General features: G+C 66.1%; 53 protein-coding genes, 2 tRNA genes and 1 pseudogene (2 of these 56 only partly in view). 21 read left to right on the top strand and 35 right to left on the bottom strand.

Annotation, left to right across the window (positions count from 1 at the left end; translation table 11 throughout):
* Positions 1–262 carry the 3' portion of an N-acetyltransferase family protein gene (locus ACQP2D_RS11105; protein WP_433683631.1) on the top strand. 245 nt of this gene lie to the left of the window's left edge, so only the last 262 of its 507 coding nucleotides appear in the window; its start codon lies beyond the left edge, outside the window; its stop codon occupies positions 260–262.
* Between the two features lie 14 nt (positions 263–276).
* Positions 277–1,056 carry an enoyl-CoA hydratase/isomerase family protein gene (locus tag ACQP2D_RS11100; RefSeq protein WP_433683630.1) on the top strand — a complete coding sequence of 260 codons (780 nt, stop codon included), beginning with the start codon at positions 277–279 and terminating at the stop codon, positions 1,054–1,056.
* Here the strand turns inward: ACQP2D_RS11100 and ACQP2D_RS11095 are convergent.
* From ACQP2D_RS11095 to thiL, 4 genes are read right to left on the bottom strand one after another with little or no spacing between them, the layout of a single operon-like run.
* A complete protein-coding gene (locus ACQP2D_RS11095; RefSeq protein WP_433683629.1) occupies positions 1,053–1,940 on the bottom strand; it encodes an alpha/beta fold hydrolase in 888 nt (295 codons plus the stop codon). The genes ACQP2D_RS11100 and ACQP2D_RS11095 overlap by 4 nt on opposite strands.
* Before the next feature lie 58 nt (positions 1,941–1,998).
* Positions 1,999–2,253: a hypothetical protein gene (locus ACQP2D_RS11090; RefSeq protein ID WP_433683628.1), complete on the bottom strand. Its 255-nt coding sequence runs from the start codon at positions 2,251–2,253 to the stop codon at positions 1,999–2,001.
* 42 nt (positions 2,254–2,295) lie between these two features.
* Positions 2,296–2,979, bottom strand: coding sequence for a uracil-DNA glycosylase (locus ACQP2D_RS11085; protein WP_433683627.1), 684 nt, complete (start codon positions 2,977–2,979; stop codon positions 2,296–2,298).
* 11 nt (positions 2,980–2,990) lie between these two features.
* Positions 2,991–4,064 (bottom strand): thiamine-phosphate kinase, encoded by a 1,074-nt coding sequence (gene thiL / locus ACQP2D_RS11080; RefSeq protein WP_433683626.1) that lies wholly within the window; start codon positions 4,062–4,064, stop codon positions 2,991–2,993.
* A 307-nt stretch (positions 4,065–4,371) separates the two neighbouring features.
* Between thiL and ACQP2D_RS11075 the strand changes: the two genes are divergently transcribed.
* The gene (locus ACQP2D_RS11075; protein WP_433685609.1) at positions 4,372–5,010 is read left to right on the top strand and encodes a DUF3515 domain-containing protein; all 639 of its coding nucleotides are present in this window, start codon (positions 4,372–4,374) and stop codon (positions 5,008–5,010) included.
* A 36-nt stretch (positions 5,011–5,046) separates the two neighbouring features.
* Here the strand turns inward: ACQP2D_RS11075 and ACQP2D_RS11070 are convergent, their stop codons facing one another.
* Both ACQP2D_RS11070 and ACQP2D_RS11065 read right to left on the bottom strand, forming a co-directional pair.
* Positions 5,047–6,144 carry a D-alanine--D-alanine ligase family protein gene (locus ACQP2D_RS11070; RefSeq protein WP_433683625.1) on the bottom strand — a complete coding sequence of 366 codons (1,098 nt, stop codon included), beginning with the start codon at positions 6,142–6,144 and terminating at the stop codon, positions 5,047–5,049.
* Between the two features lie 66 nt (positions 6,145–6,210).
* Positions 6,211–7,206, bottom strand: a complete 996-nt coding sequence (locus ACQP2D_RS11065; RefSeq protein WP_433683624.1) for an NAD(P)H-dependent glycerol-3-phosphate dehydrogenase — start codon at positions 7,204–7,206, stop codon at positions 6,211–6,213.
* A 43-nt stretch (positions 7,207–7,249) separates the two neighbouring features.
* Between ACQP2D_RS11065 and cofC the strand changes: the two genes are divergently transcribed.
* From cofC to ACQP2D_RS11050, 3 genes are all read left to right on the top strand, one after another.
* On the top strand, positions 7,250–7,948 hold the full coding sequence (gene cofC / locus ACQP2D_RS11060; protein ID WP_433683623.1) for a 2-phospho-L-lactate guanylyltransferase: 699 nt from the start codon (positions 7,250–7,252) through the stop codon (positions 7,946–7,948).
* A 161-nt stretch (positions 7,949–8,109) separates the two neighbouring features.
* On the top strand, positions 8,110–10,269 hold the full coding sequence (locus tag ACQP2D_RS11055; RefSeq protein WP_433683622.1) for an RNA degradosome polyphosphate kinase: 2,160 nt from the start codon (positions 8,110–8,112) through the stop codon (positions 10,267–10,269).
* 20 nt (positions 10,270–10,289) lie between these two features.
* Entirely contained in the window at positions 10,290–11,234 is a 945-nt protein-coding gene (locus ACQP2D_RS11050) for an NUDIX hydrolase (protein ID WP_433685608.1), read from the top strand.
* 189 nt (positions 11,235–11,423) lie between these two features.
* Here ACQP2D_RS11050 and ACQP2D_RS11045 read toward each other — a convergent pair whose 3' ends face one another.
* The 3 genes from ACQP2D_RS11045 to leuC all read right to left on the bottom strand — a co-directional run bounded on the left by ACQP2D_RS11045 (position 11,424) and on the right by leuC (position 14,365).
* Positions 11,424–12,062: an HU family DNA-binding protein gene (locus tag ACQP2D_RS11045; protein ID WP_433683621.1), complete on the bottom strand. Its 639-nt coding sequence runs from the start codon at positions 12,060–12,062 to the stop codon at positions 11,424–11,426.
* 156 nt (positions 12,063–12,218) lie between these two features.
* The gene (gene leuD / locus ACQP2D_RS11040; RefSeq protein ID WP_433683620.1) at positions 12,219–12,827 is read right to left on the bottom strand and encodes a 3-isopropylmalate dehydratase small subunit; all 609 of its coding nucleotides are present in this window, start codon (positions 12,825–12,827) and stop codon (positions 12,219–12,221) included.
* 116 nt (positions 12,828–12,943) lie between these two features.
* A complete protein-coding gene (gene leuC, locus ACQP2D_RS11035; protein WP_433683619.1) occupies positions 12,944–14,365 on the bottom strand; it encodes a 3-isopropylmalate dehydratase large subunit in 1,422 nt (473 codons plus the stop codon).
* Between the two features lie 147 nt (positions 14,366–14,512).
* Here leuC and ACQP2D_RS11030 point away from each other — a divergent pair, with 147 nt between their 5' ends.
* The 3 genes from ACQP2D_RS11030 to ACQP2D_RS11020 all read left to right on the top strand — a co-directional run bounded on the left by ACQP2D_RS11030 (position 14,513) and on the right by ACQP2D_RS11020 (position 16,110).
* Positions 14,513–15,214 carry an IclR family transcriptional regulator gene (locus tag ACQP2D_RS11030; protein ID WP_433683618.1) on the top strand — a complete coding sequence of 234 codons (702 nt, stop codon included), beginning with the start codon at positions 14,513–14,515 and terminating at the stop codon, positions 15,212–15,214.
* Between the two features lie 33 nt (positions 15,215–15,247).
* A complete protein-coding gene (locus tag ACQP2D_RS11025; protein ID WP_433683617.1) occupies positions 15,248–15,784 on the top strand; it encodes a pyridoxamine 5'-phosphate oxidase family protein in 537 nt (178 codons plus the stop codon).
* Positions 15,785–15,915: 131 nt separating this feature from the next.
* Positions 15,916–16,110 (top strand): DUF5302 domain-containing protein, encoded by a 195-nt coding sequence (locus ACQP2D_RS11020; RefSeq protein WP_433683616.1) that lies wholly within the window; start codon positions 15,916–15,918, stop codon positions 16,108–16,110.
* Between the two features lie 771 nt (positions 16,111–16,881).
* On the opposite strand, the gene ACQP2D_RS11015 is transcribed toward ACQP2D_RS11020, so the two are convergent.
* The 4 genes from ACQP2D_RS11015 to ACQP2D_RS11000 all read right to left on the bottom strand — a co-directional run bounded on the left by ACQP2D_RS11015 (position 16,882) and on the right by ACQP2D_RS11000 (position 19,574).
* Positions 16,882–16,954 (bottom strand) — tRNA-Glu (locus ACQP2D_RS11015).
* A 155-nt stretch (positions 16,955–17,109) separates the two neighbouring features.
* Positions 17,110–17,181: transfer RNA gene (locus ACQP2D_RS11010), tRNA-Gln, on the bottom strand.
* A 133-nt stretch (positions 17,182–17,314) separates the two neighbouring features.
* A complete protein-coding gene (gltX, locus tag ACQP2D_RS11005) occupies positions 17,315–18,787 on the bottom strand; it encodes a glutamate--tRNA ligase (RefSeq protein WP_433683615.1) in 1,473 nt (490 codons plus the stop codon).
* A 13-nt stretch (positions 18,788–18,800) separates the two neighbouring features.
* The gene (locus tag ACQP2D_RS11000) at positions 18,801–19,574 is read right to left on the bottom strand and encodes a fumarylacetoacetate hydrolase family protein (protein WP_433683614.1); all 774 of its coding nucleotides are present in this window, start codon (positions 19,572–19,574) and stop codon (positions 18,801–18,803) included.
* A 492-nt stretch (positions 19,575–20,066) separates the two neighbouring features.
* Here ACQP2D_RS11000 and ACQP2D_RS10995 point away from each other — a divergent pair, with 492 nt between their 5' ends.
* Together ACQP2D_RS10995 and ACQP2D_RS10990 are read left to right on the top strand one after the other, a co-directional pair.
* Entirely contained in the window at positions 20,067–21,248 is a 1,182-nt protein-coding gene (locus ACQP2D_RS10995) for an MFS transporter (protein ID WP_433683613.1), read from the top strand.
* Between the two features lie 288 nt (positions 21,249–21,536).
* Positions 21,537–22,019 (top strand): hypothetical protein, encoded by a 483-nt coding sequence (locus ACQP2D_RS10990; RefSeq protein ID WP_433683612.1) that lies wholly within the window; start codon positions 21,537–21,539, stop codon positions 22,017–22,019.
* Between the two features lie 329 nt (positions 22,020–22,348).
* Here the strand turns inward: ACQP2D_RS10990 and ACQP2D_RS10985 are convergent, their stop codons facing one another.
* From ACQP2D_RS10985 to ACQP2D_RS10970, 4 genes are all read right to left on the bottom strand, one after another.
* The gene (locus ACQP2D_RS10985) at positions 22,349–22,951 is read right to left on the bottom strand and encodes a Uma2 family endonuclease (RefSeq protein ID WP_433683611.1); all 603 of its coding nucleotides are present in this window, start codon (positions 22,949–22,951) and stop codon (positions 22,349–22,351) included.
* Between the two features lie 167 nt (positions 22,952–23,118).
* Positions 23,119–24,126 carry a 3-isopropylmalate dehydrogenase gene (locus ACQP2D_RS10980; RefSeq protein WP_433683610.1) on the bottom strand — a complete coding sequence of 336 codons (1,008 nt, stop codon included), beginning with the start codon at positions 24,124–24,126 and terminating at the stop codon, positions 23,119–23,121.
* A 184-nt stretch (positions 24,127–24,310) separates the two neighbouring features.
* A complete protein-coding gene (gene serA, locus ACQP2D_RS10975) occupies positions 24,311–25,909 on the bottom strand; it encodes a phosphoglycerate dehydrogenase (protein ID WP_433683609.1) in 1,599 nt (532 codons plus the stop codon).
* Positions 25,910–26,607: 698 nt separating this feature from the next.
* A complete protein-coding gene (locus ACQP2D_RS10970; RefSeq protein ID WP_433683608.1) occupies positions 26,608–27,114 on the bottom strand; it encodes a hypothetical protein in 507 nt (168 codons plus the stop codon).
* A gap of 110 nt (positions 27,115–27,224) precedes the next feature.
* Here ACQP2D_RS10970 and ACQP2D_RS10965 point away from each other — a divergent pair.
* Positions 27,225–28,081, top strand: a pseudogene (locus tag ACQP2D_RS10965) (nucleotidyltransferase domain-containing protein).
* 69 nt (positions 28,082–28,150) lie between these two features.
* Here ACQP2D_RS10965 and ACQP2D_RS10960 read toward each other — a convergent pair.
* Positions 28,151–28,645 carry a winged helix-turn-helix transcriptional regulator gene (locus ACQP2D_RS10960; protein WP_433683607.1) on the bottom strand — a complete coding sequence of 165 codons (495 nt, stop codon included), beginning with the start codon at positions 28,643–28,645 and terminating at the stop codon, positions 28,151–28,153.
* 106 nt (positions 28,646–28,751) lie between these two features.
* Between ACQP2D_RS10960 and ACQP2D_RS10955 the strand changes: the two genes are divergently transcribed.
* Positions 28,752–29,396: a dihydrofolate reductase family protein gene (locus tag ACQP2D_RS10955; protein ID WP_433683606.1), complete on the top strand. Its 645-nt coding sequence runs from the start codon at positions 28,752–28,754 to the stop codon at positions 29,394–29,396.
* 66 nt (positions 29,397–29,462) lie between these two features.
* Here the strand turns inward: ACQP2D_RS10955 and ACQP2D_RS10950 are convergent, their stop codons facing one another.
* The 7 genes from ACQP2D_RS10950 to ACQP2D_RS10920 form a co-directional block, all read right to left on the bottom strand.
* Positions 29,463–29,666 (bottom strand): cold-shock protein, encoded by a 204-nt coding sequence (locus ACQP2D_RS10950; RefSeq protein WP_040693519.1) that lies wholly within the window; start codon positions 29,664–29,666, stop codon positions 29,463–29,465.
* Between the two features lie 502 nt (positions 29,667–30,168).
* On the bottom strand, positions 30,169–30,645 hold the full coding sequence (locus ACQP2D_RS10945) for a TetR/AcrR family transcriptional regulator (protein WP_433685607.1): 477 nt from the start codon (positions 30,643–30,645) through the stop codon (positions 30,169–30,171).
* A gap of 100 nt (positions 30,646–30,745) precedes the next feature.
* Positions 30,746–32,587, bottom strand: coding sequence for a 3D-(3,5/4)-trihydroxycyclohexane-1,2-dione acylhydrolase (decyclizing) (iolD, locus tag ACQP2D_RS10940; protein WP_433683605.1), 1,842 nt, complete (start codon positions 32,585–32,587; stop codon positions 30,746–30,748).
* A gap of 121 nt (positions 32,588–32,708) precedes the next feature.
* On the bottom strand, positions 32,709–33,545 hold the full coding sequence (locus ACQP2D_RS10935; protein ID WP_433683604.1) for an ATP-binding cassette domain-containing protein: 837 nt from the start codon (positions 33,543–33,545) through the stop codon (positions 32,709–32,711).
* The gene (locus tag ACQP2D_RS10930; RefSeq protein ID WP_433683603.1) at positions 33,542–34,594 is read right to left on the bottom strand and encodes an ABC transporter permease; all 1,053 of its coding nucleotides are present in this window, start codon (positions 34,592–34,594) and stop codon (positions 33,542–33,544) included. Before ACQP2D_RS10930 ends, ACQP2D_RS10935 begins: the two co-directional genes overlap by 4 nt.
* A 13-nt stretch (positions 34,595–34,607) precedes the next feature.
* Positions 34,608–35,615 (bottom strand): sugar ABC transporter substrate-binding protein, encoded by a 1,008-nt coding sequence (locus ACQP2D_RS10925; protein ID WP_433683602.1) that lies wholly within the window; start codon positions 35,613–35,615, stop codon positions 34,608–34,610.
* 10 nt (positions 35,616–35,625) lie between these two features.
* On the bottom strand, positions 35,626–36,555 hold the full coding sequence (locus tag ACQP2D_RS10920; protein ID WP_433685606.1) for a TIM barrel protein: 930 nt from the start codon (positions 36,553–36,555) through the stop codon (positions 35,626–35,628).
* A 293-nt stretch (positions 36,556–36,848) separates the two neighbouring features.
* On the opposite strand from ACQP2D_RS10920, the gene ACQP2D_RS10915 reads away from it, so the two are divergent.
* Positions 36,849–37,853 (top strand): LacI family DNA-binding transcriptional regulator, encoded by a 1,005-nt coding sequence (locus tag ACQP2D_RS10915; RefSeq protein ID WP_433683601.1) that lies wholly within the window; start codon positions 36,849–36,851, stop codon positions 37,851–37,853.
* Positions 37,854–37,919: 66 nt separating this feature from the next.
* Complete coding sequence (locus ACQP2D_RS10910; protein ID WP_433683600.1) at positions 37,920–38,939, top strand: Gfo/Idh/MocA family protein; 1,020 nt, start codon at positions 37,920–37,922, stop codon at positions 38,937–38,939.
* Positions 38,940–39,135: 196 nt separating this feature from the next.
* Here ACQP2D_RS10910 and ACQP2D_RS10905 read toward each other — a convergent pair whose 3' ends face one another.
* Positions 39,136–39,600, bottom strand: coding sequence for a nitroreductase/quinone reductase family protein (locus ACQP2D_RS10905; RefSeq protein WP_433683599.1), 465 nt, complete (start codon positions 39,598–39,600; stop codon positions 39,136–39,138).
* A 100-nt stretch (positions 39,601–39,700) separates the two neighbouring features.
* Between ACQP2D_RS10905 and ACQP2D_RS10900 the strand changes: the two genes are divergently transcribed.
* Positions 39,701–40,330, top strand: coding sequence for a TetR/AcrR family transcriptional regulator (locus ACQP2D_RS10900; protein WP_433683598.1), 630 nt, complete (start codon positions 39,701–39,703; stop codon positions 40,328–40,330).
* Positions 40,331–40,496: 166 nt separating this feature from the next.
* Here the strand turns inward: ACQP2D_RS10900 and ACQP2D_RS10895 are convergent, their stop codons facing one another.
* Together ACQP2D_RS10895 and ACQP2D_RS10890 are read right to left on the bottom strand one after the other, a co-directional pair.
* Entirely contained in the window at positions 40,497–41,882 is a 1,386-nt protein-coding gene (locus ACQP2D_RS10895; protein ID WP_433683597.1) for a vWA domain-containing protein, read from the bottom strand.
* Positions 41,879–42,769, bottom strand: a complete 891-nt coding sequence (locus ACQP2D_RS10890; protein WP_433683596.1) for an AAA family ATPase — start codon at positions 42,767–42,769, stop codon at positions 41,879–41,881. The genes ACQP2D_RS10895 and ACQP2D_RS10890 overlap by 4 nt, the downstream gene beginning before the upstream one ends.
* Before the next feature lie 312 nt (positions 42,770–43,081).
* Here ACQP2D_RS10890 and ACQP2D_RS10885 point away from each other — a divergent pair, with 312 nt between their 5' ends.
* Complete coding sequence (locus ACQP2D_RS10885; RefSeq protein WP_433683595.1) at positions 43,082–43,342, top strand: hypothetical protein; 261 nt, start codon at positions 43,082–43,084, stop codon at positions 43,340–43,342.
* Between the two features lie 240 nt (positions 43,343–43,582).
* Entirely contained in the window at positions 43,583–43,975 is a 393-nt protein-coding gene (locus tag ACQP2D_RS10880; RefSeq protein ID WP_433683594.1) for a hypothetical protein, read from the top strand.
* A 63-nt stretch (positions 43,976–44,038) separates the two neighbouring features.
* On the opposite strand, the gene ACQP2D_RS10875 is transcribed toward ACQP2D_RS10880, so the two are convergent.
* From ACQP2D_RS10875 to ACQP2D_RS10850, 6 genes are all read right to left on the bottom strand, one after another.
* On the bottom strand, positions 44,039–45,085 hold the full coding sequence (locus ACQP2D_RS10875) for an acyl-CoA thioesterase (protein ID WP_433683593.1): 1,047 nt from the start codon (positions 45,083–45,085) through the stop codon (positions 44,039–44,041).
* Positions 45,086–45,190: 105 nt separating this feature from the next.
* Positions 45,191–46,351, bottom strand: a complete 1,161-nt coding sequence (locus tag ACQP2D_RS10870; protein WP_433683592.1) for an alkane 1-monooxygenase — start codon at positions 46,349–46,351, stop codon at positions 45,191–45,193.
* Between the two features lie 276 nt (positions 46,352–46,627).
* Positions 46,628–47,932, bottom strand: a complete 1,305-nt coding sequence (locus ACQP2D_RS10865) for a lipase family protein (RefSeq protein WP_433683591.1) — start codon at positions 47,930–47,932, stop codon at positions 46,628–46,630.
* 345 nt (positions 47,933–48,277) lie between these two features.
* Positions 48,278–49,279: a ketol-acid reductoisomerase gene (ilvC, locus tag ACQP2D_RS10860; protein ID WP_433685605.1), complete on the bottom strand. Its 1,002-nt coding sequence runs from the start codon at positions 49,277–49,279 to the stop codon at positions 48,278–48,280.
* A 64-nt stretch (positions 49,280–49,343) separates the two neighbouring features.
* Positions 49,344–49,847 (bottom strand): acetolactate synthase small subunit, encoded by a 504-nt coding sequence (gene ilvN / locus ACQP2D_RS10855; RefSeq protein WP_040693551.1) that lies wholly within the window; start codon positions 49,845–49,847, stop codon positions 49,344–49,346.
* Positions 49,844–51,772, bottom strand: a complete 1,929-nt coding sequence (locus ACQP2D_RS10850) for an acetolactate synthase large subunit (protein ID WP_433683590.1) — start codon at positions 51,770–51,772, stop codon at positions 49,844–49,846. The genes ilvN and ACQP2D_RS10850 overlap by 4 nt, the downstream gene beginning before the upstream one ends.
* A 332-nt stretch (positions 51,773–52,104) precedes the next feature.
* On the opposite strand from ACQP2D_RS10850, the gene ACQP2D_RS10845 reads away from it, so the two are divergent.
* Both ACQP2D_RS10845 and ilvD read left to right on the top strand, forming a co-directional pair.
* Positions 52,105–52,725 (top strand): PH domain-containing protein, encoded by a 621-nt coding sequence (locus ACQP2D_RS10845; protein ID WP_433683589.1) that lies wholly within the window; start codon positions 52,105–52,107, stop codon positions 52,723–52,725.
* Positions 52,726–53,063: 338 nt separating this feature from the next.
* Positions 53,064–54,905, top strand: a complete 1,842-nt coding sequence (gene ilvD, locus ACQP2D_RS10840) for a dihydroxy-acid dehydratase (protein WP_433683588.1) — start codon at positions 53,064–53,066, stop codon at positions 54,903–54,905.
* A gap of 133 nt (positions 54,906–55,038) precedes the next feature.
* On the opposite strand, the gene ACQP2D_RS10835 is transcribed toward ilvD, so the two are convergent.
* Positions 55,039–55,938, bottom strand: coding sequence for a DoxX family protein (locus ACQP2D_RS10835; RefSeq protein ID WP_433683587.1), 900 nt, complete (start codon positions 55,936–55,938; stop codon positions 55,039–55,041).
* A 111-nt stretch (positions 55,939–56,049) separates the two neighbouring features.
* On the opposite strand from ACQP2D_RS10835, the gene ACQP2D_RS10830 reads away from it, so the two are divergent.
* Positions 56,050–56,937 carry the 5' portion of a PQQ-dependent sugar dehydrogenase gene (locus ACQP2D_RS10830; RefSeq protein WP_433683586.1) on the top strand. It continues 219 nt past the right edge of the window, so the window shows 888 of its 1,107 coding nt (coding positions 1–888); the start codon lies at positions 56,050–56,052; the stop codon falls past the right edge of the window.

Here is a 56,937-nt window from a genome sequence, read left to right as displayed (position 1 = left end):
GTCCCGCGACGAATCCCCGGTGACCCCAACCGAACTCAACGCCCTCTACGTCCGCGCCGCCTGGTACGGCGCCGGCGTGGCCCAGGCCCTCATCCGCGCCGCCCTACCCCCCGACGCCCCCTGCTCCCTCTGGGTCTTCGAGAAAAACCCACGCGCCCAAGCCTTCTACCGCAAACACGGCTTCGAACTGGACGGCACCACCCGAATAGAAGCCTTCACCCCGGCCACCGAAGTCCGCATGGTGCGCGGAGTCGGGGGCTAGCTAAGGTGCTGGACATGACCTCCACTGCGCAAACCGAGTACGTCACCATTGTCGACGGCGTTCTGCAGATCACGATCGCTACTGCCGCTAATGGCACTTCCATGGACTTCGGGGGGATTACCGCGGGGACGGAGGCGTTGCGGGCGGCGGGGCGTGAGGTGGGGGCCGTGGTGTTGACGGGGAGCGGGGCGAACTTCTGCGCGGGCGGGAATGTGCGGGGGTTTGCCGAGGCGGAGGATCGGGCGGGGCATATTCATGGGCTGGCGACGCTGCTGCACGACTTCGTGCGGGCGCTGGACGAGACGACGGTGCCGGTGGTGGTCGGAGTGCAGGGCTGGGCGGCGGGAGCCGGGATGAGCCTGGTATGTGCCGCCGATATCGCCATCGGCGGGCCGAGCACCAAGTTGCGTCCGGCCTATCCGGGCATCGGCCTGAGCCCGGACGGCGGAATGTCGTGGACATTGCCGCGCATCGTCGGTGCCGGGCGGGCGCGCGAAATCCTGCTCACCGATGCGATTCTCACCGCCGAGGAGGCCGTGCGGCTCGGAATCCTCAGCCGACTGGTCGACGACGAGCAGGTGCGCGACGAGGCCATGAACCTGGCCCGAACCTTCACCACCGGGCCGCGGTCCACCTACGCGAGCATCAAATCGCTACTGGCGCGGTCGAATTCGGCGACGTTGAGCGAACAGCTCGACTATGAACGCGATGCGATAGCCGCCGCGGCGAACAGCCCGGCCGGCATCGAGGGCGTCGACGCGTTCATCGCGAAGCGCAAGCCGAAGTACGTTTAGTCACCAACGGATTCGGTCTCCAACGCCCGAGTCTCCAGCACGAATTTGGCGACCGCGTCGGTGAAGGCATCGTTGTCGTCACCGGCCGCGGTATGCGCAGCCCCACCGATCTCGACCAACTGCGCATGCGGCACCATCTCCAGGAACGCCGCGGCCCCCTCGGGAGTCACCACATCGGACTGCATGCCGCGCACCAGCAGCACCGGCAGCGTCAGGGCACGCGCCGCGACCTCCATCTGCTGGCTCATCTCGCTCGGATCCTCCACGCGATCCTTCAGCATGTCCGGATCCCAGTGCCAGTACCAGCGGCCGTCGCGCTGCCGCAAATTCCGCAGCAGACCATCGGTGTTCTTGGGTCGCGGGCGGTGCGGCATATATTCGGCGACCGCGTCGGCGGCCTGCTCCAGCGTGTCGAACCCGTCGCGATGTTTGCCGAGGAAGTCGATCACCCGCGCGACACCGGTCGGTTCGGGGCGGGTGACGATATCGACGAGCACCAGCGCGCTGATCGCCTCGCCACCCGGCACCGCCGTGGTGAGCAGGCCGGTGATCCCGCCCATACTCGCCCCGACGACGACCGCGGGCGCACCCAACTGTTCGAGCACATTGACGAGATCCGCGACCATCGTGTCGCGCCGGTAATTCGCATCCGGCGCCCACTGACTGTCGCCGTGGCCGCGGGCGTCCAGCGTGACGACCCGCATCCCGGCGGCGGCCAGCTTCGCCCCCGTCTGCTTCCACGAGTGTCGGGTTTGCCCGCCACCGTGGAGGAACAGCACGAGCGGGCCGTCCGCCGGGCCGAACTGGTCGGCCGCCAGCTCGATCCCATCCGAACCACGCAGGTGCAGCCGAGTCGGATCGAGCAGGTTGTTCGCATTACTCACGATCCGAGGATCGCACAGCATCCGGGGGGCCCGTTGTTGACCCCCGGTCAATGGGACGTCAGCAGTCCCACTTACCTTGCGCGCTGATGGTGTTCTGCAGCAGGCAGGCGACCTTCGCATTCACCGAAGAGGAAATGGTGGAGGAGCCGTTCGAGGTGAATTCCTCACCGACCGGTGCGGCGGTACCGGTCGAGGTGGTATCCGCAGCGGGCTCCAGTGGCAGCCCGGCCGCGCTCGCGGTGGCTGCGCCTCCGGCCATGGCCGCGCAGAACGCCAGCGCGACGGTGGCGCCGCGGACGGTCTTGATGTGCATTGAATTGTGCTCCTCTACTTTGTTTTACCTCAGCGCCCGGGATCAGGGCAGGCGCCAGTCAACAGGTTCGCCACCCAATTCGTCGAGTAGTTCATTCACTCGGGAGAAGGGTCGCGAACCGAAAAACCCGCGCGAGGCCGACAGTGGTGACGGATGCACGGATTCGATATAGGGCACCTCGGCCTCGGCCAGCTGCGGCTTCAGTGTCTGCGCGTCGCGGCCCCACAGGATCGCGACCAGCGGCTCATCCCGGGCCACCAGGGCGCGAATCGCCTGGTCGGTCACCGCTTCCCAGCCCTTGCCGCGATGCGAGGCGGGCTGTCCCGGCGAGACCGTGAGGACTCTGTTCAGCAACAGGACCCCCTGATCCGACCACGGACTCAGATCGCCGTTGGACGGTGTGGTGTAGCCGAGGTCCTTGCTGTATTCGGCGAAGATATTGGCGAGGCTGCGCGGAACCGGCGAAACATCGGGGGCGACAGAGAAACTCAGCCCCATCGGATGGCCGGGCGTCGGATACGGATCCTGGCCGACGATCAGCACGCGCACCGCGTCGAATGGGCGCTGGAAGGCGCGCAGTACATTTTCACCGGCCGGTAGATAACCGCGGCCCGCGGCGTTTTCCGCGCGCAGGAATTCGCCCATGGCCGAGATCTGCTCCGCAACGGGTTCGAGAGCCTTCGCCCAACCCGGATCCATGATTTCCGTCAGTGGTTTCGCGCCCATGACCGCACAACCTATCGTGGCTCGGGCTCGGATGCCGAGTCCACCCCGCTGAATGATTCCCAGCCCCCGCTGCCCGGCCGCCGCGCACCGTCGACGGTGACGCCGTGACCTGCCAGCACACGTCCGATCGGCGTCCAGCCCGGCGGCAATTCCCGCTGCGCCGACCAGGTTCCGACGAAGGCGTGATCCTCGCCGCCGGTCAGAATCCAGTGCGTCGCATCGGCATCCAGACGCCGCGCGATCGCCTCCAGTTCCGGATCGCGCAATGCCGTTGAACCGATATCGATGGCCACCGCGGACGCCTCGGCGATATGCCCCAGATCCGCGAGCAGTCCGTCCGAGATATCGGTCAGCGAGGTGGGCATCGCGGCCGCGGACGACCCGACGGTGCCCGCCGCCGCGGACTGCCGCGACCCGAGCACGCCCGCAGCCGAGGTATCCGAATCAACCTGTCCGGCAGCGGCATCGATGATCGCGGCCAGCACCGCCGCATAGGGCGGCCGCGGGACTCGGTGGGCCGCAAGCGCTTCGGCGACGAGCTCGTCGCCCCGATCGACCCCGGCGGCCAACGCTGCCAACCCGGCCGCGGACCAGCCGAGCCGACCGGCCACGGCGACCGTATCCCCCACGCGCGCACCGGCTCTGGTGATCGGCGCGCGGCCGTCCAGATCGCCGAAGGCGGTGACCGAGATGACCAGCTGCGGGCTGCGCACCACATCACCACCCGCGATCGAACCACCGGCCCGACCCGCCTCGGCCCACATACCGTCGGTCAGACCGTCGATGACCTCGACCGGCGTATCGGCCGGACAACCGAGCGCCACCACGAATGCGGTCGGCACCGCGCCCATCGCGACGATATCGGCCGCGTTCTGCGCGATCGCCTTGCGCCCGATATCGCGGGGATCGGACCAATCGAGTCGGAAGTGCCGATCCTGAACCAGCATGTCGGTTGTCACCACGAACCGGCCGTCCGGCGCGGCCACCACGGCGGCATCGTCACCGGGACCGAGCAGTACGCCGGGCGCCTGGACCCGGCCCGCGTTGATCCGCTCGATCAGTGCGAACTCCCCCAGCTCACGCACTGTCCGCGGTGACGTGCTCTCGCTGATGACCGGTCCCTTCCCGACGTCGTGCTGGCTGGAATCCGACCGAGGGTACCCTTTCCAGGGCAATCGAGTACTACCAGGCCGGTGCGCGGCATCCATCCCCGCCAACCGGTGCGAACAGGAAGGACCGGTGAGCATGGCGGCGGAGTCGTCGGAGCGCGATTCGTCGATGGCGGATTCGCCCGAGGCAGCGGAGTCGAAGGACGCCGAACTGTCGTCGGACACGGCGGAGTCGGCTGCCGACAGCGCCGTCGCGCCGCGCGCCGCAGCGGAGAACGCGCCCCTGCCCGACCCCTCCGAAGATGACGACGCCGAGCCCGAAACGGCCGATGGCGCCCCGGAGGACGCCGATGGCGAGTCCGATGGCGCCGCGTCAGCCCCTGAGACCCGCGGCTACCCACCCGCGCTCATCGCGACCGCCGTCGCACTGCCGGTGGTGCTGGTGGTCGCCGTCCTCGTCGCCGCCGTGTTGGCACGCCGCGCATCGACCGAACGCGAACCTCTGGTGCTCGGTCCGGTCCCCGCGCCCGCCGCGGCCGGTCCCACCTGCACCGCCCTGCTGCCCGCACTGCCGGTCGACCTCGGCGACTACACCAAGTCCACCCTGGTGGAACCCGCTCCGCCCGCGACCCGCGCCTGGCAGCGCAAGGACGGCGGCGATCCCATTGTGCTGCGCTGCGGCCTGGAGCGCCCGCTGGAGTTCAACCGCGCCTCCGCGCTGCAGATCGTCAATGGGGTGCAGTGGTTCGAGGTCCGCGATGCCGCCGCCAAGGCGAGCACCTGGTTCGCCGTCGACCGCGAAACCTATATCGCGCTGACCGTTCCCGATGGCTCCGGACCGACTCCGCTACAAGGAGTTTCGGATACCATCACCGCGAATCTGCCCGCGAAACCGATCGATCCCGGCCCGCTGCCGAACTGACCGCCGAAAGGCCGCTCGGGTAGTCCGCCCCGTCAACTACCGCAGGCCGGTGCCCCGTGCCAGCGCCGTCTCGATCAGTGTGGAAACCAGTGTCCGGTAGTCGATTCCGGTCGCCTCCCACATGCGTGGATACATCGAGATCGACGTGAAGCCGGGCATCGTATTGATCTCGTTGATGACCGGCCCCTCGGCGGTGACGAAGAAGTCGACCCGGGCGAGTCCCTGGCAGTCCAGCGCTTTGAACGCGCGTACCGCGAGTTCCCTTATGCTGTCGGACACTTCGTCGTCCAGCTTCGCCGGAACGTCGAATTCGCAGACGTCATCGAGGTATTTGGTTTCGAAGTCGTAGAACTCCGGCGCCGCGGCATCGGCATCCGGCATCCGGATCTCCGCGACCACGCTGGCCTCGACCCGACCGTCCGGGAATTCCAGGACACCGCATTCGACTTCGCGTCCGAGAATGCCCGCCTCCACGATCACCTTCGGATCGTGCTCGCGCGCCGCGGCGATCGCCGCGTCCAGCGCACTCCAGTCGGTGACCTTGGTAATGCCGATCGAGGAGCCGCCGCGCGCCGGTTTGACGAATACCGGCAGTCCGAGCCGCGCCCGGTCCTGCTCGCCGAGCGTGTCGGTTCCGTGCCGCAGCACCACCTGCCGCCCGATCGGCAGGCCCTCGGCGGCTAGCAGCTTCTTGGTGAATTCCTTGTCCATACCCGCCGCGCTGGCCAGCACGCCCGGCCCGACATACGGCACCCCGGCCAATTCGAGCATGCCCTGTAGCGTGCCGTCCTCGCCGAACGGGCCGTGCAGGATCGGGAACACCACATCCACCGAACCCAGCGCCGCACTCGGATCGTCGAGCGCGACCAATGCTCCGGACCGGCTCGGGTCGGCGGCCAGCGTCAGCGCGGTGCCGGTGCTGTCCACCGCGGGCAGCGCATTGTCCTTGAATCCGAGCGCGGCCACATCGGAGCCGCCCAGCACCCAGGCGCCGTCGCGGGTGATGCCGATGGGCACGGCCTCGTACTGCTGCGGATCCAGGTTGCGCAGCACGCTGCCAGCGGATACGCAGGACACGGCGTGCTCGTTACTGCGCCCGCCGAACACGACAGCCACCCTGATCCGGTTCGTCATGAACGGAACCGTACCCGTTATGCGGGGCGAACCAACCTCGCGCCCGTGCGGTGCCAGCCTTCGGCCCTATTCCGGTTTGATCCGCCGCCCGAGCAGTTTGTCGACCGCCTCACGCACCGAAACTCCCTCATGACACACCAGGTGCACCGATGTGGTCAGCGGCATCTCCACATCGTGCGCGGCGGCCAGCGCGCGAATGGATGTGCACGACTTCACACCCTCGGCGACCTGGCCATGGGTCGCCTCCTGGGCCGCCTCCATGGACCCGCCCGCCCCGAGCACATGCCCGAACGACCGATTGCGCGACAGCGGCGAGGTGCAGGTGGCGACCAGATCGCCGACCCCGGCCAAACCCGCGAGCGTGACCGGCTCCGCGCCGAGCGCGACCCCGAGCCGGATGATCTCGGCCAGCCCGCGGGTGATCAGACTGGCGACCGAGTTGTCGCCCAACCCCATTCCCGACGCGATGCCGCAGGCAAGCGCGATGACGTTCTTGCAGGCACCGCCGATCTCACAGCCGATCACATCGGTATTGGTGTAGGGCCGGAAGTATCCGTTGGCGCAGGCCTGCTGCAGCGCGACCGCCCGCGCGGCATCGGTGCACGCGATCACGGTGGCGGCAGGCTGCTCGGCGGCGATCTCCTTGGCCAGATTCGGCCCCGACAGCACCGCGATGCGACCCTCCTCGGCACCGGTGACCTCACCGATGACCTGACTCATCCGCAGTAGCGTTCCGGTCTCGATGCCCTTGGCGAGACTGAGCAGCGCCGCGTCCGGCCCGATCGAGTCCTTCCACGTTTCGAGATTCGCGCGCAAGGATTGAGACGGAACCGCAAGTACCACAATGTCGGCCCCGTCGAGCGCTTCGACGTGATCGTGGGTGGCCGCGACGGCCGGTAATCGCACGTCGGGCAGATAAAACGGATTGCGATGTTCGGTGGCGAGCGCCTTGGCCACCTCGGGCCGCCGGGCCCAGATCGTGACCTCGGTTCCCGCGTCCGCCAACACCTTCGCGAACGCGGTCCCCCACGATCCCGCGCCCAGCACTGCCGCCCTCGTCATCTGCCCAATATGCCACGGAAGCAGTCGTGGAAGGATTAGGACCATGCGTCCGCATGCCGTGCACGCCGTGATCGCGGTCAAGAGCCTCGATCGGGCCAAGAGCCGCCTGGCCGACCGGCTGCGCCCGGAGCACCGGGCACAGCTCGTGCTGGCCATGCTCGCCGACACCGTATCCGCCACCTTCGCGGTGCCGCAGATCGCGTCGGTCACCGTGGTGACCCCGGATCCGGTGGTCGCCGAGCTGGCGGGCTCGCTCGGCGCGGCGGTCCATCCCGAACCTCGCCGCGCGGTGCTCGACCCCGCCGACCCGGACGGTCTGAACACCGCGCTCACCGATGCGGCGACGGCGCTGCGGCACCGGCACGGCCCGGTCGAACTGCTGGCCCTACAGGCGGATCTGCCCGCCCTGCGCCCGGACGAACTCTCGGACATGCTGAGCACCGCACCGGTCGGGGTGCGCTCGGTCGTCGTCGACCACGCGGGCACCGGCACCGCCGCGTTATTCGTCCGCGACACCGTCGCGGCGCTGGACCCGCGTTTCGGGCCCGGCTCCGCGGTCCGGCATATCGCGACGGGCGCGGTCGATCTGCGCGGTGACTGGCCGGGATTGCGGCTGGACGTGGACACCGCGGACGATCTCGATCGTGCCGTCGACCTCGGCACCGGGGATTCGACGTGCGCTGCTCTGCACGACATCGGCTGGCCGATTCGCGTTCACGAGGGCGTCCGCCGGGTGTGCTAGCCGGTCGCCACACCCGGCGTGATACGCACGGCAATCATGATGTCGGGCTGCACAGGGCCCGGTTCGTAGGGGATGATCGTTGACGTGAGTGAGCGAAGCGAGCGAATGCCGTACCAGCGCGCATCGCGTATGTCAGTGCCGCGTGCCAGCGAGGTATGGGCATGAGCGAGACCGAGACTGTCAAGCAGCAACTGTTGCCGAACCCACTGCCCGCCGCGACACCGTTGGCCGAGGAGTCGGTGGTGCAGCGGTTGCCACGTGATCGCTACCTGAACCGTGAGCTCAGCTGGCTCGACTTCAACGCGCGGGTACTCGCCCTTGCCGAGGACGCGTCGTTGCCGTTGCTGGAGCGCGCGAAATTCCTGGCGATCTTCGCCTCCAATCTGGACGAGTTCTATATGGTCCGCGTCGCCGGTCTCAAACGCCGTGCGGAGACCGGACTTTCGGTGCGTTCGGCGGACGGCCGTTCGCCCACTGAGCAATTGGAGCTGATCGCGGCCCGCACCCAGGAGATCGCCGACCGGCATGCCCGCGTTTTCCTCAACTCGGTACTGCCCGCGATGACCGCCGAGGGCATTGCCATCATCGACTGGTCCGATCTGGACGACGATGAGCGCCAGCGCCTCTCGGGCTATTTCCAGGACCAGGTCTTCCCCGTCCTCACCCCGCTGGCGGTGGATCCAGCGCATCCGTTCCCCTACATCAGCGGCCTGAGTCTCAACCTCGCGGTGACGGTGAAGGATGCCTCCACCGGCGCCGAACACTTCGCCCGCGTCAAGGTGCCCGATAACGTCGATCGCTTCGTCCGGGTGCGGCGCAACGAGTCGGGATCCCCCGTCGCGGCCTTCCTGCCGATGGAAGAGTTGATCGCCGCACACCTCGATCTGCTGTTCCCCGGGATGAAGGTGGTCGAGCACCATTCGTTCCGTATCACCCGCAATGCCGATTTCGAGGTCGACGAGGACCGCGACGAGGATCTGCTGCAGGCGCTGGAGCGCGAACTGGCCCGCCGCCGCTTCGGTTCGCCGGTTCGACTAGAGGTCTCCGACGATATGACCGAGCACATGCTCGATCTGTTGTTGCGCGAGCTCGAGGTCGATCCAGGGGATGTGATCCAGGTACCGGGTCTGCTCGACCTGTCCTGCCTATGGCAGGTGTACGGCGTCGATCGGCCCAATCTCAAGGACGCGCCGTATGTGCCCGCGACGCCACCGGCGTTCGGCGAGCGCGAAACCCCGCGCAATGTCTTCCAGGCGCTGCGCGAGGGCGACGTCCTGGTGCACCACCCCTACGACTCGTTCTCCACCAGCGTGCAGCGCTTCATCGAACAGGCCGCCGCCGACCCGCAGGTGCTCGCCATCAAGCAGACCCTGTACCGGACCTCCGGTGACTCCCCGATCGTGAACGCGCTCATCGACGCGGCCGAGGCGGGCAAGCAGGTCGTCGCACTGGTCGAGATCAAGGCACGCTTCGACGAACAGGCCAACATCAAATGGGCCCGCGCGCTGGAACAGGCGGGCGTGCACGTGGTCTACGGACTCATCGGCCTCAAGACGCACTGCAAGACCTGTCTGGTGGTGCGCCGCGAGGGCGCGACCATCCGCCGCTACTGCCATATCGGCACCGGCAACTACAACCCGAAGACCGCGCGGCTCTACGAGGACGTCGGGTTGCTCACTGCCGCACCGGAAATCGGCGCCGACCTGACCGATCTGTTCAATTCGCTCACCGGTTACTCGCGAAAGGCCAACTACCGCAACCTGCTCGTCGCCCCGCAGGGTGTGCGCGCCGGAATCATCGACCGCATCCAGCGTGAGACCGAACTGGCCGAGCAGGGCATCCCGGCACGAATCCGGATGAAGGCCAACGCAATTGTCGACGAGCAAGTCATCGACGCGCTCTACCGAGCTTCTCAGGCCGGTGTACCGGTACAGATCGTGGTGCGCGGCATCTGCGGTCTGCGCCCCGGTGTCGAGGGGATGAGCGAGAACATCGAGGTGCGCTCGATTCTCGGTCGCTTCCTGGAACATTCGCGGATCATGCACTTCCAGGCCCAGGACCAATATTGGATCGGCAGCGCCGACATGATGCACCGGAATCTGGACCGGCGCGTGGAAGTCATGGCGCAGGTGAAGGATCCGAGGCTCTGCGAGCAGCTGGGGTCGGTATTCGACTCCGCCCTGTATCCGACGACCCGCTGCTGGATACTTCAACCGGACGGCAGCTGGCAGGCCTCGCCCGACGGCGCCGACCGAGACGGTGTGCACGTCCGTGACCACCAAGAATTCTTGATGCGACTGCGGAGACCAGATCAGCAGTGAGCGCTACGACGGGATACGACATGGACGGGGGACCGTTCTGGGATCCCCGGGTAACAGCCAATATTCACGCCGCCGGTGCGGTGCTGTGGCGCCGGACCGCCGACGGTTCCGGCGCCATCGAGATCGCGGTGGTCCATCGCCCCAAATATCAGGATTGGTCGCTGCCCAAGGGCAAACTCGATCCGGGCGAGACGCCGGTGCTCGCCGCGGTGCGTGAGGTCGGCGAGGAAACCGGCCTGGACTGCCGTCTGGGCCGCTATCTCGGGCACGTCACGTATCCGATTCCGGGACACCGGAAATTGAAGCGAGTGGACTACTGGGCCGCCGAGGTCGCGGGTGGGGCGTTCGCCGCCAATTCCGAGGTCGATGTGCTGTCCTGGTACACATTGGACCGGGTGATGGACCAGCTGTCGTATCCGATGGACCGACAGGTGCTGCGCGCCTTCATCCGCCTGCCCGCGGCGACCAGCACGCTGCTGCTGGTTCGACACGCCAAGGCGGGCAGCCGGGGCCACTTCGACGGTCCGGATGAGCAGCGCCCACTGGAGCGCGAAGGGCAGGCCCGGGCACAGGCGCTGGTCCCGAATCTGCTGGCCTACGGTGCATCCGAGATCTATTCGGCCGATCCGGTGCGCTGCGTTCAGACGGTGACGCCGCTGGCCGAGAAACTCGGCGCGACAATCACCATCGAGCCGCTGTTCTCCGAAACCGGTTATGCCGCAGCACCGGACAAGGCCCGACAACGCGCCGTTTCCCTGGTATCGGATCGCGCGGTGCGCGTTCTGTGCAGTCAGGGCAAGGTAATTCCCGATCTGCTGCAGTGGTGGGCCGATCGCGACGGCATCTCGCTGCCGTCCGCGCGCAACCGCAAGGGCAGCGTGTGGGTGCTGTCTTTTGCCTCGGGTCGGCTGGTTGCCGCCGACCATCTCGACCGGTCGCTGTCGGCCGCCATCGTCAAGTCCTGACCACGATAGGGGTCCGCAACCGTCATGCGGTCGCTATTGGGCCTAAAATTCGGACGTAGGCAGCTAAAACGGCCCTGGGGCGAACCCCAGGGCCGTTTTTAGCCGGTACAGGGAGTGATTCCGCTCAGCGGAGCGAATCACTCGATGGCGCTGGACCTTCAGCCGCATGTGCGGCCTCGAACCTCTGCGTCAGCGAGCGCGGCGGGCCGGAGCCTTCTTGGCCGCGGTCTTCTTCGCGGGCGCCTTCTTCGCGACGGTCTTCTTCACGGCGGTGGCCTTCTTGGCCGCCGTGGCCTTCTTGGCCGGAGCCTTCTTGGCGACGGCCTTCTTGACGGCCGCCTTCTTCGCGACCGTCTTGGCAGCAGTTGCCTTGCGGGCAGTCGTCTTTGCCGGGGCCTTCTTCGCCGCGGTCTTCTTGGCGGGCGCCTTGGTGGCGGTCGCCTTCTTCGCGGCGACCTTCTTCGCCGCCGTCTTCTTGGCGGCCGCCTTCTTTGCCGCCACCGGTGCATTCGCGCCGCGCTTTACGGCGGGGCCGCTCGCGGTCAGCTTCTGCTTACCCGCGATGACGGCCTTGAACTGAGCACCCGGGCGGAACGCAGGCACCGAAGTGGGCTTCACCTTGACGGTTTCGCCGGTGCGCGGGTTCCTGGCAACTCGAGCCGCACGCTTACGCTGTTCGAACACACCGAATCCGGTGATTGTGACGCTCTGACCCTTGTGCACCGCACGCACGATGGTGTCGACCACATGCTCGACTGCCGCGGTGGCCGTGCGCCTGTCCGTACCCAACTTTTCGGTCAGAACGTCGATCAGTTCCGCCTTGTTCATTGAATCCTCCGCAGACTAATGGCCCGTCGTCGGACCGACTAGGTACCACGGTAAACCCACTTTGGGCAAGAGTCTATGTGCCACGCCAAAATTCATGTGGTTTAGCACACGTCCAGCTACCGCCCCTAGGGTTGTACAGCTATCACTACCGGGTGATTACGCCTGCGAAATATGTGCCGGAAGGGTTGTGGGTTTCCAACTTGGCCTTGCCTTTTCGAACTCATCGATGACGTCACTGCGCCGGAGGGTGAGCCCGATGTCGTCCAATCCTTCGAGCAGACGCCACCTGGTGTAGTCATCAATATCGAACGGCAACACGACGGTTCCGGCCGTCACCGTGCGCGCCTCGAGATCAACAACCAATTCGAGACCGGGCTGTTCCTCGAGCAACTTCCAGAGCATTTCGACATCGTTCTGTGACATCTGCGCGGCCAACAGACCACCCTTGCCCGCATTGCCGCGGAAGATGTCGGCGAAGCGTGATGAGATGACGACGCGAAAGCCGTAGTCCGACAGCGCCCAAACGGCGTGTTCGCGCGAGGATCCGGTGCCGAAGTCCGGACCGGCCACCAGCACACTGCCCCGGTTATAGGGCTCGGTGTTCAGAATGAAGTCCGGATCGGATCGCCATGCTGCGAACAGTCCATCCTCGAATCCTGTGCGCGTCACCCGCTTCAGGTACACGGCCGGAATGATCTGATCGGTGTCGACATTGGATCGGCGCAGCGGCACTCCGATCCCCTTGTGGGCGGTGAAGGCTTCCATTTCTGCTGATTCTCCTGGGTCGTTAGGCGATTTGAGCCGACCGTTTCGAGTGACCTGCGGCGGTCACTATGGCCGGAAGTGCGAATCGATGCGGGCGCAACGCGTCCGCACGCCGATCAGTCCAGATCCGCCGGTGCGGACAGCGTGCCGCGGACCGCCGTCGCGGCCGCTACGAGCGGGGAAACCAGGTGTGTACGGCCACCTTTGCCCTGCCGACCCTCGAAGTTGCGGTTCGATGTCGAAGCGCAACGCTGACCGGGCGCGAGCTGATCGGGATTCATTCCCAAGCACATCGAGCAGCCCGCCTGACGCCATTCGGCGCCCGCCGCGGTGAAAATCTCGCCCAGTCCTTCTTTTTCCGCCTGTGCGCGCACCCGCATAGAGCCCGGTACAACCAACATTCGCACACCGTCGGCGATGCGGCGTCCCTTCAAAATCCCGGCCACAGCGCGCAAATCCTCGATGCGCCCGTTGGTGCACGAACCGACGAATACGGTATCGACCGACACATCCCGAAGCGGGGTTCCCGGCTCCAAGTCCATGTATCGCAGCGCTTTCTCCGCGGACTCGCGCGCCGTCTCGTCGGCAATCTGCGTGGGATCGGGCACCGTCTCACCCAGTGGTGCACCCTGACCCGGGTTGGTGCCCCAGGTGACGAATGGGGTCAGCGCATTGGCGTCGATGTGCACCTCGGCGTCGAAAGCCGCGCCCTCATCGGTCTTCAGCGCCTCCCAGGCGGCCACTGCGGCATCCCAGTCGACTCCCTGCGGCGCGTGCGGGCGTCCTTTGAGGAATTCATAGGTGGTTTCGTCAGGGGCGATCATTCCGGCCCGCGCACCCGCTTCGATCGACATGTTGCAGATGGTCATTCGCGCCTCCATGGACATGGCGCGAATGGCCTCGCCGCGATACTCGAGCACATAGCCCTGACCGCCGCCGGTACCGATCTTGGCGATGACCGCCAGAATCAGATCCTTACTCGTGACACCGGGCGGCAATTGGCCGTCAACGGTGATCGCCATGGTCTTGAACGGACGCAGTGAGAGCGTCTGGGTGGCAAGGACATGTTCGACCTCACTGGTGCCGATACCCATCGCCAGCGCGCCGAACGCACCGTGGGTCGAGGTGTGGCTGTCGCCGCACACCACCGTCATACCCGGCTGCGTCAAACCGAGCTGCGGCCCGACGACGTGCACGATGCCCTGATCCAGATCCCCCATCGGATGCAGTCGCACACCGAATTCCGCGCAATTGTGGCGCAGGGTCTCGACCTGAGTGCGCGAAATGGGGTCGGCGATCGGCTTATCGATATCGATGGTCGGGACGTTGTGGTCCTCGGTCGCGATGGTGAGATCGGGACGGCGCACGGGGCGACCGGCGGCGCGGAGCCCGTCGAAGGCCTGTGGACTGGTCACCTCGTGCACGAGGTGCAAATCGATGTAGATCAAATCCGGCTCACGGGAGGCGCCTTCGCCCTCACCGCGGGCGACGACGTGCTGCTCCCACACCTTTTCGGCCAGTGTGCGGCGCTCGGCCATTCTCGATCACCTTTCCGACGAGCAACCGGTTCGCGCGATCTGGACTGAGGCGCGGCTCCCGGCTGCACAATTTGGCTATCCGGCGCGTCGGGAGCGAGTAGAGCGCTTAAGTGGCTTTCTCAACATCCGAGACGCTAATATCGTTCTATGAGACAGCATAGCGGTATCGGCGTCCTCGACAAAGCGGTGTCAGTGTTGTATGCCGTCGCGGAGCACCCCTGCGGTCTCAATGAGCTGTGCACCCGCACCGGACTGCCCCGCGCCACCGCCCATCGCCTGGCCGTGGGGCTCGAGGTACACCGGCTGCTGGCCCGCGACAACAACGGCATGTGGCGGCCGGGCCCGGCCCTCGCCGAGCTCGCCGCCGGCGCCACCGATCCGCTGCACGAGGCCGCCTCGGCCATTCTCCCGCGCCTGCGCGAGATCACCGGCGAGAGTGTCCAGATCTACTGCCGCGACGGCAATGCGCGGGTCTGCATCGCCGCTCTGGAACCCCCGGTCGGCCTGCGCGATACGGTCCCGATCGGCGCGCGGCTGCCGCTCACCGCCGGATCGGCGGCCAAGGTGCTGCTGGCCTGGGCGGATCCGGAATTCCAGCGCACCATCCTGGCCGACGCGGTATTCGGCGAGCGCGCGCTGGCCGAGGTGCGCAAGCGCGGCTGGGCCCAGAGCGCCGCCGAACGGGCCACCGGTGTGGCCAGCGTCTCGGCACCCGTGCGCGATGCCGCGGGTCATGTGATCGCGGCCGTCTCGGTATCGGGCCCGATCGATCGGATGGGCCGCAGACCCGGCGCACGCTGGGCGGCCGACCTGGTCGCCGCCGCGGACGCATTACACAAGAGGCTGTAACACGTTCTAGTCGAACATCTAAGGTTGGTGCGCATGGGAGTAAACCAACGGGCGCAGATCGTCATGTCCGACGCCGAGATCACCGAGTTCCTGCAGCGCAACCGCATCGCGACGCTGGCAACCATCGGCCCGAACGGCACACCACATCTCATCGCGATGTGGTACGCCCTGCTCGACGGCGAGGTCGCACCCGATGGCTCGGTCCGCAAGCTGCCCGAGCTGTGGTTCGAAACGAAAGCGAAATCGCAGAAGGCCGTCAACCTGCGCCGCGACCCGCGCATCACCTGCATGGTCGAGGCGGGGCACACCTACGACCAATTGCGCGGGGTCTCCATCGAAGGCCACGCCGAGATCATCGACGATCCGGACAAGCTGTACGCCGTCGGTGTGAGCGTCTGGGAGCGCTACACCGGCCCCTACAGCGAGGAAGTCCGCCCGCTCGTCGAACAGATGCTGCACAAGCGCGTCGCCATCCGGGTGGTCCCCGATCGCCTGCGCAGCTGGGACCATCGCAAACTCGGCCTGCCACAGCTGCCCCTCGGCGGCACCACCGCGCAATCGCTGGACTGATCGCGGCACGCGGGCGATATCCGACTGACACACCGCACCCCGCGCAGTAGCGTCAACCCTGTTCGACCCGAATCGGCAGCGCGACGACGCCTCTTGGCGCGGTGCGCGGTCGCGACGACGAGGAGCAGACGATGGCGGAAGCGGATAGTTCCAACGGCAGCGCGGGATCCAGCGCCGAAGAGGTCAAGCGCAAGTTCAAGGAAGCCCTGGAGCGCAAGAACCAGCACCACGCCAAGTCGACCGATCATATGGACGGACGATCCAAGGCAACCTCCGCCCACGGCAACGCCAGCCACAAACGCGAGTTCCGCCGCAAGAGCGGATAAAGCCCCACCCCCAAGGCCCTCCAGCACCCCACCTGGAGGGCCTTTTGCAACTCCCCCACTTCCCGGCCCCCGCGACAGCCACGCCAAGTACAGACCGCCAAACGACCCCACATCACGCGAACGCCCCAGTTGAAGCCCACACCCGCCGCAAGCCCTCCGACAACGAACCACCCGCCCCGCCCCTTGCCACTCCCACACCGATCGAGAATGCGCTGATGCAGGTGTGCTCTCGACGTTTTACCTGCATCAGCGCATGGTGATCACTTGTCCAGGGCTTCTCGGCGGCGGTGAGCCGCGCGCGAGAGGCCGCGGTCCGAACACGCGGGCTGCACAGCTGGAAGCCAGGCCCAGGAACAATGCATCCGCAGGCCACCGGTCCGGGGAATCTATGCGGCCAAGAACCAACGGTCCGGGCACAGATGCGACCAAGAATCACCAGTCCGGGACCCCCGCCACCAGAACCACCAGTCCACGACCCCGCGACCAAGAACACCAATCCGGCGCCCACACAGCCGAAACCCACGAGTCCGGTTCCCTGGGAAGAAACCCCACGAGACCAGCACCAACACGGCAGACAACCCCATTACGGGAAGCTACGTACCCGACCCCTAGGAGCCCGCGCCCCTGGTCCGGGGGCGAAGCCCTCCGGCTCTACTCGGGGGTCCGGGGGCGAAGCCCTCCGGGTAGGGGCGTGGGGGTTCCACCCCCACAAAACAATGCGAAAACGAGCAAGGCCCATGCTCTCCATGAGCATGAGCCTTGCACTCGTTGTAGCCCCGACGGGATTCGAACCCGCGCTACCGCCTTGAGAGGGCGGCGTCCTAGGCCGCTAGACGACGGGGCCAGGACTCGACCTCCCACATTTCTGTGGGCGATCTTTCCGTTCGATCTTTCGATCAGTGGAAGCTCGGTTAGCTTAGCGGACCGAAGCTCGGCGACCAAATCGCCGGATGCTGAACAACTTTCGGTCGCGAACCGAGAGACGAACAACATTCTCCGCTGGGGTACCAGGACTCGAACCTAGAATGGCTGAACCAGAATCAGCTGTGTTGCCAATTACACCATACCCCAATGACCAGGACGTCAGACCTCGTGTCCGGCTGACCCGAGGCCCTGTTCCGAGCCGAGAAGAAGAGTACCAAACCGCATACGGTTAACTACAAATCGGCTGGTCAACGCCCTGTTTTTCGGTCAAGTCCGGGTTTTACGCGGACGCGGCCCACGCCAGCGCCGAACGCAGCCGAGCCAGCGTGGTTTCGCGGCCGAGCAACTCCAGCGACTCGTACAGCGGCGGGCTGATGTGCGAACCCGTGACCGCCACTCGCACTGGCGCGAACGCCTTGCGCGGCTTGAGCCCCAGATCATCGATGAGCGCGGTTTTGAGCGCATCCTCGATGGCGGAGGTGGTCCAGGCCGTCAACGGCTCCAGCGCGGCAATGGCGGCGTCCAATATCGGCGTGGCATCGGGGCCGAGGTTCTTCGCCCCCGCCGCCGGATCAATCGCGAACTCTTCCGCTGGCGCGAACAAGAAACGCAGCAGATCCCACGCGTCGGACAACACTACGATCCGGGTCTGCACCAGTTCGGCGGCCGCGGCGAACATCTTGTCGTCGATGTCGGCGCCGATGTGGCCGTGCTCGGTCAGGAACTCGCGTAAGCGGTGCGTGAAATCACCCGGCTCCAGCAATCGGATGTGTTCGGCGTTGAGCGAGTCCGCCTTCTTCTGATCGAAACGGGCCGGATTCGAATTTACCTTCGAGATATCGAAGGCCGCCACCATCTCCGCCATCGAGAAAACATCGCGATCATCCGCGATGCCCCAGCCGAGTAGCGCCAGGTAATTCAGCAAACCCTCCGGGATGAATCCCCGATCCCGATGGACGAACAGATTCGACTCCGGATCGCGCTTGGACAACTTCTTGTTGCCCTGCCCCATCACGAACGGTAGATGAGCGAACTCCGGAGTGAACTCCGCGACACCGATCCGCCGCATCGCCGCATAGAGCGCGATTTGCCGCGGAGTTGAGGAAAGAAGGTCTTCCCCGCGCAACACATGGGTGATCTTCATCAATGCATCGTCGACCGGGTTTACCAGCGTATAGAGCGGATCGCCATTACCGCGGGTGAGTGCGAAGTCGGGCACCGTACCCGCTTTGAAGGTGGTTTCGCCGCGCACCAGATCGTGCCAAGTGATGTCCGCATCGGGCATCCGCAAGCGAATTACCGCCGGACGTCCGGCAGCGCGATATGCCTCGATCGCCTCGGGGGTGAGATCGCGGTCATAGTTGTCGTAACCGAGCTTCGGATCACGGCCCGCGGCGCGGTGGCGCTCCTCGACTTCGTCGGGCGTGGAGAAGGATTCGTAGGCCTCACCGGCCGCCAGCAACTTCTGCACGACCTCCATGTGCAGCTCGCGCCGCAGGGACTGGCGGTACGGCTCGTAGGGTCCGCCGACTTCCGGACCCTCATCCCAGGTGAGGCCGAGCCAGCGTAGCGCGTCCAGGAGCGCCCGGTAGGAGTCTTCGGAATCGCGTGCGGCATCGGTATCTTCGATGCGGAAGACGAACTTGCCGCCGGTGTGACGGGCGAACGCCCAGTTGAACAGCGCCGTCCGGATCAGGCCGACGTGTGGCGTCCCGGTCGGTGACGGGCAGAAGCGGACCCGTACTTCAGTCATGGCTCTCTTTCGACTAGCGCTTGGCGGCAACAGGATTGGTGAGGGTTCCGATGCCCTCGACGGTCACGGACACGTTCTGCCCGGACTGCAGCGGGCCGACGCCCTCCGGGGTCCCGGTGAGGATCACATCACCGGGCAGCAGCGTCATCACCGTGGTCACCCACTCGATGAGCTTCGGAATATCGTGCAGCAGAAGCGAAGTGCGGCTGCGCTGGCGGACCTCGCCGTCGACTTCGGTGACGATCTCCAGATCCGAAGGGTCCAACGAGGTTTCGATCCACGGGCCGAGCGGGCAGAAGGTGTCGTAGCCTTTGGCCCGGGTCCACTGGCCGTCGTGCTTCTGCTGGTCACGCGCGGTCACATCGTTGGCGACGGTGTAGCCGAGCACCACATCGAGCGCGCGGGCAGCGGGCACATCCTTGCACGGACGGCCGATGACTATCGCCAGCTCACCCTCGTAGTCGACCTGGGAAGAGCTGGGCGGCAATATGATCGGTGCGTTCGGGCCGACGATCGAGGTGCTCGGCTTCATGAAGATCACCGGATCGGCGGGCGCGACACCGCCCATTTCGGCCGCGTGCGCGGCGTAGTTCTTGCCGATGCAGATCACCTTGCTGGCCAGAATCGGCGCGAGCAGGCGCACGTCGGCCAGCGGCCAACTCCGTCCGGTGAATGTCGGAGTACCGAACGGATGTTCCGCGATCTCTTTGGCGACGCTCTCGCCCCCCTCCCCTTCGATACTGACGAAAGCGACTCCATCGGGACTGGCGATTCGACCTAGACGCATGCCCGGCAGTCTATCGACCCCCGTCGACCTGCTCGAACGCTGTATCTGATTTGCCGCGCCTGCGGCGCGGCGTGTTCGCGGCCCCCTTTTGTCTCGCGTCCGAGCCGTCGAGACTCGCGCCTGCGGCATGCACTTCGACGACTCGGACGCGAGACGGGCCGCGAACGGTCGCTCGTAAGACTCGCTCCGCGCTGGTCACCCATGTGCGAACCGTCAGCACCCGGCGTACACCAGCCTGGCCGTCGAGACTCGAGACCTCGTCGCATGTGCTTCAACGGCTCGGCCGAGTTGAAGGCCGCGCCTGCGCGACGCGAGACGGGCCGCTCGAACAGTCACTCCGTGGGGGCGGCATCGACGCACGGGTGGCGTCGAAATGTGAGGAGATCGACAGCCCGACCCTCGAAATCAGGTTGCCCACCGGGTGTACGGTAAGTCCCAATGTTCACAGAATGAGAACGCTGTCCCATATTTTGAGATTTCGAGGTGAGGTCGATGGCCACTACCGTGACGCAGATACACGAGGTCCGACGGTGGTCCATGCTCGGACTCGGGGTCTTCGCGCAGGCCTCCAGTGCCGTTTTCATCCACGGGGTCCCATTCCTGCTGCCAGCACTGACCGCGGACGGCATGCCGCTGGCGACCGCCGGATTGCTGGTGGCCATGCCGACGGTCGGGCTGGTGTGCACGCTCATCGCTTGGGGGTATGTCGTCGACCGGATCGGCGAGCAGAAGGTGCTGGTCGGCGGGCCATTGCTGATGTTCGTCGCGGGCGCGGCGGCAGCAACGGTGTCGAACCACCTCGCACTCGGCGCGCTGCTGTTCTTCGGCGGCGTCGGCGCGGCGAGCACCAATGGCGCCAGCGGGCGGGTGATCGTCGGCTGGTTCCCGCCGCATCGACGCGGGCTGGCCATGGGAATCCGGCAGACCGCACAGCCCTTGGGTGTCGGCGTCGGCGCATTGGCCATTCCAGCGGTCGCGGCCGCGCACGGCGTCTCGGCGGCCATTCTGGTACCCGCCGTCATGGCCGGCGCGGCCGCGCTGGGCTGTCTGGTCGGGATCGTCGATCCGCCTCGCCCCGCCGGTACTGCCGCGGATCGGACCAACCCCTATCGCGGCGATTCCACGCTGTGGCGCATACATGCGGTGTCGGTGCTGCTGTGCGTTCCACAGGGCACCGTATGGACTTTCGCATTGTTGTGGTTGCATCGTGACGTCGGCTGGTCACTGCCGGTGGCGGGCGCCCTGGTTACCTTCACCCAAATCCTCGGCGCCCTAGGGCGAATCGGCGCGGGTGCGTGGTCGGATCGCGTCGGCAGCCGCCTGGGGCCGCTGCGGACGGTCGCGATTGCCGCCGTAATCGCCATGGCCGCCTTGGCTTTGGCCGCATGGGCACATGCGTGGTGGGCCGCGATCCCGCTGCTGATCGCCGCATCGGTCATTACGGTGTCCGACAACGGCTTGGCCTTCACCGCAGTCGCCGAAATCGCCGGACCCTACTGGAGCGGACGCGGGCTCGGCATTCAGAACACCGGCCAGAACCTCGCAATAGCCACCATCCCACCGGTTTTCGGCGCACTGATCACCGCCAGCGGCTTCCCGGCGGCGTACCTGTTGGCCGCCGGTTTGGCGATGGCGGCCGTGCCACTGGTTCCAGCGGATCGACGATCCAAGTAACGGCCCCTTATACATTCGCGCCCATCCCGATCTGCCGGGGCGGGTGCGATCCATGCGTGCCGATCACATGCGACCGTCGACCGTCGAGATCCGCCGCAACGCGACAAGAGCCTGGCTGATTCCGAATCGTGCAGTGACCCGAGAGATGTCGTCGACATCGATCTCCGCCTGCACGCGCCCGCATCACTGCGGATTCCGCAGCACATGAGTTGATCGGATTCGACCACGATTGCGCATTGATGTAAATCCAGCCTTGACAAGCTGTGGGCGTCAAGTCAGGCTTTACATATGCCCGTAGAACAGCAGCATGTAGACCCGCAGGACGAGCGGGCAATGCTCGGAAAGTTGTTGTCCGCCAATGCGGAACTGGTCGTGGGTGTGCTGAGCCCGGAGCAGGGGCGGCCCAGCGTGCCGGTGCTGGCCGCACTCACCGCGACCCGAAACCTCAGCCGCCTCGTCGACGACATCCTGCACACCCTGGCCCGGCAAGCCCGCGATGAAGGGCACACCTGGGCCGAAATCGGCGATCTGCTCGGCACCTCACGCCAAGCGGCCTTCCAACGCTTCAGCGGCCCGATGCCCCCGACCGGCCCGTTCCCGCCACCTCCGACCCCGCCCGGATTCCCGCCGCCGCCCGGCATCCCCATGCCCCCCACCCCGCCAACACCACCCGAATTCCCAACCCCGCCCGGGCTCTTCACACCACCCACCATGCCGATACCACCCAACATGCCGCAGCCGCCCAACCCGCCAACTCCGCCCACCCGCTAGTCCCCGATCCACGAATCCCTCACCACCGCAACGATTCACCACCAACCCTGCGGCGCCCGGAGACGCCATCGCGAGAACGTCATGCCCGAGCAATTCCCACCCACCGCCGAACAACTGGCCGAACTGGCCGGGCGCGGACCGACCATCGCCGAATCGGTCAGTGCGGCAGCCACTCTCGTCGAATGGCGGCATCTGGCCGTCGCCGGTGAGGTGTTCGATGCCGTCGGGCCGGTCGCCGAGCCGGTGGCGCGGATGCACGATGCCATCACCGGTGCCGTCTACGAGTCGAGCCACGGCGGACGGCGGCGCGCTGGCCGAGCGCGATCAGTTCAGATCTCGATCAGGGCAGCCGGGTCGAAACTCACCCGGAACGGTGGATCCGCCTCGATCTCCGCGGTGCACACCGTTCCCGCCGCCACTACCGGACTCGCGCGAAAGGCGCCGTCCGCGAGCAGCATTCGGTGGATCCGGACCTCCGGATGATGCTCGACGATCCAGTATTGCGGGATATCGATGGCCGCGTATTCGCGGACCTTCCTGACCCGGTCGGTGCGCTCGCTCCCGTTGCCCGGTGCGACAACCTCCACAGCGAGCAGCACTTCTCTACCCTGAATCAGCCTGGGCGTTTCGGCGACAATCGCCGCTCGCGCAATGTCTCTCGGGATCACCACGATATCGGGCTTGCGCACACCACTCAGGGTGCCGACTTCCCAACCGCCGCCCATACATACGTGTACAGCCGCTCCGACCGCCCCGGCATCGATGAGCCGGCCGAGCCGCTGCACCACGAAGTTGTGTCGCGCGCCGCCCGCGACCGCGATCAACCATCCGTCCTCGAGTTCGAACCCTTTACCGCCGTCCGGTAAGCCGTGCAGATCCACTTCGGTATACGGTCCGAACCCCCGCCCGCGCAGCACCCGACGCTCACTCATCGGACCGCCCGGGTGGCCGGAGTGGGGTCAGGCACGTCGAAGCGCAGGGCATTCATCGATGGTTCGCGCTTGCGGAGCCGAATTCAAGTGTGTCCGAACCCCCTCGCGGTCCACGAATGCGAAAAGCCCGCGCCCGAAACAGTCGAGCGCGGGCCTTCCGGAAAGTGTCAGACCGCCGCGGCGATCCGATCCCCGACCTCGACGGTCGAGGCCGCACCGCTGCGCGACGCGAGATCCTTGGCAACCGCGGCTTCGATCCGAGCCGCCGCCTCCGTGTTGCCGAGATGGTTGAGCAGCAAGGAAACCGAAAGGATCGCCGCGGTCGGATCGGCCTTGGACTGACCAGCGATATCGGGAGCACTGCCGTGCACCGGCTCGAACATGCTCGGGTTGGCGCCGGACGCGTCGATATTGCCGCTGGCCGCCAGGCCGATACCACCGCTGACCGCCGCCGCGAGGTCGGTGATGATATCGCCGAAGAGGTTATCGGTGACGATCACATCGAAGCGGCCCGGATCGTTGACCATATGGATGGTGGCGGCGTCGATGTGCTGGTAGGCGGTCTGCACCTCCGGGAATTCGACCGCGACCTCGTTCACCGTGCGCTGCCACAGCGAACCGGCGAAGGTCAGCACATTGTTCTTGTGCACCAGCGTCAGGTGCTTGCGGCGTGCCTGCGCCTTGGCGAAGGCGTAGCGCACCACGCGCTCGATGCCGAAGCGGGTATTGGTGCTGACCTCGGTGGCGACCTCATGCGGCGTCTGCACCCGGATGGCGCCGCCGGTACCGGTGTAGGGCCCCTCGGTGCCCTCGCGCACGACAACGAAGTCGATATCCGGATTGCCGGCCAGCGGACTGGTCACGCCCGGGTACAGCTTCGACGGACGCAGGTTCACGTGGTGGTCCAGCGCGAAGCGGGTGCGCAGCAGCAGTCCGCGCTCGAGCACACCGCTCGGCACCGACGGATCGCCGATCGCGCCGAGCAGGATCGCGTCATGCTGCTTCAGCTCGGGCAGCACCGAATCCGGCAGGATCTCCCCGGTCGCGTGGTAGCGACGGGCACCCAGGTCGTATTCGGTCTTCTCGACACCCGGCTGCACCACATCGAGCACCTTGATGGCCTCCGCGATGACCTCGGGACCGATCCCATCACCGGCGATAACAGCAAGCTTCATAACAAAATGCTCCGTTCAGTATTGCCGACCGCCACGGTACTTCGCCGCGCACTGCCCGCCGCTGTCGGGCATCGCAGCGCACGCTTCCTACGTCGCCCGGCAATCGCGCGCCCAGCGTGACGTGTCGTGCCCGGCACATGTGACGGCGCCGCGCACGAGTCGATGTGCGCGGCGCCGACGGTGGTCAGAACAGGTCGACCAGGACGATCTTCGCGGCGCCAACGGATTCCGCGATCGCGGCCTGGACGTCTGCGGGGACTTCGCGGGCCACCCGCAGAATCACGGTCGCGCCTTCCTTATCCACATCCTGGCTCAGCTGTGCGGCGAGGATGTCGATCTCGGCCTCACCGAGCTTGGTGCCGATCTTGCCCAGCGCGCCCGGCCGGTCGTCGTAGTTCAGCACGGCCAGGTTCAGGCCCTCGGCGCGCATATCGTAGTTACGGCCGTTGATGTTGACGATCTTCTGCACCAGCTGCGGCTCGGTCAGCGTGCCGGCCACATTCAGGGTGCGGCCGTCGCCGAAGACCGCGCGCAGGTCGACGACGCTGCGGTGGCTCGGGCTCTCCGAAATCTTGGTGACCTCGGCAGTAATGCCACGGTCCTTGGCCAGCGCGGGGGCGTTGACGAAGGTGACCTGGTCCTCGACCAGCGCGGAGAAGATGCCGCGCAGCGCCGACAGCTCCAGCACCGCGACATCCTGGGCGGCCAGCTCGCCGCGCACCTGCACCTCGACACTGACCGGGAGCTCGTTGGACACCGCGCCGAGCAGGTGGCCCTGCTTGCGCACGATCTCCAGCCACGGCGCGACATCGTCGCTGACGGTGCCACCGGTCACGTTCACCGCGCCCGGCACGAATTCACCGGCCAGGGCCAGCAATACGGACTTGGCTACATCGGTGCCCGCGCGGTCCTGCGCCTCGGCGGTGGACGCACCCAGGTGCGGGGTCACGACGACCTGCGGCAGATCGAACAGCGGGCTGTCGGTGCACGGCTCGGTGTCGAACACGTCGAGACCGGCAGCGCGCACATGACCCGACTTGATGGCGTCGGCGAGCGCCTGCTCGTCGACCAGCCCACCGCGCGCGGCATTGACGATGATGACGCCCGGCTTGGTCTTGGCGATGGCTTCCTTACCGATGATGCCCTTGGTCTCGGGGGTCTTCGGCAGGTGCACCGAGATCAGGTCGGCGCGCTCGAGCAGTTCGTCCAGGCTCAGCAGTTCGATGCCGAGCTGGGCGGCGCGGGCCGGGGAGACGTAGGGGTCGTAGGCGATCACCTTGGTCTCGAACGCGGCCAGGCGCGCGGCGAACAGCTGGCCGATGCGGCCGAGGCCGACCACACCGACGGTCTTATCGAAGATCTCGACACCGTTGAACTTGCTGCGCGCCCAGGTGCGCTCGCGCAGCGTGGCGTCGGCGGCCGGGATCTGGCGCGCGGCGGCCAGCAGCAGCGTGACGGCGTGCTCGGCGGCGGTGTGGATGTTCGAGGTGGGCGCGTTGACGACCATGACGCCGCGCTCGGTGGCCGCGGGCACGTCGACATTGTCGAGGCCGACACCGGCACGGGCGACGATCTTCAGGTTCTTCCCGGCCTCGAGCACCTCGGCGTCGACGGTGGTCGCCGAGCGGACCAGTAGCGCGTCCGCCTCGGGCACCGCGGCGAGGAGTGCCGGGCGGTCGGGGCCATCGACCCAGCGAACCTCGACACCGTCACCAAGCGCGTCGACGGTCGACTGGGCGAGCTTGTCGGCGATCAGAACAACAGGACGGCCTGCTTGGCTCACTGTGGGTTACTCCTGGGAGGAAGAGGGGTCGGCATTTACCGCCGACCAGCTTAGTGGGCGCGAAATCGCAGCGCCCTACCCCCTGGTAGGCAGCCGCCGTCAGTGCCGTCGCCGCATCCGGCAAAGGCGAAGGCCCCGCACCATCGGGTGCGGGGCCTCGACTCATCTCGCGCCGAATCGAACGGCGCGGATACGGCCGAAATCAATCGGCCGCAACAGCGCTATCAGCCGCCGAACGAACCCGTCCACAGGGTGTTGAGAATACCGTGCAAAGCAGCGCTACCGGTGGAAAGCAGGCCGTTCAGGGCAGCAGAACCGGTGTCGATGATAACGGGGATCATGAAATTTCCTCTTCGTCGAAAACAAACCCAGTCGAACTGGCTGACACATGGCACATCGGGGCTCGCGCAAATGCGGTTACGGATTTCGGCCGGATAGTGACGCAGACTACATATCACTTTTCATTGTGAGCTGGACAACTGTCCAACACGGGTCTGAGCTGGCCAAATCCCGCCAATTGCAGGTCAGCTGCACTTTTCCGAGCCATAATTTGCTCCGCAAAAAGATGCTCCCTAAGAACTCTCTGAGAGAATGTTTCATACTGACTGAGACCGTTCCGAGATAGGACTGACCACCGGCGTTGATCCGGCAAATTCAGGACATATCCATCGGCGTCGCCGCCGAATTGCCTGGCAGCGCTATTGGTCGTCGCAATACATCAGATACGGCCGCCCCAAAATCAGCGCGACAGCAAGCGCGGCGCTACCGAAATACACCGGCAGCAGATGGATGAACGCGGTGGAGTGGATGAAGAAGTGGATCACCAGTGCGCTGGCGGACCCTGCGACGGTCGCACCGAGCGTCCACCACACCCATGCCTCGCCCTGCCGCCAGCCCCACAGGCCGAGCAGCACGATCGCCACCGCCGTCGCCATCAGCTCACCGCCGAATCCGGCGCGGCCGTGGGCGATGAACGGCAACAGGTGTGCATTGGCGCCCTTCAGCGTGTCGACATCGGCGTGCATGAACCGCAGGTCGGTCGGCACGAAGACGAAGATGAGCCCAACGGTCGAGATGACGACACCGCCGATGAATGCGCCCACCCCGTGGCGATCATCACCAGCTGACCGACCAGCGCCCGTCGACGCACCCGTTCCGGACATTGCGGCGGCACCGTCCAATGCCGCGTTGTCGGCTTGTGCCACACCGCGAGCAGGAACATCGGGAACAGCACTGCCGCCGTCAACACGTGCAGCGGCTCGACGAAGGCTGCGCCCACCAAGTGCCCTCAGTTACCCCGACACTGTGAAAACGGATGGCCCACCGTATCCCGGCCGAACTAGCATCACCGGCCATGTCCCTGCGCGCGATTCCCGCATCGATGGACCCGATGGTGGTCGGGTCCATCGATGCCGAGCTCGATCGAGTCGAGCTCGCGCATCGGGTGTCGGTGCGGCTCGCCATCGAAAGCGGCAGTCGGGCTTGGGGATTCCCTTCGCCCGATTCGGATTACGACTGCCGGTTCGTCTATGTCGCGCATATGGATACTTACCTGTCGCCTTGGCGGACAAGGGATGTCATCGAGACCCCGCTGATCGGCCTCCTCGATGTGAACGGCTGGGATCTGGCCAAGGCGCTGCGGCTGCTGGTCAAGGGCAATGCGGTGCTCATCGAGTGGCTGATGTCGCCGATCTCTACCGGGGCGATGACCGGTTCCGTGCCGAATTGTGTTCCGTAGCAGAGCAAGTCGCCGACCGCAACCAGGTGGCCCGGCACTATCTGCATCTGGGCGGCAGGCAGTGGGCACTGTTCGATCGGCACCGCTCGCTGAAGAAGGTGTTCTATTCGCTGCGGCCCGCGATGGCATTGCGCTGGCTGCGCGAACATCCCGATGCGGCGGTGGCGCCCATGCATCTGCCGACGCTGCTGGCGCAGTGCGAGTTGCCCGTCGGGCTGGTGACGGACATCATCGAGCTGACCGAGCTCAAATCACGTACCCGCGAAATGGGCAGCGGCACCGTCCCTGTGTCGATCGCGGAGTTCATCGCCGACGAATTCGACCGCGCGACAGCTGCTTTCCCGAAGACAGCGGATCGGGATCTGGAGCGCGCCCGCGAGATCACCGCCGACTTCTTCCGCAAGGAAGTCCTCGCCACAGGAGATGGGCTGTAGCGCATCAGGACTCGGCCGCGCCGTCGACAGGCGGCGCGGCCGGATCCGACGCACGGCCGCAGGCCCGCATCACCCCTCGGCGGCCGCGTCAGCGTAGGCGCGCGCCAGCCGCTCGGTCGCGGTCGGGGCATCCGGATCGGGGCGGGGCATCCCGAGGTGCGATTCGCGCAGCTCGTCCATGAACTCGGCCCACAGCTGCGGCCCGCCCTCCTCCAGCAGTTCCGCGCGTACGCGCAGCCGCTTGGTTGTCGGCCGATGCCGCAACCCCCAGGCGCCCAGCTGCGCCATGATCGGCACCAACTGAATCGCGGGCTCGGTCAGCCGATACTCGGCCTTCTGCCCGGGACGGGTGTCCTCGCGGCTGAGCAGTCCGGCCGCGACCAGGCGTTTGAGCCGGTCGGACAGGATATTGGATGCGATGCCCTCCTCCGATCCTGCGAGCAGCTCACGAAAGTGACGGCGGTTGCCGAACATCACGTCGCGCAGTACCAGCAGCGTCCACCGGTCGCCGATCACCTCGATGGTGGCATTGATCGGACAGCCCGAACGTCCCTCGTCGCGCATCTGATGCTCCCTCGGTCGAAACTACTGCTTGCATTCTACAACCAGTTGCACCTACGCTGTCCACAAGCGATTGCAAAATACAAGCAGATCGAGAAAAGAGATGCTCATGGCCACCTTGCGCGTACACAACATCGCGATTTCCCTCGACGGCTACATCGCGGGACCGAATCAAGGACCCGACAACCCGATCGGCGAGGGCGGGATGCGGCTGCACGACTGGGTGTGGGCTACGCGCTACGCACAGCAGATGAACGGCGAGCACGGTGGCGATACCGGCGTCGACAACGATTTCATGGCGGCGGGCGATGCCGGAATCGGCGCAACCATCATGGGGCGCAACATGTTCGGTCCGATCCGGGGACCGTGGGCCGATCACGAATGGCGGGGCTGGTGGGGCGATAACCCGCCCTACCAGCACGACACCTTCGTCATGACCCACCATCCGCGGCCGTCGCTGCCGATGGAGGGTGGCACGACATTCCATTTCGTGAACGAAACGCCGGAAGAGGTTCTGCGCCGAGCACTCGAGGCCGCGGACGGTCAGGATGTGCGGCTCGCAGGCGGGTCATCGGCCGTCCGGCAGTTCCTGCGCGCCGGTCTGGTGGACAAGATGCACCTCGCGGTCGTCCCGATCCTGCTCGGTGCGGGCGAACGGCTCTACGACGATCTGGGCACCCTGCCGGGCTATGAGATCAGCTCCGTGGTGCGCTCCCCCGCCGTCACGCATGTCACCTTCACCAGGAGCGCATGAACAATCCCCGAAACGACGAGAGGCCCGCACCCCCTGCCGGGTGCGAGCCTCCTAAGTCACGCTTGATCAGATAGCGCGGACGTCCTGGGCCTGCGGACCCTTCTGGCCCTGGCCGATCTCGAACTCCACGCGCTGGCCCTCTTCGAGGGACCGGAAACCCGAGCCGGAAACGGCCGAGTAATGCACGAAGACGTCAGGGCCGCCTCCGTCTTGAGCGATAAAGCCGAAGCCCTTCTCGCTGTTGAACCACTTCACACTGCCTTGAGCCATGTTCTTTACTTCTTACTTCCTGTTGGTGAGCCGAGCAGATCACTTCGATGAGCCCGGTCTCGAGATCAACAATGCCATCATCCGACGAATTCAGCCACATCCAGCAGTGGTGACTGTGAGCAAGCCGACGTTGGCGATGGGGTGTGGCCGCGGCCGCAATGCCGGATCCACGATGCTGGCTACCCCGCCCACGCTACCACCTCAGGGCATAGATCAGCCGGTCGGCGCACACTTTTAGCTACCGAAGCGGCCGCGTCGACGATCGCAGCAACCATTCTCGGCACACACTTCGCACCGATCCTAAGAAGTTGTAAAGAAAATACGCGACGGGGCGCTTTCGCGTGCACTAACTGGTCGGTTTTCAGTTTTGCGGACGCGCCCGATCGATCGCGGCGGCGACGCCATCGAGGACGAGTTCGAGGCCGAAGGTGAAATCCGCGTCGGGATCCTCGGGCGGTGTCTCCCAGATATCCGCGGCGAATAGCCTTGCGGCATCGGGAAATCACACCGGATCGACCAACTCGGCGAGATCGTGGCCATAGTTCTGTTCGACCTGCGTTTGTTCGAGACCTGCCGCACGGCTGCCCGCTTCGAGTTCACGGGCAAGTACGAACGCCTGCCGGACGTAGCCGCTGACTACCGTGATGACGCCGACCTGTGCCGCCCAGTCCAGATCCGTATCGCGCAGACAGCGCAGCCCCGCGTCCATCCATCCGATGGCGTTCGGGCCGCGCGGCGGACCGGCGACCGGCAGCCGGGTCAGCCAGGGGCGTCGCTGGAAGATCGCTCGCTGTGCCAGCGCCCAGCGGCGCAGATGTGTGCGCCAATCCCCGCGCGACTCCGTCGGTCCGGTTGCCGGACCCAAGCCGAGGTCGGCCATGAGCACGACCAACTCGTCCTTGGAGCCGATATAGCGGTAGAGCGACATGGGCGTGACATGCAATGCCGCCGCGATCTTCGGCAGCGTCGCGCCGGACAGTCCGTCCCGACAGTGCCGCCCGCGAATTCGGCGACGGACAGCACATCGCCGTCGGGTAAACCAGGCGGTCTTATCGCCGCCTGCCCTGGCCCAGGCTCGCTCAGCCGTTCAGATGGCGCACCTGCCTCGACTTCGACTCGTCGTACGCCGCGCGACCGGACAGGTGTTCCGGCACGCCGACCTCCCACCAGGCCCCCGCATCGGTCCAGGCCGACGGCTGGGTGCGCACGACAACGACGGCCGGACGGGACTCGCCGAGGGCGGCGGCGCGGGCCCGCGCGTACGCGCCGCGGAACTCGACCAGGTCGGCCGCGGTGAAGACCGCACAGCCCAATGATCGAGCGTGGCCGACGAAATCAACCCGGGGCGGCCGGGGATGGTTGGTCCGACAGTCGGCATAGAAGTTGTTGAACGGCTCGCCGCCCTGCCCCTCCTGTAGGCGGGCGATCACCGCGTACCCGTCGTTATCGCAGACCACCGCGACGAACCGGTGTCCGGCGAAAGCGGCGGAGAACAGTTCGGAGTTCAGCATCAGATAGGAGCCATCGCCGAGCATGGTGGTGACCAGGCCGTGCACGTGCGCCATGGCCGCACCCCAGGCACCGGCGAGTTCGTAACCCATGCAGGAGAATCCGTATTCGACATCCATCGTCGGGACGGTGCCGGTGGCGCGCCAGCCGCCGATCAGTTCGCCGGGCATACCGCCCGATGCGGTCATCACATAGTCGTCCGGAGCGCTCAATTCGTTGACGACGCCGACGATTTGGGCATAGCTCGGAGTTCCCGGCGTGGGGGCGCGCAGCTTATCGATATGCGTATCCCAGGTGGTTCGGAGTTCTTCGGCTCGGGCGGACCATTCGGCGTCGACTCGCCAATTCGCGAGGTGCGCAGCCAGTTCCCTGACCGTCGCATCGGCATCGCCGACGACCGCGAGTGCGCCGTGCTTCACCGCGTCGAATCGGGCCGTATTGATGGTGACCAACCGGACGTCGGGGGCGAAGACCGTCCAGGACGCGGTGGTGAAGTCCTGGAGTCGGGTGCCGATGGCCAGCACCAGATCCGCCTGCGCGGCAGCGGTATTGGCCGATGTCGAGCCCGTCACACCGAGCGGGCCGGTGAACAGCGGGTGGTCGTGGGGGACGAGGGTCCGGCCCGCTGTCGTCTCCGTTATCGGAATGCCGTGCCGCTCGGCGAATTCGAGTACCAGTCGGCCCGCACCCGAATAGCGGACGCCGCCGCCGAGGATCAGCAGCGGACGTCGCGCCGAGCGCAGCGCGTCGGCGGCTTCGGCCACTATCCGAGAGTCGGGGCGGGCACGCGTGATTCGGTGCACGACCGGCTCGAACAGCGCCTCGGGGAAGTCATAGGTCTCGGCTTGTACGTCCTGGGGCAGTGCCAGCGTCACCGGTCCCACATCGGCCGCGTCGGTCAGCACCCGAGCCGCTTGGGGCAGGGTGGCGATCAATTGTTCGGGCCGCGTGATGCGGTCGAAGTATCGACTGACCGCGCGAAACGCGTCATTGACGGTGACGGTGGGGTCGCCGAAGTGCTCGACCTGTTGGAGCACCGGATCCGGCGCTCGACTGGTGAAGGTGTCGCCGGGAAGCAGCAGCAGCGGTAGGCGATTCGCATGGGCGACACCGGCCGCCGTCACCATATTCAGCGCGCCGGGACCGATCGAGGAGGTCGCGATCCCGACCTGACGACGGTGGGTGGCCTTCGCCAGGCCGACCGCCGCCAAGGCCATCCCCTGCTCGGTATGTCCGCGCCAGACCGGTATTTCGGCACTGCGCTCCTGCAGCGCGGTGCCGAGCCCGAGCACATTGCCGTGCCCGAATATCGCGAAAACGGCTGGGAAGAGAGGGACTTCACGACCATCAAGGGTCTCCGAACGCTGGGCGACCAACCACCCGACCAACGCCTGCGCCATCGTCACCTTCATCCGAACCGTCCTAGAAGTCGTGGGTTGGACGATGCGGCTCGGTGCGTGCGCATCGTGCTTCGTGATCGATGACCGGGCCGATCGGACGCCGGTCCGCCGATCGCGTGGACCTCGAATCCGGTCACGGCGTGACCACTCGCTGCAATTCGTGCTGTAGTGCGTCCAATTCCGCGCCACCGGCCATTTGCCTTGTCAGCTCCGGCAAGTCGATTTCCGACTTCTCATAGGAGCCGAGCATCGCGCCGCGTTTGAGCAAGAGGAAGCGGTCACCGACCGGGAAGGCGTGATGCGGGTTGTGCGTGATCAGAATGACCCCGAGCCCTCGATCTCGCGCCTGCACCACGTATTTCAGCACCACACCGGCCTGCTTCACGCCGAGGGCGGCGGTCGGCTCGTCCAGTATGAGCACCTTGGCCCCGTAATGCACCGCCCTGGCGATCGCGATGCACTGACGCTGGCCACCGGAGAGCGTGCCAACCGGCTGCTCCATATCGCGGATCTCGATCCCCATATCCGCCAGCGCCTGTCGTGCGATATCGCGGCCCGTGCGCCGGTCGAGCAGTCGCAGCGGACCATATCCGATGGTCGGCTCGGAGCCGAGTACGAAATTGCGCCATACGCTCATCAGCGGCACCACCGCGAGATCCTGGTATACGGTCGCGATGCCGTGATCCAAAGCCTCTCGGGGCGAGGCAAAACGGATCGTCTGCCCGTCGATCTTCAGCTCACCGCGGTCGTGCTGATGCACACCGGCGAGGATCTTGATCAGTGTCGACTTGCCCGCACCGTTATCACCGAGAATGCAGGTGACCTGTCCCGCGTTCACCACGGTCGAAACCTCACGCAAGGCGACGACACCGCCGTAGCTCTTGCCGATATCGATCGCCTCGATCAGTGGTCTCGCCCTATTCGTCACCGTGCCGCCACTGCTCGAATCGCTCTGCGGTGCTGTACTCATCGGCGTACCCTTTCGGCTCGCTTCTTAAAGATGTTGTTGACCAACACCGCCGCCAGCAGCAGCACGCCGAGGAACAGCATGAACCAGTCACTGTTCCAACCAGCGAAGACAATGCCCTGCCGCGCCATGCCGAAGATCAGCGCGCCGATCGCGGCGCCGATCGCCGAACCGAAGCCGCCGGTCAGCAGGCAGCCGCCGACCACGGCCGCGATGATGTAGTGCAGTTCCAGTCCGACCCCCTGGTTCGCCTGCACGCTGGAGAAGCGCAGGATGCTGCAGGAACCGACGACCCAGCCCGCGAAGGCGGTGGTCATGAAGAGCACGATCTTCGTCCGGTCGGCCGGGACGCCGACGGCCCGCGCACTGGGCAGCGCACCGCCCACCGCGAAGATCCAGTTGCCGAATTTGGTTCGTACCAGCACAAGTGCGGCGATCGCGGTCAGCACCACCCACCAGACGACCGATGCCTGCAGATGCGTGTCGCCGATATCCAGTGTCGATGCGAAGACCCATCCGGCCGAGTTGTACCCGTCGGCGCTGCGAATGCCGGAGACCTGAACGGTGCCGGTGACCAACCGGGTGACACCCAGGTTGAGACCCTGTAGCGCGAGGAAAGTTCCGAGGGTGACGATGAAGCTCGGTAGACCGGTACGCATCACCAGCCACCCGTTGAACGCACCGACGGTCAGCGCGAAGAGCAGCGAAACCAGCAGCGCCAGCCAGACATTCCAGCCCGCGTGCACCGCGAGCAGTGCCGTGACCAGCGCGGTGGAGGCGGTCATGACACCGGCGGACAGATCGAATTCACCGCCGATCATCAATAGCGCCACCGCGACCGCCATGATGCCGAGCGTGGACGAATCGTCCAGCCAGGTCGCGACGCCGAGCGGACTGAGGAACCGGTCGGTTATGACCGAGAAGAATACGAAAACCAGTGCGGCACCGAGCAATGCCCCGACCTCCGGTCGCACGACCAAGCGCTGGAACAGCGTCGGACCCTCCGGCGGGCTGCTGGGCGTGACCTCGGAAGTTTTGGTGGCAACAGACATTTCATCCACTCCTTCAGCGCATGCCCAGTGCCACGCGGGCGGACACGGCTTCGACATTGTTCTTGTCGACGAAGGCGGGCCCCGTCTGCACCGGTGCGCCACCACCGACCGAGTTCAGGTTCGTCCGATACAGCTGCAGCAGCACCACCGGCAGATAGCCCTGTTCGTATTGCTGCTGGTCCACCGCGAACAGCAGCTTGCCCGCCCGAATCGCCTCGACCACATCGGTATTCAGGTCGAAGGTGGCGACCGTGGCGGCCGACTGCGATTCCTTCACCCCGTCGACCGCGCGGGCGGCGACCTGTGAATTCAGCGTCAGCACCGCGTCGATGGACCTGTCCGCCTCCAGCGCACCTTTGATGCGGGACTGCGCGTCGGTGGGGTTGTTGATATCCACCTGCAGTGTTGTGCCATTGCCGAAGGCCTTGGTCGCGCCGTCGCAGCGCTGATTGGCGCCTATATTGCCGGCCTCGTGGATGACGCACAGCAACTTCTTCCGGCCCGCGTCGGCGAGGCGTTTACCCGCGGCCTGCCCGGCCAGCGTCTCACTTTGTCCCACATGGCCGATGGCGCCGAATTTCGCGCTCTCGCTCTCGCCCGAGTTGATGGTCACCACCGGAATGCCCGCGGCGACGGCCTTTTCGATCGAGGGGCGCAGCGCCTCCGGATTCGCCATCGATACGACCAGACCGTCCACGCCCTGCGCGACCGCGTTATCGATGAGTTTGGCCTGCTGTCCGGGATCGCCGGAGGAGTTGTACTCGACACGGACGCCGAGATCCTTGCCCGCCGCCTCCGCACCGTTCTTGACGACGTTCCAGAAGGCGTCACCGGGGCTGCCGTGGGTCACCACCGCGACCGAGCCCAATTTGCCCTGGGCGACCGGGGATCGGGTCGGCGCGGGAACATCCGCACCCGGACCACTACACGCGGCGAGAATGGTGGCCGCGGCCAGCCACGGCACCAGGCGGCGCGATCGCCGCCACCACGGCGTGCGTATTTCCAGTGACATCGTTGTCATCACTTCCCATCTAGATTCGGGCGGAGTCGAGAGCGGAACCGATGCCCGCGAGGTGGATCAGACTGCGGGCGGCATCTCGGCTCGGCAGCTCCGCCGAATCCTCGGGGCGCAATGCCGTGTCCTGTTCGATGACATACCAGCCGCGGTAGCCGGCGGCGTGCACACTGCGCACCAGGGCATCGAGGTCGACATCGCCCTCGCCGAGCGGGACGTAGATGCCCTGGCGGACCGCGTCGCTGTATTCCAATGCACCGCTGCGTACTCGATCCGCGATCGCATTGCGCACATCCTTGAGGTGGATATGTCCGATGCGATCGGGATAGCGCTGCGCGAGGCGGACCGGATCGGTGCCGCCGATGAGCAGATGGCCGGTATCCAGGCACAGGTCGAGGTCGGAATCGGCAAGGAAGCGGTGGACTTCGGCTTCGTTCTCGATGTAGGTGCCGACATGTGGATGCACAGTGGTGCGGAGTCCATATTCTGCGGCGACATCCCTTATGGCGGCGGCTGTTTCGATAAGGGTCCGCCACTCTCGGTCGGAAAGCGCTGGGCGCGTGTCATATCCGTCGAGGCCGGTCGCGGCCGCGAGGACGATCACCTCCGCGCCCGTCGCGGCGAACAGTGCGGCGTTCTCGCGGGCGGCCACGATCGCCTGCTCCGGGTCGCGGTGCAGTGCGAGGGCGAGGAAGCCACCGACCGAGCTGATCCCGAATCCGTCGAGCAGCGAACGCAATTCGAGGGGATCGCGCGGTAGATAGCCGGGTGGGCCGAGTTCGGTGGCCGAGATGCCGAGCGCAACCATCTCGGCCAGCACGGTGCGCGCGTCGAGCACGTGACCCCAACCGGGGACTTCACAGACGCCCCAGGAGATCGGCGCGGCCGCGATGCGTAGTGGGTGGCGCGGTTCGGGCGCAACCGCCGCCCGGTCACCGCCCGTCATCGAATCGCTATGCGATGCAGTACTCATCGGGACTCTCCGACCTTCAGCGTCGATCGACACATGCGCTCCGAACTATTGGAGCGCTCCAACTATGTAACGTGGGTCATAGTGTGTCAAGTACTGCATCGGCTGCTCTGATATCGCTGCTACCAGCAAAAATTGAGTCCTCCAGCGGAAACCCGGCGAGTTGGCGATGGGAAAAATGTCGGATTAGAGCGCTCTATTGCCTAGGGTGCGCCAACCTTGTAACGTCCGACACGGCACGAGCACGGAGAAGACGGAACGGAGGCGAAATGGCGCGACCGACCATGGAGGACGTCGCCGCCCACGCCGGTGTATCCCGTGCGCTGGTGTCCCTCGTCATGCGCAATTCACCCAAGGTCAGCGAACACCGCCGTCGTGCGGTGCTCGAGGCCGCGAAGGACCTCGGCTACCAACCGCACATCATGGCGCGGTCGCTGGCCAGCCGGACCTCCAATATCGTCGGCGTCATGGTCTCGGACCTGCGCAATGCGTTCTTCGCCGATGTAGTGGAGGGGATGGACGCGGCCGCGCAGGACGCGGGCCTGGAACTGATCCTCAATACCGGGCGCCGCAGCGCCGCCCGTGAGCGCACCGCACTGGAGAGCCTGCTGTCCTTCCGACCCGGTGGCATCATCCTGCTCTCCCCCGTACTGCCCATCGCGGCCGTCCGCGAAGCCGCCGAAAAGTGTCCGGTGGTGCTCGTCTCGCGCAGTTCGGCCATCGCCGATGTCGATACCGTCAATGACGACGGCGAGATCGGTGCCGCGCTGGCCGTGGATCATCTGGTCTCGCTCGGCCACCGTCGGATCGTGCATCTCGACGGTGGCGGTGCCTTCACCTCGGCCGCCCGCCGTCGCGGCTACCGCGACGCCATGGCGCGAAACGGGTTGGAGCCCATGATCATCGCGAGCGAGCACACCGATTCGGCGGGTATCGCCGCGATCCATAAATTGCTGAATCTGTTCTCTCACGAGAGTTTTCCCACCGCGCTGGTGTGCGGCAATGACTTCAATGCCGTCGGCGCGATGTCGGCGCTGGAGGAGGCCGGACTCTCGGTGCCGCACGATGTTTCGATCGTCGGCTATGACAACTCGTCACTGGCCGCACTGCGCCATGTGTCCCTGACCACCATCGATCAGCCCCGAATCCAGATGGGCCGCTTGGCAATCGAGGCGCTCATCGAGCGCCTGCGCGGCGGCCGCACCGAACCGGTGCGCCGCCGCCTGCAACCTGCACTGGTCGTCCGTGCGACAACCGCCGCTCCACGCAACTGACCCGGGTCCGACTGTCGTCCCTGTATCACCCCACCGCCAGTTCGTATTTCATCAGGAGGAGAGCCGATGACATCCGCGCACACCGTCACCGTTGGCCTGGCAGGCACCGGAAGAATCGGCACCTCCCACGCCGAGACGCTCAAACACCTGCCCGGTGTCGACACCGTCATCGTCGCCGACGCCGACGCCGAACGCGCCCGTGCCGCTGCCGGAAAGCTCGGCGTCGAAGTCGTCGCCGATATCGACGCCCTACTCGCCTCGCCCCTGGACGGCCTGGTCATCGCGACCGCCACCGACTCCCATCCCGAACTCATCACCAGAGCCGTGGACGCGGGCATCCCCGTCTTCTGTGAAAAGCCCGTCGCCGCCGACATCCAGGGCACCCTCGAAGTCATCACCCACCTCGAGAACTCCACCGTCCCGGTCCAAATCGGCTTCCAACGTCGCTTCGACGCGGGCTACCGCGCCGCCCGGGCCGCCATCGCCTCCGGCTCACTCGGCTGGCTGCACACCCTGCGCGCCACCACCCTCGACCCCGCACCCCCACCCGCCGAATACATCCCCCGCTCCGGCGGCCTGTTCCGCGACTGCGGCGTCCACGATTTCGACATCATCCGGTGGGTAACCGGACATGAGGTAGTCGAGGTCTACGCCACCGGCGCCAATCGAGGCGAAACCTTCTTCGCCGACGCAGGCGACATCGACACCGCCGCGGTAGTGCTGCGCCTGGACGACGCCACCCTCGCCACCGTCTCCCTCAGCCGCTACAACGGCGCAGGCTACGACGTCCGCCTCGAAGTCCTCGGCTCCCGAGGCAACGCCATCGTCGGCCTCGACGACCGCGCCCCCTTGACCTCCGTCGAACCCGATTACACCCCCTCCGCTCTCCCCGCCTACCCCGGCTTCATGGAACGCTTCCGCCGCGCCTACACCGACGAACTCGCCGCGTTCTTATCCATGATCAAGGGCGACCTCGAAAACCCCTGCACCCCCACCGACGCGTTGGAAGCGTTCTACATCGCCGAGGCCTGCGAACTGTCCCGCCGAGAAGGCCGCACCGTCGCAGTTTCCGAAGTCCGGCACTGATCCGGCCCCTCGTCACCGGCCGACTGCGTCACCGCTCGGGCCGCAGTCGGTCACGACAGCCTCGACTCTCGGCGATGACGCGCCACCGCGAGGATCCACCGCCTGAGCGGCAAGGTCATCGCGGCCGTCGCGGAGGCGATGGATGCGGATGAGCTGGCCGAGCAGTTGCGGGGCGACAGCGAAGATCATGGCCGGGCTACCAGGGACGGAGGCGGACTACCGCGGTGCCGTGGGAAAGGGCGGTGCGGAGGGCGGGGAGGTTGGTGGTGCCGTCGGGGTCGAGGTGGATCTTGGCGAAGCGGCCGTGGGTTGGGTTTTGGGTGAGGATTTCGCGGTAGAGGGTGGCGGCGCGGGATTCGTCGGTAATGACCTCGTGGTCGGCTTGGACGTCGGTGCCGCGGAGGCGGATTCGGACCGGGGTGCCTGGGATGAGGTTGCGGCGCCAGTTGGCGGCGGTGCCGATCAGGAGGTGGCCGTCGTGTTCGGCGTAGCCGACGGGGTTGGCGTATTCGCGGCCGGTTTTGCGGCCGGAGACGGTGATGATGAGGAGTTTCTTGCTCAGTAGGGGGTGCAGGCGGGATCGGAGGATGGCGCGGACGATGGTGTCGCCGATGCGCTGGGTGCGGGATTGGGTGGTCTGGGCTTTGGTCGAGGTTGGCATGATGCCTCCGCTGGTCAGCTAATTACTGAGTTGATACTCAGAAAATACGACTCCGTGGGGCATACTGCAAGGGTTGATTCGGTGTGGAGAGGAGGTTGCGGTGGCGGCGTCCGCGGATGGCGCGCGGCCGACTCGGGCGCAGCGGGGACGGCCCTCGACGGGGGTCCGGGAGTCGGTTGTGGTTGCGGCACAGGAGATCCTGGTGGAGGCGGGGGTGGCCCGGTTGACCACGAAGGAGGTCGCGAAGCGGGCGGGGGTGGCCGAGTCGAGCATCTTCTATCACTTCGGGGATCGAATGGGTTTACTGCAGGCGGTGATCCAGCGGCATCTGCGGCCGGTGAAGGATGTGCTCGGGGAGGTCGAGGAACGGCCCGGATTGCGGTCGGGGCTGGTGGCGCTCATCGAGGCCCTGGAGGGGTTCTTTCTGGATGCCATTCCGGTGATGGCCGCGGTGCAATCGGATGCGGAGTTGCGCGCGAAGTATGTCGAGCGCAGTCGGGAGTTGGATATCGGGCCGCACCGCGCGGTCGACGCTGTCGTCGCGCACCTGTCGATGCCACATGCCGACCAGCGCGTACCCGCCTCGGTCGATCTGCGAGCCGCCGCTCTGCTCCTGGTCGGCGCGGCGCATCAACGAGCGCTGCAGCGACACCTGAGCCCACCCGACGTGGTTGCGGCGCTGCCCACAACCGAATCCATCGTGGACACGGTCATGCCGATCCTCAGCTGAGACGCCCGAGTGGCTACGAGCGGTGAATGACTCGCGGCAGTCGCGTCGTGCCCGCATACCCTCGACCAGGGACGACCGAACTGAACCCGTCGTCGGCACGACCGTGCCGGCCTTTCGGATATCACGGGCCTACTCGGCGACAGCCGAATGGCAAAAGGGAACGTTATCAAGCAGGCAGCAGCCGACCGATGACTTCGGCGAGCTGTTTCACATTGCGGCATTCGTGCATCGTGATGCGCTCGGCATACATCTGTGCCGCCGAATCACCGGTGGACCAGGAGCGGGCGGGTTCGGGGTTGAGCCAGTAGGCGTGTTTGGCGCGGTCCGACATTGTTTGCAGGGCAGCGAGGTTCGGGTCGGTGCGGTTGGTGCGGGCGTCGCCGAGGATGAGCAGGGAGGTGCGCGGGCCGAGGGCGTCGAGGTAGTTGTCGACGAAGCCTTGTAGGGCCTCGCCATAGTTGCTGCTGCCGAAGCGGGCGACCTCGGAATCGCGCACGATTCGGGCGGCGGTGCCCGGAGCGGGTGGCTCACCCGGGGTGAAGAAGCCCGTGATCTCGTCGCAGGTGTCGATGAAGCCGAAGCTGCGGACCCTGCTGAATTGGTCCTGCAGCGCCTGCACGAGTTGCAGGGTGAATTCCGCGAAACCCGTTACGGAGCCGGACAAGTCGGCCAGCACGACCAGATCGGGGCGGCCGTGTTTGCGGGCGCGCAGCACCGGGTCGATCGGCACTCCCCCGGTCGCCATCGAGCGGCGCAGGGTGCGACGCATATCGATCTGGCCGCGAACCGCCTTGCGGCGACGGGCGGCGAGGCGGGTGGCGAGTTTGCGGGCCAACGGGTTGACCAGCCGCCGCATTTCGGCGAGGTCCTGTTCGCGGGCGCCGAGGAAGTCGATCCGATCGGTGCTGGATTCGACGCCGCGGCGGGCTATGTATTCGGTGCCGCGCAATTGCGCCGAGCGCAGGCGGGCCTCGGATCGGACGGCAGTACGGAATTCGCGCAGGCGGCGGTCGGCTTCGATGGTGCGCACGGTGGTGTCGAGATCATCGCCCATGCCCGCGACGATGCGTTCGGTGAGTTCTTCTGGCCGTAGGGATTTCATGGTCAGATAGGAGGACCAGCCCGCACCCGATGCGGTGGTGACCGGGCTCGAGGTCACGCCGGTGCCGACGCCGCCATAGCCGCCCAGCTCGGTGAGCGCCTGCCGAGCGAGTTCGGTCACGGCATCGCGGTCACCTCGGGCGAGTGCGTCCACCAAACGCTCGCGCAGTGCGTCGATGGACTCCGAGGTCGACGGGGTTGCCGACTGCGGCTGCTCGGCGGTCAGGAAGTAGAGATCGAAGAGCTGGTCGAAAACGGCGCGCTGGCCGTTGCGGCGCAGCAGACAGGCGGCCATGCCGGAACGCAGGCGGTTGCGGTCGGATAGACCGAGCGCGAGCATGGCCTCGGCGGCGTCGATGGTTTCGCTCGGACCCGCGGAGATTCCGTGGTCACGCAACAGTCCGACGAATTCGACGAGGCGATCGGTCATCGTATCGATGGGTGCGGTCACGATGACCCGCGTTCGTGCGGCTCGACAGCGGGCAATTCCAGGCGATCGATGGCGATGCGGTGGTCGGCTCGGTATTTGAGCAGCACGCCGAGGGTCGAGCGCACGATATTGCCAGTGAGGTTGCGGGTACCGAGAGCGACCAGAGTTCGCGCCCAATCAAGGGTTTCGGCGATCGACGGCGGCTTGCGCAGCGACAGTTCGCGGAGAGCGCCGACCGTTCTGACCACCGGCTCCCCCAGCGCATCGTCCAGCTCGGGCACCTTCAGGCGGAGGATGGCACGTTCCAATTCGGCTGTCGGGTAGTCGATGTGCAGGTAGAGGCAGCGACGTTTCAGCGCCTCGGACAGGTCGCGGTTGGCATTGGAGGTGACGATGACGAACGGCCTGCGGACAGCGGTGACGGTACCGAGTTCGGGGATGCTGACCTGATAGTCGCCGAGCACCTCCAGCAGCAGTCCTTCGAGTTCGATATCGGCCTTGTCGAGTTCGTCGATGAGCAGCACGGTCGGATGCGGGTTTCGAATCGCGGCCAGCAACGGGCGTTGCAGCAGGAATTCTTCGGTGAAGACGTGGTCGCGGGTGCTGTCCCAGCCTTCGTTATCGGTGGCGGTGATGCGCAGTAGCTGCTTGGCGTGATTCCACTCGTAGAGCGCGCGGGCCTCATCGATGCCCTCGTAGCACTGCAGGCGCACCAGGTCGGAGCCGGTTGCGGTGGCGATCGCCTTGGCCAGCTCGGTTTTGCCGACACCCGCCGGGCCCTCGATCAGCACCGGCTTGCCCAGGTGACCGGCGAGGAACACCGCGGTGGCGATGTCGGTGGAGGGCAGGTATCCGGCGTCGGTGAGCCGCCGCGTCACCTCATCGACCGTGCCAAAGAACTTACTCATCAGTAACTAGTCTACGGCGTGCGTACGCGGTCGATCGGTCGGGGGCGGCGGCGTCAGTGGGGCTGGACAAACCCTGAGCCCAAATGATCTGCGGCTAGGGGAATCGTCATACCAAAGGCTGATTCTCCCCTCGAATCCCTGTCCACCTCTGGCCTTTCGGACGAAAGCGGCACAGGGTGGACGTGCGGTCGATGCGCACCTGCGAGCAGACCCTCGGCGGGGGACGGCGAACGCACCGTTCGCCGCAGATAGAAAGGATTCACGGTGTTTTCCAGAACGACGTCCGTTCCAGGCCGGGCCGTGGTGGCCAGAGTGGCCATCGCCGCTGCACTCGCCGCAGTTCCGTTGACCGCCCTGGCGATTCCCGCCTCGGCGGACCCGACCGCGACCGAACCCGGCGTGACCGAGGCGCGGCACCCGCACAACGATTGGGATTGCGACCGCCCCGGCTCCTTCGACGACTGGGATCACCACCCCGGCCGATGGGATGATTGCGACTTCCCCGGTCGCTGGAACGATCCCTGGCGATTCCCCCGCCACCTCTTCCCGCGCGGCGCGTTCGGCAGCAGCTGATCCCGAGCACTAGCGGCCCGGCACCGAATCGGTGCCGGGCCGTTCTGCGTTCGGTCCCGAGTGCTGTGCCGAAGTAGCCGACCCCACACCGAGACCCCTTGTCGCCAACCGACTCCGGGGTTGATACTTCCGGGAACACCCCCACCCCAGTCGCATCCGGTCTCATACTTCCGACTGAAATAACCCTGAATCCGCCTGCGGCAGGAGCTTTTTCGGCGACAACACGCCAAAGTTGAGAGCATGACAATGACGCCTCGCCGGTTACTGGCCCAGGTGGCCGTGGCCGCCACCATTGCCGCAGTTCCCCTGACCGCCTTGGCGATTCCGGCCTCGGCCGCGCCAGCGACGGGCTCCGCCGGATCCGGCCCGGCCTGCGAGAATTCCGAAAATCGAGACGCGTGCGAACAGGCATGGCGGGACGAGCTGGCCCGACGCCACCGGGACGATGACTGGGCGCACAGCCTGAACAATCCCGCCAACCCCCGAAGCCCGCTCAACCCCAATAACCCGGCCAACCCGCAATATCAGTGGGAGCACAGCCTGAACAATCCGGCCAACCCTATGAGCCCGCTCAACCCGGCCAACCCGAACAGCCCGCACAACCCCAATAATCTGCCCCACCCCGAGCACTGACCGCGAACCGAGAACACCGGTGGCCCGTCTCCTACCGGAGCGGGCCCGAATCCTCGCCGCGATTCACGGCATAGGCGCGCGGAAGTGACTGGGTTCGGCGTCGGCGGGCACGGCGCTGGCCACGGTGAACGGCTCCACCTCGGCCCGCAACTCGATGAGGTGTCGCGCATGCGCCGCTAACGCGCGGTCCTCCTCGGAGTCCGGGACCCACTGCCGGACGGGCAGCGCCTTTCCACTGCCGTCGACCGCGACGACGACGGCGAGCCCATGCGCCGCGAGGGCCGGTTCGTCGGAGTGGGTATCCGTGGCGGTCACGTGCACGCTGACGTGCATACTGCGCGGACCGGTATAGATCAGCCGAGCGCTGACCTCGACGATATGACCGATGACAATCGGTCGGTAGAACCGGATCCCGCCGAAGTAGGACGTAATGACATGCTGTCCGACCCAATCGGCGCCGCAGATATAGGCCGCCTCATCGATCCACTGCATGGTGCGGCCACCGTGCACCTTGCCGCCCCAGTTGATATCCGACGGCGCCGCCAGAAATCGCAGCGTGCCGGTGGGCGCAGTGCCCGCCGAGGTGTACTGCTGGGCGGCCATCGCCTCTTCGATCCGCTTGCGCACCGAAATACGCGCTCGCGCCTGCCGATGCCGCTGTAACTCGAGAATCGTGGTCGGATTCCACTGCGGCACTTCCACGGTCCGCCGATTGTCGTCGATCGCGACGAAAATCGTCAGACATTGCGCCGTCTGCACCGGCTTGCGGCGCGTGGGATCGGTCGAATAGACGCTGACGAGGATATGCATGCTGGTGCGTCCCGTATGCACGAGATTCGCATGCAATTCGACCAACTCACCGACCGCGATCGGCCGGTCGAGATGAATGTTTCCGACATAGGCAGTGACGCAGTAACAACCACTCCACTGGGCCGCCGCCGCATAGGCGACCTTGTCGATCCATTCGAGTAGCTTTCCGCCGTCGACCGAGCCAGCGATGCCCGCATCGGCCGGTTTGACGAGAAAGCGGTGGATGGCCTCGGCACGTCGCCCGGCAGCTGCCGGGCTCGGTACGGAAGCGGGGACAAGTGTGGTGGATGAGGTGCTCACGACTCGCGATCTGTTCGGCAGACAATGGTTCCGACTGCGTTGTCCCCGAAGACGATAGGCAACCGCGCCGCTACGGGCGAGTAGCCAGCCCCGCCGATCCGAAAGTCAGTGGACGTATCTGGCGGAGCGAGGGGATTCGTTGCGACGTTTGGTTCGGGGTTTGGTGTTGGCGAGGTTGATATCGCCGCCGTAGTGGGCCAGGACGCGATGGTCCATGACCGCCCGCCAGACCGCAGGAATGATCGCCAGCAGGATCATGCTGGCGTAGCCAGCGGGTAGCTGCGGCGCCTGCTCGGAACTGCGCAGGGTCTGGTAGCGGCGGCCGGGGTTCGCGTGGTGGTCGCTGTGGCGCTGTAGATGGAACAGGAATACGTTCGTGACCAGACGGTCACTGTTCCAGCTGTCACGCGGGGAGCAGCGCACATAGTTGCCATTGCGACCGCGCTGGCGAAGCAGCCCGTAGTGCTCGACGTAGTTCACCGTTTCGAGCAGCACCGCGCCGATCAGCGCCTGCAACAGCAGGAACGGGATCACCACTGGCCCGAAGGCGACGATCAGCGTGCCGAACAGCGCGACGCTCATCGACCAGGCCTGCAACAGATTATTGTCCAGGCAGAACCAGCGCTTTCCCTTGCGGGACAGGCGCTCACGCTCCAAGGCGAGCGCCGAGCGCAAGCCGCCGAGCATAGTGCGCGGCAGGAACTCCCACAGTGATTCACCGAATCGGGCACTGGCCGGATCTTCCGGCGTCGCGACCCGCACGTGATGACCGCGGTTGTGCTCGACGAAGAAGTGCCCGTACCCCGATTGCGCCAGTGCGATTTTCGCCAGCCAGCGTTCGAGGCGTTCGACTCGATGGCCGAGTTCGTGGGCGGCGTTGATTCCGATGCCCGACACGAAACCGAGCGTCACGGCCAAACCGAGCTTGTCGGATATGCTCAGTGCGGATCTGGACCAGAGAAATCCCGCGATGAGCAGGCCGACGAACTGCAGCGGCAGGAAAAGGTAAGTGCACCACCGGTAGTAGCGATCGTTGGACAGGGCCTCGTAGTCCTCGTCGCGCGGATTGCTCCCGTCATTACCGATAGCCCAGTCCAGCAGCGGGATCACTACGAGCACAATGATCGGACCGATCCACCAGAACATTTCGAGGCCCGTACGGGCCACCAGTTGTGACGGAAGTACCGAACAACTCGGAGCGATCAACCCCAGTATCCACAGATACCGTTTGGGGTCGCGTCTTTCCGTATTCTCGAAGATCGACATAGGCGCCTCGGGCATCCAACAGAACAACACCGACAGAGAGTGTGGTCGCCGAAATCCGTTGCGGTAAAACTGTCGCTCCAGAATAGCTGTGTCTTCGCCGTCCGCCAGCGATCTTCCGAAATCCACATTCTGACCTGGCGGCTTTCCTCAGCCGCGGGGTGAATCTCGCCGCGCCCGGTGGTGCTGCGGCACGGACATCGAATCCGGCACTCGATCAGTGTGCCCGGCGGCGGGTTTCGGCCCGCCACCGGGCATTACGCAACGAAAATCACAGTGCTACGGCAGCGCCGCGCAGTTGGACGGAGCGGGCATACCCGCGAGCCGATCGGTCAACCACTGCTGCGAGGCCACCATCGCCGGGAAGAAGGCGATCACGTGGGTGCCCACGAGTCCGGATGCGGGAGGAATTTCGGCGTTCGCTTCCAACTGAACGGGCACTCCGCTACCACACCAACCGGCGGCCACGTCGCGCACCGGCACAAAGGGCGCTCCCTGGTCGTTCATGGCCGACGCGGCAAGTACCGGAACGGCCGGGGGGCGGGAGCCGATACGCTGCTCGGCGAATGCCGATTGCAACACCGGGGACCGATCGATAACGGCGGTGAGCGGTTCTCCGCTGGTTGTCCACTCGGACGTGCGCCCATGCTCCTGGGCAAGTCCGGCCGGGACCGAACATTTGCCCAGGGATTCCTGCAGGATCGCCTTGCCGAGGTCGTTGAGTTCGGCGTCGAGCACCGGTCGAGTTTCCGGGTAGTCGGCGGCAATACCATTGAGTATCCAGGCGAATGACGGTGCGAAATCGGCACGACCATCGTTGAATCCGATGAAGTACTCGTCGTCCACCACCGGCCCACCGACGTAGGCGCCGCGCACATTCAGATCGGGGGCATAGCTCGATTGCAGTTCGGCCGCACCGGCAGAGGCCATACCGCCCTGCGAATACCCGTAGAGGATGACCGGCGTGCCGGGATTGAGACCGGTGCCGGGCAACTGCAGGGCAGCGCGCGCGGAGTCCAGCACCGCATACGCTTGCGACTTCCGGTTGAGATAGTCGTGCACGTCGGGCGTGCCGAGGCCGTGATAGTCGGTCACCACTACCGCCACCCCGCGGTTGAGCAGCGAACGGATCGCCACCAGGTCGTATTCGAAGATTATGTCCAATGGAGGCTGGAAATCGACGATCTGCGACATCAGCTTCGAGGGCGCGCATTGATCGCCCTGCCCCTTGGTACCGCCCGCGTACGCGATCAGCGGCCGCTCACCCGGACCGGTCCACGGCATGCTCGGCTGCAGATACGTGCCAACCACCGCCGTCGGCGCATCGTGGGTATCGCTGCTGACGTACATCATGCGCGTCGCCGCCGCGGGGAACACTCCCGGCTGTCCGGGCGCCGACAATGCCACCGCCGCCGGTTCGGCGCGAACGATAGTGCCCCGCCCGTCCGGGAGCGATGGCGGTGGAAGGTAGAAATCACCGGCCTCCGCGACCGGTTGCACCCCGGCCGGTTGCGCCAATGTATGAGGTGCGGCGATACTCCCGCCGCCGACCACGATGAGGGTTCCCGTCAAGGCTGCGGTCAATCCAAATATCCGGCTGCGCACGATTTCGGATCCTTCCTGCGAATTTGGGAGGTACCCATGGCATCTAGAATCGGATAGAGAGGGTATCTCCAGCAGTAGCGGTTTTCCGTGAATCCCGACGAGAATCGCCGATCCGTGACGGCGTCGAACCCCGCAAACACCGGGGTCCGGTTCGCGTGAGACTCCTCGATTACAAGCTTCGGCCGAGGCCGATATTACCCATGTGCGTAGTGGCAAATTACCCATGTGCGTAGCGGCAATTGCGGCTGCGACGTAGCCGACCGCCGAAACAACAGTGGCCCACCCCGACGAATCGGGATGGGCCACTGTGGTGTTCGCGGGGTATTACGCGGTTTCGGTGATCGGCCGGTCGACCCAGCTCATCAGGCCGCGCAGCTTGGCGCCGGTGACCTCGATCGGGTGCTCGGCATTCGCCTTGCGCAGCGCCTCGAGCTCCTTGTTGCCGCCCTCGACATTCGCGACGAGCCGCTTGACGAAGCTGCCGTCCTGGATGTCGCGCAGGATGTCCTGCATGCGCTTCTTCGTGTCGGCGTCGATGACCCGCGGGCCCGACAGGTAGCCACCGAATTCGGCGGTGTCGGAGACCGAGTAGTTCATCCGGGCGATGCCGCCCTCGTACATCAGGTCGACGATGAGCTTGAGCTCGTGCAGCACCTCGAAGTAGGCCATCTCCGGCGCGTAGCCCGCCTCGACCATGACCTCGAAGCCGGTCTTGACCAGCTCTTCGGTACCACCGCAGAGCACTGCCTGCTCACCGAACAGGTCGGTCTCGGTCTCTTCCTTGAAGGTGGTCTTGATGACACCGGCGCGGGTGCCGCCGATGCCCTTGGCGTAGGACAGCGCCAGCGCCTGGCCCTCACCCTTCGGGTCCTGGTCGACGGCGATCAGGGCCGGAACGCCCTTACCGTCGACGAACTGGCGACGCACCAGGTGGCCGGGGCCCTTCGGCGCGACCATGCCGATGGTCACATTGGCCGGGGGCTTGATCAGGCCGAAGTGGATGTTGAGGCCGTGGCCGAAGAACAGTGCGTCGCCGTCCTTCAGGTTGGGCTCGATGTCGTTGGTGAAGATCGACGCCTGGGCGGTGTCGGGGGCCAGCACCATGATCACGTCGGCCCACGCGGCAACCTCGGCCGGAGTGCCGACGGTCAGACCGGCCTCTTCGGCCTTCGGCCGCGACTTCGAACCCTCAGCGAGGCCGACGCGGACCTCAACGCCGGAGTCGCGCAGGCTCAGCGAGTGCGCGTGCCCCTGGCTGCCGTAGCCGATGACAGCGACCTTGCGGCCCTGGATGATCGACAGGTCGGCGTCGTCGTCGTAGAACATCTCGACTGCCACTGTAGGTTCCCTTCTTGTTCTTCTTGTCGAAAGTTGTTTGGTTTCAAGCGCGTCAGCGCGTAGCGGTGATCGACTTGGGACCACGGCCCACAGCCACCACACCGGACTGCACGATCTCTCGGATGCCGTACGGCTCGAGCATCCGCAGCAACGCGTCGAGCTTGGACCTGGTTCCGGTCGCCTCGACAGTCAGCGCGTCCGGCGAGACGTCGATCACCTTCGCCCGGAAGAGCGTAACCGCCTCGATGACCTGGGTCCGCACGCTGGCGTCCGCACGCACCTTCACCAGGATCAGTTCGCGGGCGACCGAGGTGTCGGCGTCCTGCTCCACGATCTTGATCACATTGACCAGCTTGTTGAGCTGCTTGGTGACCTGCTCGAGCGGCAGGTCCTCGACGGTGACGACGATGGTCATCCGCGAGATCTCCGGGATCTCGGTGCCGCCGACCGCCAGCGATTCGATATTGAAGCCACGGCGGGAGAACAGCGCCGCGACCCTGGCCAGCACGCCCGGCTTGTCCTCGACCAGGACGCTCAGGGTGTGAGTGGTACTCACTGATCGGTCCCCTTGTTCTTCTCGTGCGACATCGCCTCATGGATGACGGCGGGCTCGGCGGCCTGCTCGTCCTCATCGAAGAGCGGGCGGATGCCGCGCGCGGCCATGATCTCGTCATTGCTGGTGCCCGCGGCGACCATCGGCCACACCTGGGCGTCCTTGCCGACGATGAAGTCGATCACCACGGGACGGTCGTTGATGGACTGCGCCTCGCGGATGGCGGCCTCGACGTCTTCCTCGCGCTCGACCCGGATGCCGTGGCAGCCGAGGGCTTCGGCGAGTTTGACGAAATCGGGGATGCGCAGGGTATGCGTGCCGAGATCGGTATTGGAGTAGCGCTCCTCGTAGAACAGGGTCTGCCACTGGCGGACCATGCCGAGGTTGCCATTGTTGATCAGCGCGACCTTGATCGGCACGCCCTCGACGGCACAGGTGGCCAATTCCTGGTTGGTCATCTGGAAGCAGCCGTCACCGTCGACCGCCCACACCTCTTTATCGGGTGCGCCCATCTTGGCGCCCATGGCCGCCGGAACGGCGTAGCCCATGGTGCCGAGACCACCGGAATTGAGCCAGGTGCGCGGCTTTTCGTACTTGATGAACTGCGCGGCCCACATCTGGTGCTGGCCGACGCCGGCACAGTAGATGGCATCGGGTCCGGCCAGGCGGCCCAGCGCCTCGATGACGAACTCCGGCGACAGCGAACCGTCGCTGGGCGTCGTCCAGCCGAGCGGGTAGCCCTTGCGGATGCCGTCGAGGTACTGCCACCAGTCGGTGAGGTCCAGCTTCGGCGCGCCGGAGGGGTCGGCCTTGAGTGTCTCGATCAGTTCGACGATCACCTCGCGGCAGTCGCCGACGATCGGGACATCCGCGTGCCGGTTCTTGCCGATCTCGGCCGGGTCGATATCGGCATGGATCACCTTGGCGTCGGGCGCGAAGGAATCCAGCTGACCGGTGACGCGGTCGTCGAAGCGCGCGCCGAGGGTGATCAGCAGATCGGACTTCTGCAGCGCGGCAACCGCGCCGACGGTGCCGTGCATACCGGGCATGCCCATGTTCAGCTGGTGGCTGTCCGGGAACGCACCGCGCGCCATGAGGGTGGTGACCACCGGGATTCCGGTCAGCTCGGCCAGTTCCAGCAGCTGCGCTGAGGCGTCGGCCTTGATCACGCCGCCACCGACGTAGAGCACCGGCTGCTTGGCCTCCGAGATCATCCGGGCGGCCTCGCGCACCTGCTTGCCGTGCGGCTTGGTCACCGGACGGTAGCCGGGCAGCCGCATCTCCGGCGGCCAGCTGAAGGTGGTCTGCGCCTGCAGCACGTCCTTGGGGATATCGACGAGCACCGCACCCGGGCGACCGGAGGCGGCCAGATAGAAGGCCTCCGCGATGATGCGCGGGATATCGATGCCCTCGGTGATGAGGAAGTTGTGCTTGGTGATCGGCATGGTGATGCCGGAGATATCGGCTTCTTGGAACGCGTCGGTGCCGATCAGCCCGCGTCCGACCTGGCCGGTGATGGCGACGATCGGGACCGAGTCCATCTGCGCGTCGGCGATCGGGGTGACCAGGTTCGTCGCGCCCGGACCCGAGGTGGCCATGCAGACGCCGACCTTGCCGGTGGCCTGCGCATAACCGGTCGCCGCGTGACCCGCGCCCTGCTCGTGCCGGACGAGGACGTGGCGGACCTTGGTGGAATCGAAGAGCGGGTCGTAGACCGGGAGGATCGCGCCGCCGGGAATGCCGAATACCGTGTCGACGCCGAGCTCCTCCAGGGAGCGGACGACGGACTGCGCGCCGGTGACCCGCTCGGGCGGGACCTGGCGGCGGTTCGCCGCGGTCGTCGGACTACCAGCGGCCGCGGCCGGCTGATTCGCCGAAGGCGCTGGCCTGCGGGCCGAGGGCCCGGGCCGTGCGGTTGGTGCACTCACCGTCTTCGTTCCTCACTGTTCGTACTAGACCCCGGACAACTGTGCTTGCACGTGGTGCCTTGCGAAGCGGCCACGTGCCAGGACTCTTGTCCCGAACACAAAAAAGCCCCCGACAGCGCAGGGCTGTTCGAGGGTGGCGCGTCGCAACGCGAGCTGACGTATTCGACTCAGGTAGTCAGGCTCAACGCTGGACGCGCCGGCCGATTACGAGCAACTCGTTTCGATTCACGCGCATGACGGTATGTGTGCGCGAGCCGATCAGTCAAACAGGTCTCATTATGTGAGACCGAGCGGGTGCTCGAGTCCGTTCACCATGATGCGAGGATGGTGGTGTGTCATCACCGCATCAGTCCGTGCCACCGGCTAAATCGTCCCATACGCCCGCGGCGGGATCGGAGACGGGTAGCTCGCCGGAACCGACCGAGCCGAAGCAGACGATGCAGGTCATCCGCATTACGCAGATGGCCTACCTCGGTGTGGTCGTCTTGCTGTTCTGCGTATTCTTCGCCTTCGTCGGCTGGCCGATCGGACTGTGGTGGCTGCTGCTGCTGCCGGTCGCCGCGGCGGTGTGGATCGCGCGCACGCGCACCACGGTGTCGGAAGGCGGGTTGGATCTGCGCACGGTTTTCGGTTCGCGACATCTCGACTGGGCACAGGTCGCGGGCGTCAGCATTCCCAAGCGCGGGTTCGTGCGCGCCCATCTCAGCGACGACACGGATGTGAAGCTTCCCGCGGTCAGCTATGACCGGCTGCGCGATCTGATCCGGGCGTCGAACGGCCGGATTCCCGATCTGTTCGCGGCCGAGGCCGCGGCACGGGCGGCCGAGCGCGAGGCCGAGGCGAAGACGGCCGAGGCGAAGACGGCCGAGGCGTCTGCCGCCGAAACCGAAGCACCGGCCGCCGACACCAAGACACCTACCGCGGAGACCGAGGCGCGCGACTCCGACTCGTAGCGGTTCACCGACGGCGGGAACAGCGACCGCCGCCGGTAGGCTCGCTGACGAATGCGCGGTCCGGTGACCGCGTCGGACGGACGATCCCCGCCCGCACGCACCGGACCGGTGGATACCGACGGTGCCGGAACGGACACGGCCGATGACACCGTCCGCGCCGACGACCACCTCGCGGCGACACCATCCCGAACACCGACCGATGGCGATCAGCGCCGTCGACCGCCGCGAAAAGCCCGCCCACGCGCGGGAGTAACGTGGACGGTCGTTGAGAATTTGCTCAGCAGAGCGAACTCCGCGCAGTCGCACATCAGCCCCCGCGACCTCCCGAGGATCCATACATGCCACCGCTTCGTTCACGCACAACCACCATCGGCCGCAATGCCGCAGGCGCGCGCGCACTCTGGCGCGCCACCGGTATGACCGACACCGACTTCGGCAAACCGATCGTCGCCATCGCGAACTCCTACACCCAGTTCGTGCCGGGCCACGTGCATTTGAAGAATGTCGGTGAGATCGTCGCCGACGCGGTGCGCGCCGCAGGCGGTGTGCCACGGGAGTTCCACACCATCGCGGTCGACGACGGCATTGCGATGGGCCACGGCGGCATGCTCTACTCGCTGCCCTCGCGCGAGATCATCGCCGATTCGGTCGAATACATGGCCAATGCGCACACCGCCGACGCGCTGGTGTGCATCTCCAACTGCGACAAGATCACGCCGGGCATGCTCAATGCCGCTATGCGCCTGAACATTCCGGCCGTATTCGTTTCCGGTGGGCCGATGGAGGCCGGTAAGGCCGTGGTCGTCGGCGGTGTCGCGCAAGCACCCACCGACCTGATCACCGCGATCGCGGCCAGCGCCAATATGAACGTCAGCGAGGACGGACTCACCGAGGTCGAGCGCAGCGCCTGTCCGACCTGTGGATCCTGCTCCGGCATGTTCACCGCCAATTCGATGAACTGCCTCACCGAGGCGCTCGGACTCGCACTGCCCGGTAACGGGTCGACGCTGGCCACCCACGCGGCCCGCCACGCGCTGTTCGAGCGGGCGGGCACGGTGATCGTCGATATCGCCAATCGCTGGTACCGCGAGGACGACGCATCGGTGCTGCCGCGGAATGTGGCCAATGCCAAGGCCTTCCGTAATGCGATGGCCCTGGACGTGGCGATGGGCGGTTCCACCAATACCGTGCTGCACACCCTGGCGGCCGCGCAGGAGGGTGAGATCGACTTCGATCTGCAGACCATCGACGAGATTTCTCGCAAAGTGCCGTGCCTGTCCAAGGTGTCGCCCAATTCCGACTACCACATGGAGGATGTGCACCGCGCCGGTGGCATTCCGGCCATCCTCGGCGAGCTGCGCCGCGCCGGTCTGCTGGAGACCGACGTGACCACGGTGCACACCACCAGCTTCGACGAATGGCTCGACACCTGGGATATTCGCTCCGGCAAGGCCTCCGAGGAAGCCATCGAGCTGTTCCACGCCGCGCCGGGCGGCGTGCGCACCACCGAGCCGTTCTCCACGAACAACCGGTGGTCGTCGCTGGACACCGACGCCGAGGGCGGCTGCATCCGCGATAAGGCGCACGCCTACACCGTCGAGGGTGGTCTGGTCGTATTGCGCGGCAATATCGCTCCCGATGGCGCGATCCTCAAGACCGCGGGCATCGATGAGGAGCTGTTCTCCTTCCAAGGCCCGGCCGTCGTGGTCGAATCCCAGGAGGCCGCGGTCTCGGCGATCCTCGGTAAGAAGATCAAGCCGGGCGATGTGATCGTGGTCCGCTACGAGGGGCCCAAGGGTGGGCCCGGAATGCAGGAGATGTTGCACCCCACCGCATTCCTGAAGGGCGCGGGTCTCGGCAAGGAATGCGCGCTGATCACCGACGGCCGGTTCTCCGGCGGCACCTCCGGCCTGTCGATCGGCCATATGTCCCCCGAGGCCGCCGCGGGCGGCGCCGTCGGCCTCATCGAGGACGGGGATCAGATCCGCATCGACGTCAAGACCCGCACCCTCGAGGTGCTGGTGGACGAGGCGACCCTGGCCGAGCGGCGCGCGAAAATGGATGCCTCCGAACGCCCTTGGCAGCCGGTCGACCGGATCCGCCCGGTGACCACCGCCCTTCGCGCCTACGCCGCCCTGGCCACCTCGGCCGACAAGGGCGCGGTTCGCCAGGTGCCCTGATCCAGGTCTGACGGATAAGCGGCGTCTCACCTCATATCGGGGTGGGACGCCGGTCCCCGTATCCGAGTGCCGCACAATGCAATCGGTGCCCCTCGTCCGCGACGAGGGGCACCGATTGCATTGTGCGGCAGGGTCAGTCGAACGGACCGATGCCGGTCAGTGGGTTGCCGCCGTGCAACCAGTACCAGGTGCCGATGGCGGCGGCGATCGCGAGGATCAGGACGGCGAAGGAACCGAAGGCGGGGCGGGTGGCCCAGCCGCGGTTGCGGTCGAAGGATAGGCGGCCCGGGCCGGTCAGCAGCAGGACGACGGCGGTGCCCGCGAGAACGGACTCCAGTTCGACGCCGCTCTTGATCGAAGACTTGTACTGGAAGCCCGGGACCATGCCCTGCTTCCACAGCCACGCGTCGATGATCACCGCCAGTACCGCACCCGCGGCCAACGGGCTGGCCAGGCCGAGGACGAGCAGTGCACCACCCCCGAGTTCACCGGCGATGACCAGGATGGTGGACAGCGTCGCGTGGTCCCAGCCGCCACCGCCCATCATGTCGCGAGTGCCGTCCAGACCGGGTCCGTTGAACCAGCCGGTGAGCTTCTGCAGGCCGTGGTAGATGAAGGTGCCGCCGACCACCAGGCGCAGCACGAACAGGCCGAGATCGAGCGTGCCGCGGCGGACATCGCCATTGCGGCGGCGCAGTGGGCGGCTCGGCTCGCCGGGACCGTTCGACGCGGGTGGGATGCTGGCGTAGGCGTAGGCGGCGTTGGCGGTGTCATTGGCCCTGGTTTGTTCGCCCACCGAGGGGATCTCGGGATCGAGGCCGAGCTCCTCTTCCGTGCGCGGCACATCTTTGGTCAGATCGGGACCTCGGCCGCTCGGCGGAGTATCGGAGGGCAGGTTCAGTCTGGGCATCACGCCGGTGGGTGAATCGTAGGGGCTGGTCACGCCACGACCGGTGGATGACACCGCCGACTGCTCATCCATCAGCGCGCCCTCGGTGCCGTGCGCGGATGTGTCTTTCGGCTTCTCGGTCACGGTCGATACCCTATGCCGCCGCGCGCACCGGCGTGCGGTGTGCACGCGACGGCGTGTCCGTTTCCCGACCCGGAGCGGCACATCGGCCGCGGTTTCCGTAACGTCTGAACCATGAGTTTGGTTGTCGCGGGGCGTATCGCCCTGAGCTTGGCGCTCGGCTCCGTACTGCTGGTCGGCTGCGCTCGGTTCGACGATTCCGCCTCCAGCCCCTTCACACCCGAACCGACCTTCAACCCCGCCGAACCCAAATCGCCGCAGCAGAACCCCTCGCAGCGTGCTCGCCCGACCGGTCCGTGCATCGACCCGGACCCGAATGTGATCACCACCTGCCTGGACTCCACCGGCGGGATCATCGCGTTCGGTGATGATGCGCTGGTCGCCGAGCGGCGCACCGGTCGCATCTACAAGACCGTCCCGGTGGATCCGAGCGATCCGCAGTCGCCTCCGATCTTGGTCAACCAGGTCGACGTGGACGGCTCCGGTGATGGCGGCATCACCGATATCGCACTCTCGCCGACCTACCGCGAAGACGGACTCATCTACGCCTACATCACCACCGCGTCCGATAACCGGGTGGTGCGCATCGCCGAGAACGGCCCGCCGAAGGACATCCTGACCGGCATTCCGAAGGGGTCCGTCGGCAATCACGGCGCGCTGGAATTCGTCTCGCCGACCGAGCTGCTGGTGCTGACCGGCAATGCGGGCAATCCCGGTCTGGCCAGCGCGCCGTCGTCGCTGGCCGGCAAGGTGCTGCGGATCAACTCGCCGTCACCCGGGGCCAATGCCGAGGTCGTGGTCTCCGGTCTCGGCACCGCGGGCGATCTCTGCGATGACGGCAAGGACAGCGTCTGGATCACCGACCGCACCGCGACCGAGGACCGGCTACAGCGCCTGGCCAAGGACGGAACCGTCACCACCGCCTGGACCTGGCCGGACCGTCCCGGTGTCGCCGGCTGTGCGGCGGGTCCGGATGTGGTGGCCATCGCGATGTCGGGGGCG

Origin of the sequence: Nocardia sp. CA-119907, from assembly GCF_050955995.1 — a bacterium.
GTDB lineage: Bacteria > Actinomycetota > Actinomycetes > Mycobacteriales > Mycobacteriaceae > Nocardia.
The sequence above is the reverse complement of the archived record's forward strand: the minus strand, read 5'-3'. Positions and strand labels throughout refer to the sequence as shown.

What these genes read in the sequence shown, in the direction of transcription:
- ACQP2D_RS11100 (WP_433683630.1), top strand. Translation starts at nt 277, where the DNA reads ATGACCTCCACTGCGCAAACCGAGTACGTCACCATTGTCGACGGCGTT.
- ACQP2D_RS11090 (WP_433683628.1), bottom strand. Translation starts at nt 2,253, where the DNA reads ATGCACATCAAGACCGTCCGCGGCGCCACCGTCGCGCTGGCGTTCTGC.
- ACQP2D_RS11085 (WP_433683627.1), bottom strand. Translation starts at nt 2,979, where the DNA reads ATGGGCGCGAAACCACTGACGGAAATCATGGATCCGGGTTGGGCGAAG.
- ACQP2D_RS11070 (WP_433683625.1), bottom strand. Translation starts at nt 6,144, where the DNA reads ATGACGAACCGGATCAGGGTGGCTGTCGTGTTCGGCGGGCGCAGTAAC.
- ACQP2D_RS11065 (WP_433683624.1), bottom strand. Translation starts at nt 7,206, where the DNA reads ATGACGAGGGCGGCAGTGCTGGGCGCGGGATCGTGGGGGACCGCGTTC.
- cofC (WP_433683623.1), top strand. Translation starts at nt 7,250, where the DNA reads ATGCGTCCGCATGCCGTGCACGCCGTGATCGCGGTCAAGAGCCTCGAT.
- ACQP2D_RS11055 (WP_433683622.1), top strand. Translation starts at nt 8,110, where the DNA reads ATGAGCGAGACCGAGACTGTCAAGCAGCAACTGTTGCCGAACCCACTG.
- ACQP2D_RS11050 (WP_433685608.1), top strand. Translation starts at nt 10,290, where the DNA reads ATGGACGGGGGACCGTTCTGGGATCCCCGGGTAACAGCCAATATTCAC.
- ACQP2D_RS11045 (WP_433683621.1), bottom strand. Translation starts at nt 12,062, where the DNA reads ATGAACAAGGCGGAACTGATCGACGTTCTGACCGAAAAGTTGGGTACG.
- leuD (WP_433683620.1), bottom strand. Translation starts at nt 12,827, where the DNA reads ATGGAAGCCTTCACCGCCCACAAGGGGATCGGAGTGCCGCTGCGCCGA.
- leuC (WP_433683619.1), bottom strand. Translation starts at nt 14,365, where the DNA reads ATGGCCGAGCGCCGCACACTGGCCGAAAAGGTGTGGGAGCAGCACGTC.
- ACQP2D_RS11030 (WP_433683618.1), top strand. Translation starts at nt 14,513, where the DNA reads ATGAGACAGCATAGCGGTATCGGCGTCCTCGACAAAGCGGTGTCAGTG.
- ACQP2D_RS11025 (WP_433683617.1), top strand. Translation starts at nt 15,248, where the DNA reads ATGGGAGTAAACCAACGGGCGCAGATCGTCATGTCCGACGCCGAGATC.
- ACQP2D_RS11020 (WP_433683616.1), top strand. Translation starts at nt 15,916, where the DNA reads ATGGCGGAAGCGGATAGTTCCAACGGCAGCGCGGGATCCAGCGCCGAA.
- gltX (WP_433683615.1), bottom strand. Translation starts at nt 18,787, where the DNA reads ATGACTGAAGTACGGGTCCGCTTCTGCCCGTCACCGACCGGGACGCCA.
- ACQP2D_RS11000 (WP_433683614.1), bottom strand. Translation starts at nt 19,574, where the DNA reads ATGCGTCTAGGTCGAATCGCCAGTCCCGATGGAGTCGCTTTCGTCAGT.
- ACQP2D_RS10995 (WP_433683613.1), top strand. Translation starts at nt 20,067, where the DNA reads ATGGCCACTACCGTGACGCAGATACACGAGGTCCGACGGTGGTCCATG.
- ACQP2D_RS10990 (WP_433683612.1), top strand. Translation starts at nt 21,537, where the DNA reads ATGCCCGTAGAACAGCAGCATGTAGACCCGCAGGACGAGCGGGCAATG.
- ACQP2D_RS10985 (WP_433683611.1), bottom strand. Translation starts at nt 22,951, where the DNA reads ATGAGTGAGCGTCGGGTGCTGCGCGGGCGGGGGTTCGGACCGTATACC.
- ACQP2D_RS10980 (WP_433683610.1), bottom strand. Translation starts at nt 24,126, where the DNA reads ATGAAGCTTGCTGTTATCGCCGGTGATGGGATCGGTCCCGAGGTCATC.
- ACQP2D_RS10960 (WP_433683607.1), bottom strand. Translation starts at nt 28,645, where the DNA reads ATGCGCGACGAGGGACGTTCGGGCTGTCCGATCAATGCCACCATCGAG.
- ACQP2D_RS10955 (WP_433683606.1), top strand. Translation starts at nt 28,752, where the DNA reads ATGGCCACCTTGCGCGTACACAACATCGCGATTTCCCTCGACGGCTAC.
- ACQP2D_RS10950 (WP_040693519.1), bottom strand. Translation starts at nt 29,666, where the DNA reads ATGGCTCAAGGCAGTGTGAAGTGGTTCAACAGCGAGAAGGGCTTCGGC.
- iolD (WP_433683605.1), bottom strand. Translation starts at nt 32,587, where the DNA reads ATGAAGGTGACGATGGCGCAGGCGTTGGTCGGGTGGTTGGTCGCCCAG.
- ACQP2D_RS10935 (WP_433683604.1), bottom strand. Translation starts at nt 33,545, where the DNA reads ATGAGTACAGCACCGCAGAGCGATTCGAGCAGTGGCGGCACGGTGACG.
- ACQP2D_RS10930 (WP_433683603.1), bottom strand. Translation starts at nt 34,594, where the DNA reads ATGTCTGTTGCCACCAAAACTTCCGAGGTCACGCCCAGCAGCCCGCCG.
- ACQP2D_RS10925 (WP_433683602.1), bottom strand. Translation starts at nt 35,615, where the DNA reads ATGACAACGATGTCACTGGAAATACGCACGCCGTGGTGGCGGCGATCG.
- ACQP2D_RS10920 (WP_433685606.1), bottom strand. Translation starts at nt 36,555, where the DNA reads ATGACGGGCGGTGACCGGGCGGCGGTTGCGCCCGAACCGCGCCACCCA.
- ACQP2D_RS10915 (WP_433683601.1), top strand. Translation starts at nt 36,849, where the DNA reads ATGGCGCGACCGACCATGGAGGACGTCGCCGCCCACGCCGGTGTATCC.
- ACQP2D_RS10910 (WP_433683600.1), top strand. Translation starts at nt 37,920, where the DNA reads ATGACATCCGCGCACACCGTCACCGTTGGCCTGGCAGGCACCGGAAGA.
- ACQP2D_RS10905 (WP_433683599.1), bottom strand. Translation starts at nt 39,600, where the DNA reads ATGCCAACCTCGACCAAAGCCCAGACCACCCAATCCCGCACCCAGCGC.
- ACQP2D_RS10890 (WP_433683596.1), bottom strand. Translation starts at nt 42,769, where the DNA reads ATGAGTAAGTTCTTTGGCACGGTCGATGAGGTGACGCGGCGGCTCACC.
- ACQP2D_RS10880 (WP_433683594.1), top strand. Translation starts at nt 43,583, where the DNA reads ATGACAATGACGCCTCGCCGGTTACTGGCCCAGGTGGCCGTGGCCGCC.
- ACQP2D_RS10870 (WP_433683592.1), bottom strand. Translation starts at nt 46,351, where the DNA reads ATGTCGATCTTCGAGAATACGGAAAGACGCGACCCCAAACGGTATCTG.
- ilvC (WP_433685605.1), bottom strand. Translation starts at nt 49,279, where the DNA reads ATGTTCTACGACGACGACGCCGACCTGTCGATCATCCAGGGCCGCAAG.
- ilvD (WP_433683588.1), top strand. Translation starts at nt 53,064, where the DNA reads ATGCCACCGCTTCGTTCACGCACAACCACCATCGGCCGCAATGCCGCA.